General features: G+C 69.8%; 48 protein-coding genes, 1 tRNA gene and 1 pseudogene (1 of these 50 running past the window's edge). 27 read left to right on the top strand and 23 right to left on the bottom strand.

What is annotated here, in order from left to right:
* Window positions 1-326: 326 nt before the first annotated feature.
* A complete protein-coding gene (locus ACFT7S_RS12155) occupies window positions 327-2,654 on the bottom strand; it encodes an MmgE/PrpD family protein (RefSeq protein ID WP_382730131.1) in 2,328 nt (775 codons plus the stop codon).
* Window positions 2,654-4,261 (bottom strand): DHA2 family efflux MFS transporter permease subunit, encoded by a 1,608-nt coding sequence (locus ACFT7S_RS12160; RefSeq protein ID WP_382730134.1) that lies wholly within the window; start codon window positions 4,259-4,261, stop codon window positions 2,654-2,656. The genes ACFT7S_RS12155 and ACFT7S_RS12160 overlap by 1 nt, the downstream gene beginning before the upstream one ends.
* Window positions 4,262-4,543: 282 nt before the next feature.
* Here ACFT7S_RS12160 and ACFT7S_RS12165 point away from each other — a divergent pair, with 282 nt between their 5' ends.
* From ACFT7S_RS12165 to ACFT7S_RS12180, 4 genes are all read left to right on the top strand, one after another.
* Entirely contained in the window at window positions 4,544-5,185 is a 642-nt protein-coding gene (locus tag ACFT7S_RS12165; protein ID WP_382730136.1) for a TetR/AcrR family transcriptional regulator, read from the top strand.
* Between the two features lie 374 nt (window positions 5,186-5,559).
* A tRNA-Cys gene (locus ACFT7S_RS12170) sits at window positions 5,560-5,649 on the top strand.
* Window positions 5,650-5,695: 46 nt separating this feature from the next.
* Entirely contained in the window at window positions 5,696-6,661 is a 966-nt protein-coding gene (locus ACFT7S_RS12175; RefSeq protein ID WP_382730138.1) for a diacylglycerol/lipid kinase family protein, read from the top strand.
* 432 nt (window positions 6,662-7,093) lie between these two features.
* On the top strand, window positions 7,094-7,294 hold the full coding sequence (locus tag ACFT7S_RS12180; RefSeq protein WP_382730139.1) for a hypothetical protein: 201 nt from the start codon (window positions 7,094-7,096) through the stop codon (window positions 7,292-7,294).
* Between the two features lie 85 nt (window positions 7,295-7,379).
* Here ACFT7S_RS12180 and ACFT7S_RS12185 read toward each other — a convergent pair whose 3' ends face one another.
* The 7 genes from ACFT7S_RS12185 to ACFT7S_RS12215 all read right to left on the bottom strand — a co-directional run bounded on the left by ACFT7S_RS12185 (window position 7,380) and on the right by ACFT7S_RS12215 (window position 13,602).
* Complete coding sequence (locus tag ACFT7S_RS12185) at window positions 7,380-7,805, bottom strand: VOC family protein (RefSeq protein ID WP_382730141.1); 426 nt, start codon at window positions 7,803-7,805, stop codon at window positions 7,380-7,382.
* Window positions 7,802-8,527: an aldo/keto reductase gene (locus tag ACFT7S_RS12190; RefSeq protein WP_382730144.1), complete on the bottom strand. Its 726-nt coding sequence runs from the start codon at window positions 8,525-8,527 to the stop codon at window positions 7,802-7,804. The genes ACFT7S_RS12185 and ACFT7S_RS12190 overlap by 4 nt, the downstream gene beginning before the upstream one ends.
* Before the next feature lie 297 nt (window positions 8,528-8,824).
* Window positions 8,825-10,234: a purine-cytosine permease family protein gene (locus tag ACFT7S_RS12195; RefSeq protein ID WP_382730145.1), complete on the bottom strand. Its 1,410-nt coding sequence runs from the start codon at window positions 10,232-10,234 to the stop codon at window positions 8,825-8,827.
* A gap of 54 nt (window positions 10,235-10,288) precedes the next feature.
* On the bottom strand, window positions 10,289-11,224 hold the full coding sequence (locus tag ACFT7S_RS12200) for an ABC transporter substrate-binding protein (RefSeq protein WP_382730148.1): 936 nt from the start codon (window positions 11,222-11,224) through the stop codon (window positions 10,289-10,291).
* 11 nt (window positions 11,225-11,235) lie between these two features.
* Window positions 11,236-11,907, bottom strand: coding sequence for an ABC transporter permease (locus tag ACFT7S_RS12205; protein ID WP_382730150.1), 672 nt, complete (start codon window positions 11,905-11,907; stop codon window positions 11,236-11,238).
* Window positions 11,908-11,911: 4 nt separating this feature from the next.
* On the bottom strand, window positions 11,912-12,562 hold the full coding sequence (locus ACFT7S_RS12210) for an ABC transporter permease (protein ID WP_382730153.1): 651 nt from the start codon (window positions 12,560-12,562) through the stop codon (window positions 11,912-11,914).
* Window positions 12,559-13,602 (bottom strand): ABC transporter ATP-binding protein, encoded by a 1,044-nt coding sequence (locus ACFT7S_RS12215; protein WP_382730155.1) that lies wholly within the window; start codon window positions 13,600-13,602, stop codon window positions 12,559-12,561. Before ACFT7S_RS12215 ends, ACFT7S_RS12210 begins: the two co-directional genes overlap by 4 nt.
* A 151-nt stretch (window positions 13,603-13,753) precedes the next feature.
* On the opposite strand from ACFT7S_RS12215, the gene ACFT7S_RS12220 reads away from it, so the two are divergent.
* Together ACFT7S_RS12220 and ACFT7S_RS12225 are read left to right on the top strand one after the other, a co-directional pair.
* Complete coding sequence (locus tag ACFT7S_RS12220; protein ID WP_382730158.1) at window positions 13,754-15,313, top strand: aromatic amino acid ammonia-lyase; 1,560 nt, start codon at window positions 13,754-13,756, stop codon at window positions 15,311-15,313.
* 67 nt (window positions 15,314-15,380) lie between these two features.
* The gene (locus ACFT7S_RS12225) at window positions 15,381-16,001 is read left to right on the top strand and encodes an AMP-binding protein (RefSeq protein WP_382730160.1); all 621 of its coding nucleotides are present in this window, start codon (window positions 15,381-15,383) and stop codon (window positions 15,999-16,001) included.
* Window positions 16,002-16,070: 69 nt separating this feature from the next.
* Here the strand turns inward: ACFT7S_RS12225 and ACFT7S_RS12230 are convergent, their stop codons facing one another.
* On the bottom strand, window positions 16,071-16,814 hold the full coding sequence (locus tag ACFT7S_RS12230) for a class I SAM-dependent DNA methyltransferase (protein WP_382730163.1): 744 nt from the start codon (window positions 16,812-16,814) through the stop codon (window positions 16,071-16,073).
* A 573-nt stretch (window positions 16,815-17,387) separates the two neighbouring features.
* Between ACFT7S_RS12230 and ACFT7S_RS12235 the strand changes: the two genes are divergently transcribed.
* The 5 genes from ACFT7S_RS12235 (at window position 17,388) to ACFT7S_RS12255 (ending at window position 22,586) form a co-directional block, all read left to right on the top strand.
* Window positions 17,388-18,917 carry a sugar ABC transporter ATP-binding protein gene (locus ACFT7S_RS12235; protein ID WP_382730166.1) on the top strand — a complete coding sequence of 510 codons (1,530 nt, stop codon included), beginning with the start codon at window positions 17,388-17,390 and terminating at the stop codon, window positions 18,915-18,917.
* On the top strand, window positions 18,914-19,969 hold the full coding sequence (locus ACFT7S_RS12240) for an ABC transporter permease (RefSeq protein WP_382730169.1): 1,056 nt from the start codon (window positions 18,914-18,916) through the stop codon (window positions 19,967-19,969). The genes ACFT7S_RS12235 and ACFT7S_RS12240 overlap by 4 nt, the downstream gene beginning before the upstream one ends.
* Complete coding sequence (locus tag ACFT7S_RS12245; protein ID WP_382730172.1) at window positions 19,962-21,011, top strand: ABC transporter permease; 1,050 nt, start codon at window positions 19,962-19,964, stop codon at window positions 21,009-21,011. The genes ACFT7S_RS12240 and ACFT7S_RS12245 overlap by 8 nt, the downstream gene beginning before the upstream one ends.
* A gap of 83 nt (window positions 21,012-21,094) precedes the next feature.
* Window positions 21,095-22,180, top strand: coding sequence for a rhamnose ABC transporter substrate-binding protein (rhaS, locus tag ACFT7S_RS12250; protein ID WP_382730174.1), 1,086 nt, complete (start codon window positions 21,095-21,097; stop codon window positions 22,178-22,180).
* Between the two features lie 85 nt (window positions 22,181-22,265).
* On the top strand, window positions 22,266-22,586 hold the full coding sequence (locus tag ACFT7S_RS12255) for an L-rhamnose mutarotase (RefSeq protein WP_382730176.1): 321 nt from the start codon (window positions 22,266-22,268) through the stop codon (window positions 22,584-22,586).
* Window positions 22,587-22,624: 38 nt separating this feature from the next.
* Here ACFT7S_RS12255 and ACFT7S_RS12260 read toward each other — a convergent pair whose 3' ends face one another.
* Both ACFT7S_RS12260 and ACFT7S_RS12265 read right to left on the bottom strand, forming a co-directional pair.
* A complete protein-coding gene (locus ACFT7S_RS12260) occupies window positions 22,625-22,882 on the bottom strand; it encodes a hypothetical protein (RefSeq protein ID WP_382730178.1) in 258 nt (85 codons plus the stop codon).
* A 158-nt stretch (window positions 22,883-23,040) separates the two neighbouring features.
* Window positions 23,041-24,051 (bottom strand): hydroxyacid dehydrogenase, encoded by a 1,011-nt coding sequence (locus ACFT7S_RS12265; protein WP_382730180.1) that lies wholly within the window; start codon window positions 24,049-24,051, stop codon window positions 23,041-23,043.
* Window positions 24,052-24,544: 493 nt separating this feature from the next.
* Between ACFT7S_RS12265 and ACFT7S_RS12270 the strand changes: the two genes are divergently transcribed.
* The 10 genes from ACFT7S_RS12270 to ACFT7S_RS12315 all read left to right on the top strand — a co-directional run bounded on the left by ACFT7S_RS12270 (window position 24,545) and on the right by ACFT7S_RS12315 (window position 34,198).
* The gene (locus tag ACFT7S_RS12270; RefSeq protein WP_382730183.1) at window positions 24,545-25,873 is read left to right on the top strand and encodes an extracellular solute-binding protein; all 1,329 of its coding nucleotides are present in this window, start codon (window positions 24,545-24,547) and stop codon (window positions 25,871-25,873) included.
* A complete protein-coding gene (locus ACFT7S_RS12275) occupies window positions 25,870-26,841 on the top strand; it encodes a carbohydrate ABC transporter permease (protein ID WP_382730184.1) in 972 nt (323 codons plus the stop codon). Before ACFT7S_RS12270 ends, ACFT7S_RS12275 begins: the two co-directional genes overlap by 4 nt.
* The gene (locus tag ACFT7S_RS12280; protein WP_382730186.1) at window positions 26,838-27,704 is read left to right on the top strand and encodes a carbohydrate ABC transporter permease; all 867 of its coding nucleotides are present in this window, start codon (window positions 26,838-26,840) and stop codon (window positions 27,702-27,704) included. Before ACFT7S_RS12275 ends, ACFT7S_RS12280 begins: the two co-directional genes overlap by 4 nt.
* A gap of 66 nt (window positions 27,705-27,770) precedes the next feature.
* Entirely contained in the window at window positions 27,771-29,141 is a 1,371-nt protein-coding gene (locus tag ACFT7S_RS12285) for an alpha-L-fucosidase (RefSeq protein WP_382730189.1), read from the top strand.
* 47 nt (window positions 29,142-29,188) lie between these two features.
* Entirely contained in the window at window positions 29,189-30,631 is a 1,443-nt protein-coding gene (locus tag ACFT7S_RS12290) for a chondroitinase-B domain-containing protein (RefSeq protein WP_382730191.1), read from the top strand.
* On the top strand, window positions 30,628-31,440 hold the full coding sequence (locus ACFT7S_RS12295) for a sugar phosphate isomerase/epimerase family protein (RefSeq protein WP_382730194.1): 813 nt from the start codon (window positions 30,628-30,630) through the stop codon (window positions 31,438-31,440). Before ACFT7S_RS12290 ends, ACFT7S_RS12295 begins: the two co-directional genes overlap by 4 nt.
* A 50-nt stretch (window positions 31,441-31,490) precedes the next feature.
* On the top strand, window positions 31,491-32,123 hold the full coding sequence (locus ACFT7S_RS12300) for an SGNH/GDSL hydrolase family protein (protein WP_382730197.1): 633 nt from the start codon (window positions 31,491-31,493) through the stop codon (window positions 32,121-32,123).
* 125 nt (window positions 32,124-32,248) lie between these two features.
* The gene (locus ACFT7S_RS12305; RefSeq protein WP_382730198.1) at window positions 32,249-32,950 is read left to right on the top strand and encodes a HemK2/MTQ2 family protein methyltransferase; all 702 of its coding nucleotides are present in this window, start codon (window positions 32,249-32,251) and stop codon (window positions 32,948-32,950) included.
* A 16-nt stretch (window positions 32,951-32,966) separates the two neighbouring features.
* Window positions 32,967-33,167, top strand: coding sequence for a CDGSH iron-sulfur domain-containing protein (locus ACFT7S_RS12310; RefSeq protein ID WP_382730263.1), 201 nt, complete (start codon window positions 32,967-32,969; stop codon window positions 33,165-33,167).
* Window positions 33,164-34,198, top strand: coding sequence for an iron-containing redox enzyme family protein (locus ACFT7S_RS12315; protein WP_382730200.1), 1,035 nt, complete (start codon window positions 33,164-33,166; stop codon window positions 34,196-34,198). Before ACFT7S_RS12310 ends, ACFT7S_RS12315 begins: the two co-directional genes overlap by 4 nt.
* Before the next feature lie 95 nt (window positions 34,199-34,293).
* On the opposite strand, the gene ACFT7S_RS12320 is transcribed toward ACFT7S_RS12315, so the two are convergent.
* Window positions 34,294-35,085, bottom strand: coding sequence for a short-chain dehydrogenase/reductase (locus ACFT7S_RS12320; protein WP_382730202.1), 792 nt, complete (start codon window positions 35,083-35,085; stop codon window positions 34,294-34,296).
* A gap of 741 nt (window positions 35,086-35,826) precedes the next feature.
* Between ACFT7S_RS12320 and ACFT7S_RS12325 the strand changes: the two genes are divergently transcribed.
* Window positions 35,827-38,187, top strand: a complete 2,361-nt coding sequence (locus ACFT7S_RS12325) for a putative bifunctional diguanylate cyclase/phosphodiesterase (protein ID WP_382730204.1) — start codon at window positions 35,827-35,829, stop codon at window positions 38,185-38,187.
* Between the two features lie 188 nt (window positions 38,188-38,375).
* Here the strand turns inward: ACFT7S_RS12325 and ACFT7S_RS12330 are convergent.
* Window positions 38,376-38,864, bottom strand: a pseudogene (locus tag ACFT7S_RS12330) (isochorismatase family cysteine hydrolase).
* Window positions 38,865-39,008: 144 nt separating this feature from the next.
* On the opposite strand from ACFT7S_RS12330, the gene ACFT7S_RS12335 reads away from it, so the two are divergent.
* Window positions 39,009-40,193 (top strand): alcohol dehydrogenase catalytic domain-containing protein, encoded by a 1,185-nt coding sequence (locus ACFT7S_RS12335; protein WP_382730207.1) that lies wholly within the window; start codon window positions 39,009-39,011, stop codon window positions 40,191-40,193.
* Window positions 40,194-40,223: 30 nt separating this feature from the next.
* Here ACFT7S_RS12335 and ACFT7S_RS12340 read toward each other — a convergent pair whose 3' ends face one another.
* Window positions 40,224-41,795 (bottom strand): FAD-dependent oxidoreductase, encoded by a 1,572-nt coding sequence (locus tag ACFT7S_RS12340; protein ID WP_382730209.1) that lies wholly within the window; start codon window positions 41,793-41,795, stop codon window positions 40,224-40,226.
* A gap of 210 nt (window positions 41,796-42,005) precedes the next feature.
* On the opposite strand from ACFT7S_RS12340, the gene ACFT7S_RS12345 reads away from it, so the two are divergent.
* Window positions 42,006-43,049 (top strand): NAD-dependent epimerase/dehydratase family protein, encoded by a 1,044-nt coding sequence (locus ACFT7S_RS12345; RefSeq protein WP_382730265.1) that lies wholly within the window; start codon window positions 42,006-42,008, stop codon window positions 43,047-43,049.
* Window positions 43,050-43,630: 581 nt separating this feature from the next.
* Here ACFT7S_RS12345 and ACFT7S_RS12350 read toward each other — a convergent pair.
* The 4 genes from ACFT7S_RS12350 to ACFT7S_RS12365 all read right to left on the bottom strand — a co-directional run bounded on the left by ACFT7S_RS12350 (window position 43,631) and on the right by ACFT7S_RS12365 (window position 47,561).
* Entirely contained in the window at window positions 43,631-45,262 is a 1,632-nt protein-coding gene (locus ACFT7S_RS12350) for a phytoene desaturase family protein (RefSeq protein WP_382730212.1), read from the bottom strand.
* A 37-nt stretch (window positions 45,263-45,299) separates the two neighbouring features.
* Complete coding sequence (locus tag ACFT7S_RS12355) at window positions 45,300-45,773, bottom strand: SRPBCC family protein (protein WP_382730214.1); 474 nt, start codon at window positions 45,771-45,773, stop codon at window positions 45,300-45,302.
* 45 nt (window positions 45,774-45,818) lie between these two features.
* Window positions 45,819-46,613 carry a SigB/SigF/SigG family RNA polymerase sigma factor gene (locus tag ACFT7S_RS12360; RefSeq protein WP_382730217.1) on the bottom strand — a complete coding sequence of 265 codons (795 nt, stop codon included), beginning with the start codon at window positions 46,611-46,613 and terminating at the stop codon, window positions 45,819-45,821.
* Between the two features lie 543 nt (window positions 46,614-47,156).
* A complete protein-coding gene (locus ACFT7S_RS12365) occupies window positions 47,157-47,561 on the bottom strand; it encodes a DUF5997 family protein (RefSeq protein ID WP_382730267.1) in 405 nt (134 codons plus the stop codon).
* Between the two features lie 58 nt (window positions 47,562-47,619).
* On the opposite strand from ACFT7S_RS12365, the gene ACFT7S_RS12370 reads away from it, so the two are divergent.
* From ACFT7S_RS12370 to ACFT7S_RS12380, 3 genes are all read left to right on the top strand, one after another.
* Window positions 47,620-48,384 carry a LysR substrate-binding domain-containing protein gene (locus ACFT7S_RS12370; protein WP_382730220.1) on the top strand — a complete coding sequence of 255 codons (765 nt, stop codon included), beginning with the start codon at window positions 47,620-47,622 and terminating at the stop codon, window positions 48,382-48,384.
* Window positions 48,385-48,483: 99 nt separating this feature from the next.
* On the top strand, window positions 48,484-49,563 hold the full coding sequence (locus ACFT7S_RS12375; protein WP_382730222.1) for a dihydrodipicolinate reductase: 1,080 nt from the start codon (window positions 48,484-48,486) through the stop codon (window positions 49,561-49,563).
* On the top strand, window positions 49,560-50,039 hold the full coding sequence (locus ACFT7S_RS12380; protein WP_382730224.1) for a carboxymuconolactone decarboxylase family protein: 480 nt from the start codon (window positions 49,560-49,562) through the stop codon (window positions 50,037-50,039). The genes ACFT7S_RS12375 and ACFT7S_RS12380 overlap by 4 nt, the downstream gene beginning before the upstream one ends.
* Before the next feature lie 52 nt (window positions 50,040-50,091).
* On the opposite strand, the gene ACFT7S_RS12385 is transcribed toward ACFT7S_RS12380, so the two are convergent.
* From ACFT7S_RS12385 to ACFT7S_RS12400, 4 genes are all read right to left on the bottom strand, one after another.
* Complete coding sequence (locus ACFT7S_RS12385; protein ID WP_382730227.1) at window positions 50,092-51,738, bottom strand: GMC oxidoreductase; 1,647 nt, start codon at window positions 51,736-51,738, stop codon at window positions 50,092-50,094.
* 151 nt (window positions 51,739-51,889) lie between these two features.
* Window positions 51,890-52,744 carry a class I SAM-dependent methyltransferase gene (locus ACFT7S_RS12390; RefSeq protein WP_382730230.1) on the bottom strand — a complete coding sequence of 285 codons (855 nt, stop codon included), beginning with the start codon at window positions 52,742-52,744 and terminating at the stop codon, window positions 51,890-51,892.
* A gap of 175 nt (window positions 52,745-52,919) precedes the next feature.
* Window positions 52,920-55,742, bottom strand: coding sequence for an NHLP bacteriocin export ABC transporter permease/ATPase subunit (locus ACFT7S_RS12395; RefSeq protein WP_382730270.1), 2,823 nt, complete (start codon window positions 55,740-55,742; stop codon window positions 52,920-52,922).
* 36 nt (window positions 55,743-55,778) lie between these two features.
* Window positions 55,779-56,708, bottom strand: partial view of an NHLP family bacteriocin export ABC transporter peptidase/permease/ATPase subunit gene (locus ACFT7S_RS12400; RefSeq protein WP_382730232.1) — the 3' end only. The gene runs 1,362 nt beyond the window's last position; 930 of the gene's 2,292 nt are visible here — the last part of the coding sequence; its start codon lies off the right edge, out of view — the gene reads right to left on this strand; it ends in the stop codon at window positions 55,779-55,781.

The raw sequence follows: 56,708 nt of genomic DNA on the forward strand, positions 1-56,708 counted from the left end.
GGGTGGGTCTGGTTTCAGGTCCGGGCCCCCCGGCCCATTCCGCCCGCTGCCCCCGAACGCCTTGCGCTTGCCCCGTCGCTTGTCCTTGCCATTGGTTCAACATCCGCTGTACCCCCTCCTGAACACCGGCCACCCCGCTCCCCATAGCCGGGTGTGCCGCAGCGGCCTGCGCCTCCGCGCACGCTGGTGCGTGGTGCCGCAGTACTTCGGTGCTCCGTTCCTCGGTTCCTCCTGGTGCGGCGGCGCCCCCTTTCGCCCTTGCCCCCTCGGCAAGGAGCCCCGGCCCCCCGGGACTCCTTGCGCTCTCCCGTGACTCTCCCTGTGCTCTACGACGCCTGAGGCGTCTGCGCAAGACGCCGGAGCAGAGCGGTGTGGCCGGGAAGGTGGTCCTCGGCGCGCATGCGCACGATCTCGCCCCAGGGCACCGTGCCCGCGAACAGTTCCTCGCCCTTGTCGCTCACCAGCCGCACCGCCACCGGCGCGGACTGGTTCTCGTACGGGATCTGCGCGACGATGCCGACGAGTTCGGCGGCGTTGCGGCGGACGAGTTCGACGAGGACGTCGCGGCCGACGGATGACGTCAGCTCCTCGACGGCCTTCGGCTCCATGGCCGGGCCGTTGTCAAGACCGGCCGCCCTGGAGCCGAGGACCTGACGCGCCGTGGATGCCAACAGCCGGTCGCTGAGGGCGATATGGGCCAGTGTCCAGTCGGCGCTGTGCTCGCCCGGCTGCACGGGGGGCGGGTCCTCGTGGCCGAGTGCGTCCGTGGCGGCGGCGATCAGTCCCGCATAGGCGGCTTCCAGTACTGCGGTCTCCATCGATGTACCCTTCCGGGTCTCGGGGTGTGCGCGGGCGGTGCGTCCGTCGGTTCCGGCGAGAGCCAGGGTCACCAGCCGCCGGACCTCCTCGGGACGCAGGTATTCGAGGTCGCGGACAAGGTCGGCCGCTTCCGGATCGCCGCCGCAGGCAAGGAACTTGTGCCGTGCGAGCGCCGCGTGATCGGCACGGTCGGCCCCGCTCGCGGCCCCGACGGCGCTGCGGCGCTCGGCCCGCAGCACCCGCCCGTCATGAAGACGGACGCTCACGCGGGCGCCGAGGTTCTTCGTGGCCCAGCGGAAGTCGGTCTCCGGTTCCAGCCAGGCGGGCGGCAGCGCCTCGGCGGCCCGTGCGTCGATCGCCCGTACCCAGGCCTCGGCCTGTTCGCCGGCGCGGCGCAGGGCCTGGCCGAGCGGGGCCGTGGCCATCAGGGCGTGCCGGCTGAACGCCGGGTCGTGCTCGGTGCGCACCAGGGCGGCGAGGTCCCAGCGTTCGGGGCGGGCCACGTCGGGGTGTGCGAGGTCGGAGGGCAGGAGCGTGCCGGTGAGCAGGGCGGTGGCGACGTTGTAGGGGAGGGAGAAGTTGAGGGCGGCCACACTGGAGTCGGGGCCGATACGGTGCTGCCGGGCGATGCGGTCGAGACCGGCGGTGAAAATGGAACCCTCCACCACGACCTCGGCGATCTGCTCGTGCCCAACCCCCGCCAGCTCACCGTGCAGTTCGACCGCGCAGTCCACGGCCGCGCTCGTATAGGCGCTGCCGGGATGGATCTTGTACGAGAAGGTCTCGGTGTGCCAGAGACTGCCGAGCCCGCTCACCGCCTCCTCGGGCAGCGGTATGTCGGCGAACTGCCGCAGGAACCCTTGCGGATGCTCCAATACGTCCTCGGGCCCGGCGAGCCCGAACCGTGCCCCGTCACAGGCGCTCAGCCCTATCTGCACCGGCACCGCGGCGACGAGCAGCTTGGCGTCGGTACTGAAGAAACCGCGCGACAGGCTCCACGTAGGCACCGAGAACGCCATGCCGAGGGCGTGCGCCCAGGTGTCCGCGGAGGCGTTCTCCGCGCGCAGCCGCCCGGCCACCGCACCTGCGAGATGGGTGTGCCCGGCGGTCTGGCCGCGGAAGGGCCCGAGGGTCGCCGAGGCGGTGATGCGTGCCGCGCACTCATTGGCGGCGAGTACGGAGGTCAGCAGCCGTCGTCCGTCGATGCCCAGTGAACTTGCGTATATCAGCGGCACGTTGACGGTGGAGTGGGACAAGTGCCCGGCATACGCGGTGTCGTCGAAGTCGAGGCAGATCGTGGCCATCGACAGCGACTGCACGGCGTGTTTCGGGTCGTCCTGGAGCGCGCTGCCGTACGCCTGGTTGATGCGCTTGCCGAGCGGATGCCCGTATCCGGCGCGGGCAGCGCCGAGTTGGCTGAGGATCTGGCTCTTGAGGTGGGCGACGACCCGCTCCGGCGCGGCGTCGAGGTCCAGACGGCTGCCCCACTGAGCGAGTTGGCGGATGATGCTGGGACCGTCCGCTTCCGCCGCTGTTTGCGCGTGCGCTGTGGGCGCGGGTGCGGGCGGCTCAGCGCCGGCAGGTGCGGGCCGCCGGTGAGGGGCGGTCACCGCGGCGGGGGGCAGGGCGAGGGTCTCCTGCGGGTGCGTGGCCGCGGTGCGCTGCTGCGAGGGAGTCGCGGGGGCCGGCGCGTTGTCGGCGCCGGGCAACGGGGCGGCGATCTCCTGCGTGGGGTGCTCGGCTGTCGGTGCGAACTCCCCCTGGACCGGTGCCTGCCCGTGGGACAGGGCGCCCGAGGCGTCCTGTCCCACGGCAGCCGTGCCGGAGTCGGACATCAGGAGTGCTGTCCGGCGGTCTCGGCCGGAACGTCCTGCCCGGCACCGTCGCCCGGCTCACCCGTCCCGGCCTTGTCCGAGATGGCCGAGGCGGGCTTGCCCTTGAGGAACAGCAGCGCGAACAGCCCGCCGGCGAGCGTGCTGACGGCCGCCACCTGCATCACCAGGTGCATGCCCTCGACGTACAGCGGCCCGACGGCCTCCGCCACCGGGGCTCGGACCGCCGACGGCAGCGCGGCGACGCGGGACAGGTCGCCGTCGCCGAGCAGCGTGACGGACTTGGCCTGCGCCTCGGCGGGGATGCCGGTCTTCGCCAGCGCACCCGGCAGCCCGTCGCGCAGGTGCTGCAGGAGCAGGGCGCCCGCGAGAGCGACGCCGAAGACGGCGCCAACCTGCCGGAAGGTGTTCGAGACACCGGAGGCGGTGCCGGCCTGCTCGGGCGGTACGGAGCCGAGCAGCGCGACGGTGGCGGGCGCACCGGTGAAGGAGACACCGGCACCGAGAAGGGCGAGCGACCACCAGTACCCGCCGAAGCCGGTGCCGACTTCGAGCGCCGTGAGCCCGAACAGACCGCTCGCGGACAGCACCGAGCCGATCACGATCGGCAGCCGCGGTCCGATCTTCGAGGCCACGATGCTGGCGGCGAACGAGGCGATCATGATCGGCACGGTCAGTGCGAGGAACCGCACTCCGGTCTCGACGCTGCTGAGCTGGTTGATGTTCTGCAGGTACAGCGTGAGCAGGAAGATGACCGCGAACAGGCCGAACAGACTGAGGAAGTTGACGATGCTCGCGACCACCACGATCGGGCTGCGGAAGAACTTCAGCGGCAGCATCGGGTCGGGCTGGCGCAGTTCCCACAGCACGAAGGCGAGCAGAGCAAGCGCGGAGACGGCGAAGGAACCGAGGATGAGCCCGGACTTCCAGCCCTCGCTGTTGCCCTCGATCAGCCCGTACGCCACGGTTGCGATGGTGGCGATGAACAGCACCTGCCCGACGAGGTCGAGCCGGCGTGCGCGCGGGGCGAGGTTCTCGGTCATCAGCTTCGCGAGCACCAGGGTGGCGATGATGCCGATGGGCGCGTTGACCCAGAAGATGCTCTGCCAGCCGTAGTGATCGACGAGCAGGCCGCCGAGGACCGGACCGGTCGACAGGGCGATCCCGCCGATGCCGGCCCAGATGCCGATCGCCTTGGCGCGGGCGGCGGGCTCCGTGTAGGCGGCGGAGACCAGTGCCAGCGAGACAGGGATCATGATCGATCCGCAGACGCCCTGCAGGGTGCGGCCGACCAGCAGCAGCCCGATGGAGCCGGACAGCGCGCAGATCACGGAGCTGAGCGTGAAGCCGATCAGTCCGCCGAGGAAGATCTTCTTGCGCCCGAGAATGTCGCCCAGGGTGCCGGAGGTCAGGAGCAGGCACGCGAAGGTCAGCGTGTACGCGTCGATGATCCACTGGAGCTGGGTGATGTCCGCGGACAAGTCGTCCTGGATGTCCGGCAGTGCCACGTTCACGATCGTGGCGTCCAGATAGACCATGAACACGCCGAAGCAGAGGAAGGCGAGCAGAAGCCCCTTCCTCCCGCCCGGAGCGGTGGTGTCGGTGGTCATCGTGTTCCCTCACATCAGAATTGTGGGACGGGTCTGGGGGACGAAGCCCGGCTGGCGGGCGATGTTGCTTTTTTCTTTGTCGGTGACTGTGCATGTCTGTGTAGATCACGACCGTCTTCCGGCCGCGTGTACGCCGATTTCCGAGGTGTCTGCTCACGGCTCGCCGCAGGCAGGGGCAAGGCCCATTTCAGGCTAATGACCGACGGTCAGTCAGTCAATGACCGGCGGTCAGTCAGCGGGAGGGGTAGATTGGTGACCGATCCCCCGAGCGGAGGCGTATCCATGGCGACGACAGCGAGCCCAGCCACGACCCCCGAGAAGCGCCCGCGCCGCAAGCGCCAGACCCTGAGCCCCGAAGACCGCCGCGCCGCGCTGATCAAGGGCGCCACCGAGGTCTTCCGCGCGAAGGGTTTCGCCGCGGCCACGGTCGCCGAGCTGGCCGAGGCGGGGGAGGTCGCCAAGGGCACCTTCTACCTCTACTTCGACTCCAAGGACCATCTGCTCGGAGCGATGTGGGAGGAGTACGTCGACCGCTTCCTGCAGGACACCCGCGTCATGCTCGACGAGGGCGGCGCCTGGTGGCCGAGCCTGGACCGGCTGATCCGCACCCTGGTCGAGCACGCGGTCGAGAACGCCTCCCTGCACCGCGTCGTCTACCGCTCCGCCAACGCCAAGGCCCTGGAGCTCTGTCACGCCTCCAACCGGCGCGTGGTGGACGTGATGTGCGACTTCGTCGCCCGTGGCACCTTGGTCGGCGCCTTCCGCGCCCGCGACACCCGCCTCGCCTGCCGCATGGTCTTCCATGCCGCCGACGGCCTCCTCGATGACATGATCAGCCGCGACGAGCCCATCGACCTCGACGAGGTCACGGCCGCCATCCTGGAACTCGCCCACCGCGGCCTCGGCGACCCGGACCTCGCCTGAGGAACCGGCACTACTGCAGGACGCGCCCGACGGGGGCGTGCCCTTTTGCCGTCCCCGACAGGCTTTCCGTAGGGGCTGCGTGTGCTCCCGTACGGGTGCGGGGTGCCGTTCCCGTACGGGAGCACACGCCTGTGTGCACGGCAGTACCGCCCGCACTGTCCGCACCGCCCGCACCGCCCGTGCGCGGACAACCACTGCTTCCCGCGCGATCGCGCCCGACCTCCCCCGTATACGCCTGCATGCCCTCTGCACGGCCCAGCCAAGGCGCCCGTCCTGCGAGTGGGCTGAAGCGTGCGTCTCAGCGCGATATCAGCGGGCTGCGGAAATGTATGCGGTGCACCGAGCGGCGGATGCAAGCCCACCGGCCGGAGCGAGGAGAGGTACCCGAAGCGGCCCAACGGGGTACCGAGGCAACTTGGTTCGGGTTCCGGCCCGCGCAGGTTCGAATCCTGCCCTCTCCGCCAGCAGTTCCGTACCGTGCCGTCGACCCTGGCTGGAGTGCCCGTCGCGATGAGTGAGCAGCTCGACATGGTTCTGGTGATCGCTAATCCGGCCTCGGGTACGTACACGGCCGACATGGTCGAGACCGTTCGCCGCCGCTTCCTGGAGACCGGCCGTACGGTGGCGGTGGCCCTGACCGAACACCCTGGTCACGCCCGTAAGTTGGCCGCCGAGGCATTCGCCCCGGGCGGCCACGACGCGATCGTGTCGCTCGGCGGGGACGGCACCGCCCACGAGGTGGTCTCCGGGCTGGCCGAGGCGGCGGACACCGAGGGCCGCGCGCCCGGCACCGGTGCGCTCGCTCACCTCCCGGCCCTGCTCGCCCTCCCCGCCGGTACCGGCAACTCCTTCTACCGTGAGATCTGGGCCGACCGCCCCTGGCAGGAAGCCCTCGAACTCGCCGTCACCACGCCCCGCATCCGCGCCGTCGACCTGGCCCGCGTGGCCGAGACCGGCGCGCTCGCCCTGCTCGGCGCCTCCACCGGAGTCGTCGCCCAGAGCCTCATCACGGCCCGCGACATCGGCGGCGCCGGCCGCGACCGCTACGAGCAGGCCGTCGCTGCCTCCCTGCGCGCCTTCACCCCGTACCCGGGCCGCGTCCTGGTCGACGGCGAGGTCGTCCAGGAGGGCCCGACGGTCTTCGCGAACATCGGCGGCGGCCGGTACCGCGGCGGCCGCTTCAAGCTGCTTCCGCAGTCGGTGATGGACGACGGCCTGCTCGACGTCTGCGTTGTCGGCTCCGCCCTCCCGCTGGCCGAACTTCCCGGGCTCTCCCGCGACGGCGGCCACGTCGGCCGCGAAGGCGTCGTCTACGCCCGCGGCCGCAGCGTTGTCGTGGAACGCACCGACGGTGAGCCCCTCGTCTTCGAGTACGACGGCGACGTACTGCACACTCCGGGGGAGCGGTTCACGGTGGATGTGCTGCCGGGGGCGCTGCGGGTGCTGGGGCCGGTCGTGGGCGCCGCCGCCAGCTGACACGAGTTCACTGCTTAAGCGGCGTGCAGGCCGCCGAAGACGACGGCGACTGGGGGGAAGTCCGGCCGCACCAACCGAGCAGCGTGCGAAGCTGCCGCATGGGCTGCGAAGGCTGCCAGCAGGTTCTTCGTCTGCTAGGGGTACAGCCCCGACATGGGGGTGACCTGCGGAAATGCCGGTCAGTCAGTGACCGTGCAGGATCCTGGACTGTGTATGGCCCGGATCTTGGGCGTGGGAACGGCGTTACCCGCATCCAGCGCAAGCAGTACGCGGCCGGCCAGCGGCTGCGGAACTTCGTCTGCGTCCGCCCGCCGCAGCAGACCAAAGCCGCTCGTCCACCTCAAGGCCGCCCCGAAGGCGGCCGATCTCGTACCCCGCTTCAACCGGCAAGACGGTGACCTCCGGCTCACTCACCTCCGAAGGCCCAGGTGCATGGACAGAACCAGGTGGGGGCCGCTGCTGCGGCTGATCCGCTTGGCGATCTGTGGGGCGATGAGGGTGATGAACGCGATCGGGCCCGCTGTCGGTTCGTGCGCGAGCCCTCCGGTGATCAGGGTGAAGGAGCCGGGCGCCGCCTGGAAGTTGCGCTCCCGCGGCGACCGGCCGGAGGCGACGTTCAGCGCCTTCGCCTGAACCGTGGGCAGGAACTTCCGGTTGAATCAGTCGTGTTGCGATGGTCCGGCCGCACGGGCGTCGGCCGGACCATGGTGTGCGCTGTTCAGGCGACCGGCTCGCCGATGCCCAGCAGGTTTCCCTCGCTGTCACGGAACCAGGCGGCGCGTTCTCCCCGTGCGCCCTTGCTCGGGTAGTTCCCGTCGATATCGGCGATCCCGTCCTTCGTCCGGAACCCGGGCAGGTCGACCTCTTCGAACATCACGCCGCGTTGTTTGAGTTCCGCCACGATCGTCTCCACGTCGTCGACCTGCCACCCCATCTGGGTGAAGGTGCCGGGCGCGGCTCCCGTCGACTCGAACAGGGCGAACTCCGTGTCTCCGCACCGATACAGCAGTCCACCGGGCCGTTCGTCGACGGGCTCCAGACCGAGCTGCTCGGCGTAGAAACGCCGTGCCCGGTCCAGGTCCTGGGCCGGCAGCCGGGTCGCCACGCGTCCCCGGGCCAGAATATTCCTGTTGTCCGCGATCATGCCTCCACTGTGCCTCGCGCCGCATTCAGCTGCCGGGCGTGAGCCCCAGCGTGTCGAGCACCGCGTACACCCCGAGAAAGAGAATCGCAGCGCTGCTCAGGACGAGGGCGGCGGTCAGCCAGGGGTTGGCGCGGAAGCGGGGCGGGACGCCGGTGTAGCGCAGGCGCCAGACCGCGACGACGACCGCGAGCAGGAAGATGCCACCGCCGATGTCGCCGATCTGCACCATCAGGACCGGGGACTGGACCCACAGGAAGATGCACATCCACACCGGGGGCAGGCAGCAGGAAGACCTTGCCCGCCTGTATGAACTCGGCGACGGTGGCCAGGGTTTCGGCGAGTGGTGTCCTGCGGTCCGGCTGGTGCAGGTAGAAGAGGTCGACGTGGTCGGTGCCCAGGCGCTTGAGGCTTCCTTCGAGCGCGGTGCGCAGGCCCTCGGCGGAGAGCGGCGCGTGCTCGTCCTGGTCGGGGTGCGGGATGCCGGCCTTGGTGGCGAGAACCACCTGGTCGCGTCGGCCGGGCAGCAGCTCGGCGAGGATGCGCTCGCTCTCGCCGCCCGCGTAGCCGTTGGCGGTGTCCAGGCCGGTGATGCCCGCGTCGAGTGCGGCGTCCAGCATCGCGTCGGCCGCCGCGCGGTCCGCGGTGTCGCCGAAGGTCATCGTGCCGAGGACGAGAGGGGACAGCGGGACGGGGACGGCGGGGACGACGATGGTGGTAACCAAGCGCTACGACTCGTGATCCTGTGTCCGGAAAGGTGGATACGAATATGGATAGTCCCAACCGTCAGGTGCGGTTGTCGTTCCTCGGGTAACTCAGGGGCAGCCGCAGACGCTCATCGGCACAGCTGTCGTGACGTCTCTGCGGACCAGTGGCGCATAGCCATGACGATGGCGTCGAACCCGAAAGCGCGGACGAGAGGAAGACCAGGTCTTTCGGAGCTGACGGGGCTCCGCCCCAGCGCCGGTCTGGACGTGACCGTGGACCTGTCCCTCTCTCGCCTCGGGGGCCAGTCCCCGGTGTCAGTGCTTCTGCGGAGATGCCAGGGCGTACCGCGTCTCCTCCGGGACGTGCGACGTGTCGCGGCGGGCCAACAGGTAGTACAGGGCCGCAGGGACCACCAGGCCCACGATCCAGGAGATGTCCGCGCCGCCCAGCGGATCCGCCAGCGGGCCCGTGTAGAAGTGCGTCACGAGGAACGGGAGCTGGGCGAGGATACCCACCCCGTAGACCGTGAGGGCGTCCCAGCGCCAGGCGCCGTAGCGGCCCTCGGGGTCTACGAGCGCCGGTATGTCGTACCGCTCCCGTGAGATCAGGTAGTAGTCGACCAGGTTGATCGCCGACCACGGCGTGAAGAACGTCAGCAGGAACAGCAGGAAGTCCTTGAAGGACGTCAGGAAGCTGTCCTTGCCCAGGAGCGCCACCACCGTCCCCGCCACCATGATCAGTGCGATGTACGCGGCCCTGCCGCGCGGTGACAGAGTCTTCTGGCCGCGGAATCCACTGACGCTGGTCACCATCGACATGAAGCCGCCGTAGGTGTTGAGCACGTTGATGGTCAGCTTGCCGAGAGCGATCACGAAGTACAGGAACGACGCGATCAGGCCCGTGCCGCCCAGGCCGACCACGTATCCGACCTGGTTCGTGAGGAAGGCGTTCCCCGCGCTCGCCGCCACGAGCACCCCGAACGTCATCGACCACTGTGAGCCGATGGCCGATCCCGACAGGGTCCACCAGAACGTGGCCCGCCCCGATGTCGTGCGCGGCAGATAGCGCGAGTAGTCGGCGACATACGGCCCGAAGGCCAGTTGCCAGGATGCCGAGAGCGACACCGCGAGGAGGAGCATCGGCAGGTCGAAGTGCGCGTCGCCGAGCAGCGCCGACAGGTCCACGCGGTCCAGGAGCCGGATGCCCAGGTAGATGAAGGCGAGCGCGCAGACCACGCTGGCCACCCGCCCCAGGACGTGGATCACGCGGTAGCCGACCGCCGCCGTCACGGCGGTGACGACCGCGAAGACGATGATGCCGGTGGTGTCGTTCGTGTGCGTGAGCTCGGCGGTCGCCTGCCCGGCGAGGACGCTGCCGCTCGCGAAGAAGCCCACGTACATGAGGATGACCAGGAGGAGGGGGACGACCGCGCCGCGCACCCCGAACTGTGCGCGGGACTGGATCATCTGGGGCAGACCGAGCTTCGGGCCCTGCGCGGAGTGCAGGGCCATGACGGCGCCGCCGAGCAGATTGCCCAGCAGGAGGCCGATTACCGACCACACCACGTCGCCGCCGAAGACGACGGCGAGTGCGCCCGTGACGACCGCGGTGATCTGGAGGTTGGCGCCGAGCCAGAGGGTGAACTGACTGAACGCGGTTCCGTGCCGTTCGTCGTCCGGGACGACGTCGATGGAGCGTCGCTCCACCAGGTCTTCAGCTGCCATGACTCGGTTACCTGGCCTCTCGGTGGTGTGTTCTGCCGCTCGGTCCGGCGGCGGCTACTTCTTCTTGATCCCGTGCTGTGCCGCCCAGTCGTTCGCGACGTCCTCGGGGTCCTTCTTTTCCTTGTCCACCAGGCGGTTGAGCTCGGTGAGGTCCTTGGTCGTCAGCGCGTTGCCGAGGCGGGCGAGTGCCTTGCGGACCGTTGAGTCGGCCTTGCGGTCGGCGATGAGGGGGACGATGTGCTGGCCGGGGATCAGGCTCTTGGGGTCGGTGAGGACGACCCAGTGCTCGGCGACGATGTCGGTGTCGGTGGTGAAGAGGTTCGCGACGTCGACGTCGCCCTTCTTCAGGGCGCCCTTGACGAGCGGCCCCGAGGAGTCGAGGGACTTGAACTCCTTGAACTCCACGCCGTACACGTCCTTGAGGCCCACCGCGCCCACCGTGCGCTTCTTGACCTCGGGCGCCGCGCCGATGACGAGCTTGCCGTTGTGCTTGGCGAGGTCGGCGAGGGACGTGAGGCCGTACTTGTCGGCGGTCTCCCGGGTGACGACGAAGGCGTCGGAGTCCTCGGCCTTGCCGTAGGGAAGCATCTGGAGGCCGCCTGGCAGGGCCATGGCGAGGGCGTTCTGCATCTCGCCCTCCTCCGTGGCCGTGGCTTTGGTGTCGAGGTAGTGCAGCAGGGCGCCCTGGTATTCGGGCAGGAGGTCGATGTCGCCGCCCTTGAGGGCGGGGATGAGGATCTCGCGGGTGCCGAGGTTGGGGCGGACCGTGGTCTTCACTCCGGCCGCTTCGAGCGCGGCGGCGTAGAGGTATCCCAGAACCTGGTTCTCGGTGAAGTTGGCGGTGCCGATGGTGACGCCGCCCTTGCTGGAGCCTCCGCCTCCGCCGCCGGATCCCTGTCCGTCGAGCGAGGTGATGCCGCCGCTGCAGGAGGCGAGGGCGGGGACGGAGGCGGCGGCGAAGAGCCCGCCGAGGAGTGTCCTGCGGTTCATTGTGCTTGCTCCTAGGCCGACTTGGCGGGGCGGTGGCGGAAAAGGGTGCGCTGGAGTGCGGAGAGCGCGAGATCGAGTACGACGGCGACGACCGCCACGAGCACGGCGCCGCCGAGCACCTGCACGAGGTCGCGCTGGGCGAGCCCGTCGAAGACGTACCGGCCGAGCCCGCCGAAGGAGACGTACGCGGCGATGGTGGCCGTCGCGACGACCTGGATGAGCGCGAGCCTGAGCCCGGTCGTGATCAGGGGGAGCGCGAGGGGCAGTTCGACCTGGAAGAGGACCTGGTGCCAGCGCATCCCCTGGCCGCGCGCCGCGTCCCGCACATCGGGGTCGACGGCGGTCATCCCGGCGTACGTGTTGGTGACGATGGAGGGAACGGCAAGCGCCACGAGGGCGATGTAGACGGGCCACATCGACAGACCGCTGGCGAGGAAGACCAGCACGACGAGCCCGACCGTGGGCAGCGCGCGTCCGAAACTGGACAGGTTGATGGCGAGGAAGGCGCCGCGCCCGGTGTGCCCGATGAGCAGGCCGATCGGCAGCGCGATGGCGGCGGCGACGAGGGTGGCGAGCAGCGAGTACTGGAGGTGCTCGGCGAGGCGGTGCCCGATGCCGTCGGGGCCGGCCCACTGTTCGCCGCTGACCAGCCAGGCGCCGAGGCCCTTGAAGAGTTCGTACATCAGGTCAGGCCCTCTGCTTCTGCCGGCGGGTCCAGGGAGTCAGGACGTACTGGAGGGCGACGAGCAGTGCGTCCGCGACGAGCGCGAGGAGCAGGGTCAGGACGACGCCGACGATGACGGGGGTGGGGAAGTTGCGCTGGAACCCGTCCGTGAAGAGCTGTCCGAGTCCGCCGTCGCCGATGTACGTGGCCACGGAGACGAGGGAGATGGCCATCACCGTCGCGATCCGCACGCCCGCCATGATCACGGGAAGGGCGAGGGGCAGTTCGACGGTGAGCAGGGTGCGCAGCGGCCGGGTGCCCATGGCCTTCGCGGCTTCCTTGGTTTTGGCGGGGACAGAGTCCAGACCCTCGACGGTGTTCCGCAGGAGCACGACGAGCGTGTAGATCGTCAGGCCGATGACGGTGGTGGTGCGGGTGAGCCCGCTGACCGGCAGGAGGAGCACGAAGACGGCGATGGACGGGATGGTGAACAGGACGTTCGACAGGCCGAGGAGGAGCCCGCGCAGTTTGCGTACACGGTGTGCGACCACGGCCAGGGGGAGCGAGACGATCAGGCCGAGGAGTACGGCGGTGAGGGCGGCCTGGAGGTGGGAGAGCGTCAGGGTGGTGAGATCACCGGTGTGGTCGGATATCCACGACCAGTCGACGGTCATGCGGCCACCGTGCTTGCCTCGCTGTGCACGTGCCCTGCGTGTTCGTGGATGTCCTCGCGGGACGTCACGCCCGTGAGGACGCCGTCCGCGTCGACCCGTGCGACCAGGCCGCTCGGCGCGGCGATCGACTCGTTGAGAGCCGAGAGGAGTGAGTCCGTGTCCCGCAGGGGGCGGACCGGGGTCTCCGTATCCGTCTCGTTGTCGCGCCAGGCCAGCGGCTTGCGGGCGGCGTCAAGGGCCAGCTGCCAGCGGGTGCCTTCAGGGGCGGGCCCCTGGGGGACCTCCGCGAGCGTCGTCAGGGACAGCAGCTTCAGGCCGCGCTCTGCGCCCAGGAAGTCCGCAACGAACGCGTCCGAGGGGCGGGCCAGGAGTTCGGCGGGGGCGGCGCACTGGACGAGGTGGCCGCCGGTGCGGAAGACGGCTATGCGGTCGCCGAGCCGTACGGCCTCGTCGATGTCGTGCGTGACGAAGACGATGGTCTTGTTCAACTCCCTCTGCAGGCGGAGCAGTTCGTCCTGGAGCTGGGTGCGGACCACGGGGTCGACGGCGCCGAACGGCTCGTCCATCAGGAGTACCGGCGGGTCCGCGGCGAGCGCGCGGGCCACGCCGACGCGCTGCTGCTGGCCGCCGGAGAGCTGGTGGGGGTAGCGCTTCCCGGCGTCGGCGGAGAGGCCGACCGTCTCCAGGAGTTCCGCCGCCCGTGTCCGCGCCTTCTTGCGGCCCCAGCCGAGCAGGAGCGGCACGGTCGCGATGTTGTCCAGGACTGTGCGGTGCGGGAAGAGCCCGGACTGCTGGATGACGTAGCCGATGGAACGGCGCAGCTCGGCGGCGTCCTGTTCCAGGACGTCCTTGCCGTTGACCCTGATCGTCCCGGAGCTCGGATCGACCATCCTGTTGATCATGCGGAGCGTCGTCGTCTTGCCGCAACCGGAAGATCCGACGAGGACGGTCACGCCCCCCTCCGGCATCTCAAGGGTGAGGTCGTGCACCGCGGTTGTGCCGTTCGGGAAGCGCTTGTGGACCTTGTCGAATTGGATCATGAGGAGTCCCTTGCCCGGCTGCATATCATCATGCAGAGTTCTCGGTGACTGAATAGATTGTCAATAGGTCGTCGCCGCTCAGGCGTAAATCCCTGGTTACATGTGGTCGTAGGGCAAGACGAAGTGCCTGATTGAGGAGGAATCACCACTGATGTCGTCTCATATCGTGGACGGAGTCGCCGACGACAGCGGCACGATCGTCGTCCTGGACGGCCGCGGACTGATGGTCGCAGATGTCGTACGCCTGGCCGAATCCGCCGCAAAGCCCGTTCCGGCAACCGACGGGATGAAGCGCGTGGAGGCCTCGTGGAACGCCGCGCGGGAGATTGCCTCGTGGGGTCGCGTCTACGGTCGCTCGACCGGCGTGGGTGCCAACCGGAATGAGCCCGTGCCGACGGAGGCGGCCGCCGACCACGGCCTGCGGCTGCTGCGCAGCCATGCCGGAGCGATCGGCGCGGAGCTGCCCGCACGGCAGGTCCGCGCCATGCTCGCGGTCCGCGCCAACCAGCTGCTCGCGGGTGGCGCCGGCCTGCGCCCGACCGTCGTCACGGCGCTCTGCGAGGCCCTGGAGGCGGGCGCCTACCCGAAGGTCAACGAATTCGGCTCGGTCGGCACCGGCGACATCGCCGCGCTCGCGCAGATGGGCCTCGCACTGGCGGGCGAACACCCCTGGCAGGGAGCGGGGGCGGCCCCCGCCCCGCAGCCCCTCGACAACAACGACGCCCTCGCCCTGATCAGCAGCAACGCCCTCACCCTCGGCCAGTCCGCGCTCGCCGTGCACGAGCTGCGTGGCCTGATCGCGGCCACGCAGGTGGTGGCGGCGCTGTCCCTGATGGCGATCGACGGTTCGTACGAGGCGTACGCGCTGCCCGTGCACGAGGCGCGGCGGCACGCCGGTTCGTACGCGGTCGCGGAACGGATGCGGCAGCTGCTCGGCGCACCCGACCGCCCCACGCCGCCGCTCGGCCGGATCCAGGACCCGTACGGCCTCCGCTGCGTGCCGCAGATCCACGGACCCGCGCACGACGCGGCGGACGCGCTCGAAGACGTCCTCGCGGTCGAGATCAATGCGGCAGCCGAGAACCCGCTGATCTCGGCGGACGACATGGCGGCCTACCACCACGGCGGCTTCTACCTTGCTCAACTCGCCCTGTCCCTGGACCACTTCCGGCTGGCCGTAACGCAGGTGGCGCGCCTGTCGACCTCGCGCCTCTCGACGCTGAACGAACCGGGCTTCACCCGCCTGCGGCCGTTCCTCGCGGACGGCGAACCGGCGTCGTCGGGCGTGATGATCCTCGAATACGCGGCCGGTGCGGCGCTCGGCGACCTGCGGGCTTTCTCCGCGCCCGCGTCACTCGGCCACGCGGTGCTCTCGCGGGGCGTCGAGGAGCAGGCCAGCTTCGCCTCGCTGGCGGCGCGCCAGACGCTGCGGGCGTGCGAGGCGTACCGGCTCGTCGTGGGCTGTGAACTCGTCGCGGCAATAAGGGCGTTGCGGCAGCGCGACATGCGGCTCGACCCGGAGCTGCCTGTCGGCCGCGCCTTCGAGCTGGCGGACTCGGTGCTCGACGCGGAGCTGGCCGACCGGCCGTTGACGGATGATGTGACGGTGGCGGCCGGGCTGCTCGACCGGTTCACCGAGCTGTGGCTGGACCTCGGGTCCGGGAGCGGAACGGCATTCGACGGTGCGGGTGTAGTGAGGGGAACGCTCTGAGTGACAGTCCTGCGGCGCGGCTGCAAGTGCACCGAACCCCGGCGAGATCACAGACCTGCTGGAGTCCGTGGACGAGCAGCCGCTGCTGCTTGCCCAGTGGGCATGCCTGTGGGAGCGGCGCTCATGGGGACGACGGTCGTGGTCACCAAGGGCTCCCTGTTCACTGTTCTCGTGGCTTGTCCGGGCCAGATCTGGCGCCAGATCTCACAGGGAAGACGGTGAGGGCAGCAGGTCGTGGTGCGGCTCCTCCACCTGGACCGGGTCGGAGCGCCGCACCCACGGCCGCGACGAACTCGGTCGACTGACCTCGGGCAAGGTCACGAAGCCGGAGCCCTCGGCGTTCCACAACCTGCTGACGGCCGCCGAACCGCTGTCCGGCACCGTCGACCGGGCGGACGACGACCCCGCGCTGATCCTCTACACCTCGGGCACCACCGGCACGCCCAAAGGCGCCGAGCTGACACACCGCAATCTGATCTCGAACACGGCCACCACCGCCGAGACGCTGGTGCACGTCGGCCCCGATGACGTCCTGTTCGGCGGCCTGCCGCTGTTCCACGCGTTCGGGCAGACCTGTGCGCTCAAGACGGCCGTGGCCGCGGGGGCGACGCTGCCCCGGCTGCCAACCACCCGGACCGCCGGCGCAAGGCCGGCTCGATCGGGCAGCCCGTCCGCGGAGTCGAGATGACGCTGGCACGACCCTGCGCGCCGGGGACGGACGCCCGCCCGTCGGGCAGTGGCTCCCAGGGGGCCGGCCTCAAGCCGCCGGTTTGCGCCACACGGAGATGTGCTTCGCGGAGTCCTGTGTGAACGGCGCACCGTCCCAGTCCGCGAACCGCTGTTCCAGCTCCAGCCCAGCGATCTGTGCCATCAGGTCGAGCTCCGCCGGCCACGCGTACCGGTGGCGGGAGTGGCCGCGGCGGTAGCGGCCGTCGTCGCCGTCGCGGGTGAAGTGGTGCGAGACGAGAATCTGCGCGACCAGGTCGAAGGTGTCGAAGCCGAGGTGCCGCTCGGAGACATCGAACGGCACCGCGACCTGCCCGGGCGGCAGGAACCGCAGGGGCGGCACGCCGAGCTCGATGACGAATCGGCCGCCGGGAGTCAGATGACGTGCCGCGTTGCGGAAGCACTCGACCTGCTCGGCCTGCGTGAGCAGGTTCGTGATGGTGTTGTAGACGAGATAGACCAGGGCGAACTCGCCGGGGACGAGGGTTGTGGCCATGTCCCCGATGGTGACCGGGAGCGTGTCCTCGTCGACCTTGCGCCGCAGGACTGCTGCCATGTGCTCGGACAGTTCGATGCCGACCACCGGCACGCCGCGTTCCCGGAGCGGGACGCCCACCCGTCCGGTTCCGATGGCGAACTCCAGCGCCCGGCCGTCTCGGGCCATTTCGGCGAGAAAGGCGAGCGTCGGTCCGAGGGCGGCGGCGGAGGACATCTCCGTCTCCTCGGCGTCGTAGCGGTCGGCGGTCGCACGGGTCCACAGCTCACTGCTCGTCACGGGGCCACTCTGCCGGGCGCGGCGGGGTGCCGGCGACTGATTTACCATGCCCCGGCTCCGTGCATACGGTTTCCGGGGTCAGGAGCACCGGCATGTTTAGGGTTGTTTTAACGGGTGTTGGTGGACACCAACAGGGACAACCCGGAGCGCCAGGTGCGGCTGTCGTTCCTCGGACAGGGGCAACGGGGCGGGGCGGACGGGCTGGAGATCCAGGTCGGCGGACGGGGTCGGCGGCCTGAGAAAAGGGCTGCCGTCGGATGCCGCTTAGATGAATCGTTTCAGATTCATCGGGAAAAGCTAGTCCCCTGCGCGGTGGTCGTCAAGGGTTCCCGGCGCATGGCGGGCGTGTTACCGGATCGTGTCGTCTGGAACGTCAAACCTGCCCTTGGGGGTCCCTGCCGGTGCAGTTCACGGCCGATGTGTCAGGTTTTCCATCGAACCCACCAGGCGTTTCGGGGTGCTCGGCCCAGAAGACTCTTGACGTGCTCGGCCGACGGGGCTAGCTTCCCGGCAACTCCACTGAAACATTTCATCTTCGAGCGATCCGCTCGGCACAAGCACAGGAGAACACCCATGACCCACCCCGAACCGGAGTCGACTCCGGTGCTCGCGCTGGAGGGGGTGAGCAAGTCCTTTGGCGCTGTGCGTGCCCTGCGCGACGTGTCCCTGCGCCTGTACGCCGGTGAGGTCCACGCCCTGGCGGGCGAGAACGGCGCCGGCAAGTCGACCCTGATCAAGACGCTCGCCGGCGTTCACCGCCCCGACACCGGCACGGTCCTGCTCGACGGCGAACCGGTGGACTTCCACGGACCGGCCGACGCCCGCGACGCGGGTGTGGCCGTGATCTACCAGGAGCCGACGCTCTTTCCCGACCTGTCGGTGGCCGAGAACATCTTCGTCGGCCGGCAGCCGCGCCGCTCGCTGGGCCGGGTGGACCACCGCGCGGTCAAGCAGGCCGCGGCCGGCCTCTTCGCCCGCCTCGGCGTCGACCTCGATCCCGACCAGCCGGCCCGCGGCCTGTCCATCGCCGACCAGCAGCTCGTCGAGATCGCCAAGGCGCTCTCCTTCGACGCCCGCGTCCTGATCATGGACGAGCCGACGGCGGCGCTCACCGGCAGCGAGGTGGCCCGGCTGTTCGGCGTCGTCAGGACACTCCGCGAACAGGGCGCGGCGGTGCTCTTCGTCTCGCACCGCCTGGAGGAGATCTTCGACCTCTGCCGGCGCGTCACCACACTGCGCGACGGCGCCTGGATCGCCGACGAGCTCGTCGACGGCCTGAGCGAGGACGACCTCGTGCGCCGCATGGTCGGCCGCGATCTCGACGAGCTGTACCCCAAGCAGCAGACCGAGGTCGGCGAAGTCGCCCTCAGCGTGCGCCGCCTGACCCGCGAGGGCGTCTTCACCGACGTCTCCTTCGAGGTGCGCCGCGGCGAGATCGTCGGTCTCGCGGGACTCGTCGGCGCGGGCCGCAGCGAGGTCGCCCGCGCGGTGTTCGGCGTCGACCGTTTCGACGGCGGCGAGGTCGAGGTGCTCGGCAAGAAACTACGCACCGGCGCCCCGAGCCTGGCCATGGCAGCGGGCCTTGCCCTCGTACCCGAGGACCGCCGGGCCCAGGGTCTGGTGATGGACATGTCCATCGAGCGGAACATCGGCCTCACCGGCTTCGCCACCACCACCCGCGCCGGACTGATGAGCCGCAGCGCCGAACGCAGCCGGGCCGTGGACTGGGCGGTGAAGCTCCAGGTGAAGTACGCCCGCCTCGCCGACGTCGTCGGCACGCTCTCCGGCGGCAACCAGCAGAAGGTCGTCCTCGCCAAGTGGCTGGCCACCGCCCCGCAGGTACTGATCGTCGACGAGCCGACCCGCGGCATCGACGTCGGAACCAAGGCCGAGGTGCACCGGCTGCTGTCCTCGCTCGCCGCCGAAGGCGTGGCAGTGCTGATGATCTCCTCCGACCTGCCGGAGATCCTCGGCATGGCCGACCGGGTCCTGGTGATGCACGAGGGGCGGCTGACCGCCGAGATCCCCCGGTCCGAGGCGACCGAGGAGACCGTGATGGCGGCGGCGACGGGCCGTGCCGCCCTAGGAAGGGAAGCGGCATGACGACAACGGCCGGTCCGGTGCGGCACGAGCCCGCACCCCAGTCCGTCGCCTCGCGACGCCTCGTCGACAAGGTGTTCAAGGCCCGCGAACTGGCCGTGGTCCTCGTCCTCGTGCTGATGCTCGGCGCGACCCAGCTGTCCAACACCGCGTTCCTGTCCGAGCAGGGCATCAAGGACCTGATGCTCAACGCGACCATCCTGATCCTCGTCGCGGTCGGCCAGGCAGTGGTGGTGATCACCCGCAACGTCGACCTTTCGGTCGGCTCCGTCCTCGGCATCTCGGCGTTCGCCGCCGGCCTCTACCTCCAGGACGGCGGCAACCCGCTCGTCGCGGTCCTGCTCGCGGTCGCGCTCGGCGCGCTCTTCGGCGGCCTCAACGGAGCGCTGGTGAGCCTGGGCAAGGTGCCCGCGCTCGTCGTGACCCTCGGCACGCTCTACATCATCCGCGGCATCGACTCCATCTGGGTCGGCTCCCGTCAGATCACCGCCGACGCCCTGCCGAAGAGCTTTGTCGACCTCGGCCACGACGGAATCGGGGTCGTGCCCTACCTGGCACTCCTCGCCGTCGCCGTCCTGGTCGCCGTCGCCTACTACCTGCGCAGCTACCACAGTGGACGGGACATGTACGCGCTCGGCTCCAGCCCGGAGGCCGCCCGGCTCGCCGGTGTCCCGGTCCGGGCCCGCATCATGACCGCGTACGTGCTCTGCGGCTCCCTCGCCGGCCTCGCCGGCGCCCTCTACCTGGCCCGCTTCGGCAACGTCGACTCCGCCACCGGCAACGGCTTCGAACTCACCGTGGTCAGCGCCGTCGTCGTCGGCGGTGTCGCCTTCACCGGCGGCTCCGGCACCGTCTACGGCGCTGCCCTCGGCGCGCTGCTGCTGACCTCGATCAACAGCGTGCTGCCCGCCATCGGCGTGAGCTCGGTCTGGGTCACCGCGATCAACGGCTTCCTGCTGCTGCTCGCCATCGCCGTCGACCGGATCCTGGCCCTGCGCGTGGCCGCGGGCCTGCGCAAGAAGGCCGCACAGATGAGGAGTGCCCGCCATGCCTGACACCACCAAGGCTCCCGCCCCCGCCGCGTTCTTTGGCCTGGCCCGCCTCGGCGGCGCGGTGCGCTGGGACAGTGCGGTCGGCGCCCTCCTGCTGACGCTGCTGATCTGCTCGTTCTCCTTCGTCGACAACTTCGGCAACGCGCTGAACCTGTCGTTCCTGATCGGTAACACTCTGCCGATCGCCCTGATCGCCCTGCCCATGACGATGCTCGTGATCTCCGGCGAGGTCGACCTCTCCGTCGGCTCCACTGCTGGACTGTCCGGGGCTGTCATGGGCGCGCTGTGGAACGCCGGGATGAGCATCGAGGCGATCATCCCGCTGTGTCTGCTGCTCGGCGTGGTCTGCGGCCTGATCAACGGGCTCCTCGTCACCCGTCTCGGACTGCCCTCCCTCGCCGTCACCATCGGCACCATGGCCGCCTACCGCGGCATCGCGCAGATCGTGCTCGGCTCCGACTCCGTCACCGACTTCCCCAGCCAGTACCTGGACTTCGGCGCGGGCCGGATCGGCGACACCTTCATCCCGTACGCCGCCGTCCCGTTCACCGTCCTGCTCGCCGTGGCCGTCGTGGTCCTGCACGCCACACCGATCGGCCGCTCCCTGTTCGCCACCGGCGCGAGCGAGGAGGCCGCCCGGTTCGCGGGCATCCGGGTCAAGCGGCTCAAGCTGTCCATGTTCGTGACGACCGGTGTGATCTCCGCGCTCACCGGTGTCTTCTGGGCCCTGCACTACGCCAGCGCCCGCTACGACAACGCCACCGGCCTCGAACTCTCCGTCATCGCGGCCGTCCTTCTCGGCGGCATCGACTTCGACGGCGGCAAGGGCACCCTGGGCGGCGCCATCGCCGGCGTGTTCCTGCTGGGCGCCCTGCAGAACGTCATGAGTCTGGTCAATGTCTCCGCCCAGTCGCAGATCGTGGTCACCGGCGTCCTGCTGGTGATCTCCGTCCTCGCCCCCCGCGTCGGCCGCCAGGTCGCCCAGGCCCGCGCCCGCAGGAGAACCGCCGGGCAGTCCATCGCGCAAGCGGCCTCCGCTCCGTAGGGCCTAGGGCCTGTCGTCACCCTCGTATCCCCTCGGGCAACTGCCCGGCACTCCCTGCCGCCACGGCAGCGAAAGGAAGCACCATGTACGGCACCACCGCCAGGAACCGGCGCCTCACCGTTGCTCTTGCTGTCACCGCCGCACTCGCCCTCGGCGTCACAGCCTGCTCCGGGACGACCAAGGACTCCGCGAGCAAGGGGGCCGGCACGGCCGTCGCCGGCACCGCCGATCCCAACGCGGCCACCAAAAAGGGCCTGACCGTCGCCTTCCTGCCCAAGCAGGTCAACAACCCCTACTTCACCACCTCGGACAACGGTGGCAAGAAGGCCTTGGAGCAGCTCGGCTCCACGTACAAGGAAGTCGGTACCAGCAGCGGTACCGACGCCTCCGGCCAGGTCTCCTACGTCAACACCCTCACCCAGCAGCAGGTGGACGCCATCGCCGTCTCCGCCCAGGACCCGGGTGCGCTGTGCACGGCCCTGAAGCAGGCCATGAAGAACGGGATCAGCGTCGTCACCTACGACTCCGACACCCAGGCCGACTGCCGGCAGGTATTCGTCTCCCAGGCGAGCGCGGAGGACCTCGGCCGCACGCAACTCCAGCTGCTGGCCGAGCAGATAGGTGGCAAGGGTGAGATCGCGATCCTTTCGGCGGCCCAGACGGCCACCAACCAGAACACCTGGATCGACTTCATGAAGGACGAGCTCAAGAAGCCCGAATACAAGGACATCAAGCTCGTCAAGACCGCCTACGGCGACGACGACGCCCAGAAGTCCTTCCAGCAGACCCAGGGTCTGCTCCAGGAGTACCCCGGCCTGAAGGGGATCATCTCGCCCACCACGGTGGGCATCAAGGCGGCCGCCCAGTATCTGTCCGGCTCCCAGTACAAGGGCAAGGTCAAGCTCACCGGCCTCGGCACCCCCAACGACATGCGCGCCTACGTCAAGGACGGGACGGTCGACGGCTTCGAGCTGTGGGACCCGGCCGAGCTCGGCGCGCTCGCCGCGCACACGGCCGTCGCGCTGGAGTCCGGACAGATCACCGGCGCCGAGGGCCAGACGTTCAAGGCCGGCGACCTGGGGACCTTCACCATCGGCAAGGACGGCGTGGTCTCGCTCGGCAAGCCGACGGTCTTCAACAAGACCAACATCGACAAGTTCAACTTCTGATTCAGCTTCTGATTCGACTTCTGAGCCGCACGGGACAGGGGGCCGCCTCGCGAGGGCGGCCCCCTGCCGTGCAGGAGGGGACCCCATGCAGCGCGTCTGTTTTCTTCTGAAGGTCCGGGCCGAGAAGACCGAGGAGTACCGAGAACGCCACCACCACGTCTGGGCCGACATGCTGGCCGCGCTCTCCGAAGCCGGCTGGCACAACTACTCCTTGTTCCTGCGGGAGGACGGCCTGCTCGTCGGCTATCTGGAGACCCCGGACTTCGACCGGGCCCGGGCCGCCATGGAGGCCACCGAGGTGAACGCCCGTTGGCAGACGGAGATGGCGCACTTCTTCGAGGAGCTGGACGGGCAGGCACCGGATGCCGCCATGCGCCCGCTCACCGAGGTCTTCCATCTCGCCTGACGCGGCAGACCGGGGGAGCTTTCCCGGGCGATACCCCGTTACGGCGTGCCGGTGAGGCCGGCCATCACCTCGTAGACCTGCTGCGAGGTCCGTGGGCCGGTGGGGAGCGAGTGGGCGGCCTCGGTGCGCAGGCCGTCGAGCATGAAGGCGACGCCGCGGCGCCACGCGTCGGGGGCGGCGGCCTGGAGTTCACAGAGCGTCTCGATGTAGTACGCGAATCCGTCCCAGGGGTCCTCGTGGGCGAGGGCCTGTTCCGCGACCTTGTCGAGGCGGGCCGCCGCCAGGTCGGCGACCACCTCGTCGATGAGGGCCTCGCGGGTGCCGAAGTCCGGTGGGTCCTCCGGCGGCCGACGGGTGGAACTGATCAGCAGCGACCAGGAGAGGTCGGTCAGACCTACGCATGCGGATCGGGTCGCGCGAGCCCGTGACCCCGGTGACTCCGGTGCCCTCGGTGTCAGGCCAGGGACGCGGCATGGGCGGGATCGACCGCGTGCCGGAGGGGCTGGTCCCGTACGAGGCGCCCGAGTTCGTCGAGTACGAGATGTCCGAGGCGGTGGCGTTCGGCACCCATGGCACCGCCGAGGTGGGGTGTCAGGACGACGTTGGGGAGGGTGAACAGCGGCGAGCCGGGGACCGGAGGCTCCGGGTGCGTGACATCGAGTACGGCGGTGAGATCGGGTCTGGCGCGCAGGACCTCCGCCATCGCCTCCTCGTCGATGAGTGCGCCCCGGGCGGTGTTGATCAGCGTTGCGCCCGGCATCAGGGAGCTCAGCAGGCTCGCTCCGATCGAGCCGCGGGTCTCGGGCAGGAGCGGCGCGTGGAGACTGACGACGTGGCAGGTGGCGAAGAGCTCCTCGATGCCGACGAGTCGTACGCCGCTCTCCTGTGCGGTGTCCGCGTCGGCGAGGGGGTCCGTGGCGAGGATCTCGACGTCGAAGCGGCTGAGGTGTGCCGCGACGAGACGGCCGATGTGCCCGAGCCCCAGCAGCCCCACGCGTGACCGGTAGGCACCCGGGACCTTGGGGTTGTGCGGGTACAGGTGGCTGTCGGCCACGTCCCGGCTGATGCGGTGGACCTGCTTCAGCCCGAGGAGGATCTGCGCGAGAGCGAACTCCGCCACCGGGGTGGCGTTGGCCGCGGCCGCGGAGACGATCGGAATGTCGCGCGCCCAGAAGGCGGGCGTCGTCAGATGCCGTACGGAACCCGCTGCGACGAGCACGGCCCGCAGCCCAGGGGCGCGGGACATGAAGGCGGCATCGAGGACGGGGGCGCCCCAGCCGGTGAGCAGGATGTCGGTTCGGTGCAGTACGTCGGGATGGTCGTCGAGCTGCTGCCGGGTGAGGGGTGGGCCCTGTCGGTCCACGAGCCGGTCGATACCGGCCAGAACCTCGGGCGGGTAGACGTCCGGCCTCCGCTCCTCCTCCATGACCAGGAGTGCCGTCGGCCTGAGTGCTGTCTCGTCCATGTCGATGACGCTCCTCGGCTGCTTCGCTGACGGTCTGTCAGCGATACCGCCCGCGGCCGGTTGGCCGGTCGGGTGTGTGTGGACGTGTCCGTCTGTGTGTCGAAGGTTGGCGTGGCTTGTTCGAAATTTCGGTTAACCCGCCCAAAAGGCGACGATACATCGGATGACTGAAGGGTTATCAAGGATTGGGAAATCGCACGCGCCCGGTGGTCCGGCAAGGCGTCAGCATCGCATGTGACTACGGAGCATCCCGGGGCCCAGTGCCCTGTACAGCGATAATTCCTTGCCAGTGGGTGAAAGTTCGGGGTCTCCGCCCCTGTGCGGTGGCGGCGCCCGCAGGAATGGTGTGCGGGGAGGCGTCGTGGCGTCCCTTCGCGAAGCCCCGCGAAAATTTTGTATTCATCGGAGTATTGACGCGGGATTTGCTGCGCGGTTAGCGTCCCCGGCAAGCGCTTACCAGAGGCGGCTGTGATGCAGTGAAACAGGAGTTGTGATGCAGAGATCGCGGTGGGTCGGAGCGGGTTTCCTCGCGTCGGCGCTGATCCTCACCAGCTGTACGTCGGGTCCTGCGGGAGGGGACGTCAAGCAGGACTCCAAGGCGCCTCTCGAACTGTGGACCAGGACGACACCGGGCGGGCCGGGGGAGAAGGGCACGCTCGCACTCGCCGCCGCCTTCGAGAAGTCCACGGGCTACAAGGTCAAGGTCACGGCCATCTTCGATGACTTCGAGACCAAGGTGCAGCAGCGGGCCGCGCAGAAGAACCTCCCCGACATCGTCATGAACGACGTGACGCAGCTCGGCGCCATGCACAGCCAGGGCCTGCTCCGGGAGATCGACCTGGACAAGATCAAGGACAGCGGGCAGCTCATCGACCAGGGTCTCGCATCCGGAAGGAGCCTGGACGGCAAGCAGTTCGGCCTGCCGTACTCGGCGCAGGCCACCGCGCTCCTCATCCGCAAGGACTGGCGGGAGAAGCTGAAGCTCGAAGTGCCCCGGAACTGGGACGACTTCACCGCGATGGCCGAGGCGTTCACCACCAAGGACCCGGACGGCGACGGGAAGAAGAACACCTTCGGACTGGCCGCGCCGCTGTCCACCAAGCGCGGATACGCCTCCTGGTACTTCTCCAACTTCCTCTGGGCCGCGGGCGGTGACTTCATCGCCGATGCCGGGAACGGCACGTACAAGCCCGCGATGACCACGAAGGAGTCCGTCGAGGCCATGCAGTGGTTCCGCGATCTCGGCTGCACGTCCAAGGCCATCCAGCCCGGCGCGGTCACCATGGACACCCCACCCACGAACGAGACGTTCGAGGCGGGGCGGACCGGCATGTTCGTCGTCGGCCCCTACCTGATGCCCCGCTTCGACGAGGTGCTGGGCAAGGACAAGTACGAGGTCGTACCGATGCCGAAGGGCCCGAAGGACGCGACCGTGCTCGCCGAGGGTGCCTCCGTCTATCTGATGGCCGGCTCCGAGAACCAGGCGGGTCAGGACGCCTTCGCCGGCTTCGCCGTCTCCGCCGAGGGCCAGCGGACGGGGATGCAGGGAGAGTCGGGCTACACCGTGCAGCTGCCCGTCAACAAGACGGTGGACATCTCCAAGATCCGCTCGGACCCCCGCTGGCGGACCTACGCCGAGGTCTACGGCTCCGCCGGACGCTACGCCCCCTCCATCCCGAACTGGACCGCCGTGCGGCAGACCACCTCGGAGACCATCAACGCGCTGCTGGCCGACTGCAGTCTGGACACCGGTACCGAGCTGCGCGACCTCGACAAGCAGCTCGCCGACATCCTCAAGGAACAGGGAATCGCCGCGTCATGAGCCTTGACCAGGTGAAGCGCGCTCCGCTCCCCGGACGGCGGTCCCCCGGCACGGGGGGCCGCCCGGCCGGCGGGGCGGCTGCGGCCCGCCCGAAGAACAGCCGTCGGGCGGGCCGGTGGTGGACACCCTGGCTGTTCCTGGCCCCGGCCCTGCTCCTCTTCCTGTATTTCAAGTTCATCCCGATGGCCAGCGCCCTGACGATGTCCTTCCAGGAAGTTCAGCCCTATCTCGGAAACCGGTGGGTCGGCACCGAGAACTACACCACCGTGCTCGGCTCCGACGGTTTCCGCGAGGCCGTCGGGCACACCGTCGTCCTCGCCGCCGGGCAGACGGCGGGTTCCATGCTCCTCGGCCTGGTGCTCGCGCTGCTGATGGAGGGGCAGGGCCGCCGGCTCGGATTCGTACGCTCCGCGGCGTTCCTGCCGGTCGTGGTACCGATCGCCGTCGTCGCCGAACTGTGGCGGATCATGTACCACCCGACCGAGGACGGCATGCTCAACTCGCTCCTCGGCCTGGTGGGGTCCGGCCCTTCCGGGTTCATCAACCACCCCGACACCTCGCTCGGGTCCATCATGATCACCGGCATCTGGCGGGGCGCTCCGTACGACATGATGATCTTCCTCGCAGGGCTCGCGAGCGTCGACCGCGGTCTGTACGAGGCCGCGAAGGTCGACGGCGCCTCCAGACTGCAGCGCGTGTGGCATGTGACGGTGCCCGGGCTGCGGTCGGTGTTCACGATCCTGTTCATCCTCGCCGCGATACGCGGCCTGCGCGTGTTCACCGAGGTGTTCCTGCTCACCAACGGTGGTCCCGACGGCTCGACCGAAGTCGTCATGACCCTGATCTACAAGCTCGGCCTCGAGCAGAACCGGCTCGGCGTCGGAGCGGCGGGAGCCGTCCTGCTGTTCATCGCGACGCTGATCCTGACGATCGTCGTCCACCTGATGCGACGGAGGGAGAGCAAGTGAACGCGCCGAACGAGACCGCGCTCGGCCTGACCGAGGCCAGGAGCCCGGGCGGGCGGATCCTGAAGGCTGTCACGTACGTCCTGGTCCTCTTCGTCTTCGCCGGGCCGCTGCTGGCCCTGCTGGTCAGCGCCTTCAGTAAGGTCAAGGACCCGACACAGCTGAGCGTCATCCCCTCCGGCATCACCCTGGACAACTTCCGGATCGCCTTCGACCAGGGCGTCCTGGTGTACTTGCTGAACTCGTTCTTCGTGGTGGGCGGCGGGTTGCTGCTCCAGGTGGCCGTGTCCGTCATGGCCGGTTACGCACTGGCCAGGAAGGTCTTCCCCGGAATGACACTGGCCCTCGTGGCGATCCTGGCGACGCTGATGCTGCCCGAGGAGATCCTGGCCCTCCCGCTGTCCCTGATCCTCGCCGACCTGCCGGTCATCCACTTCAACCTCATCGGCACCCTCGCCGGGATGATCGTCCCGCTGGGCGCCTGGGGATTCTCCATTCTCGTGATGACCGAGTTCATCAAGGACGTACCGCGGGAACTCGAAGAGGCCGCACGCATCGACGGGGCCGGTGATCTGCGCATCTTCGCTCAGATCATCCTGCCGATGTGCAAGCCGGCGCTGGGCGTCATCGGAGTCTTCGGCTTCACGATGATCTGGGACCAGTACCTGCTTCCCCTCCTCGTCGCCACCGACTCCTCCTCGTACACGCTCCCGTTGGCGCTGCGCACCCTGCGGATCGACCCCGACGTCACTCCTGGAGTGGTGATGGCGGCCTCACTGCTGGCCCTGCTCCCCTCCGTGATCGTCTTCCTGTTCTTCCAGCGCTCCTTCGTGCACGGCCTGTCCTCCGGCGCCCTGAAGGGCTGACCCGGCAAGCCGCCCGCCACCGCACCTCGCGCGCCACCACCCCACAAGCACAAGGAGCGACACCCCGTGACCCCGACCGCTGACACCCGATCGGCGCTCCCGCCCGTGCCCGCCGGCACACCGGCTCCGGCCGCGGATCCGGCGACCGCTCCGGCGACCGCTCCGGACACGACGTGGTTCACCACCGACCGGTTCGGCATGTTCGTCCACTGGGGCCTGTACTCCCTCGCCGCCCGGCACGAGTGGGTCAAGAACCGGGAACAGCAGACCGACGAGCAGTACCAGGTGTACTTCGACCACTTCGACCCCGACCGCTACGACCCGGTCCAGTGGGCGAGGACGGCCAAGGCGGCCGGTATGCGGTACGTCGTGCTGACCACCAAGCACCACGACGGCTTCTGCCTGTGGGACAGCGCGCTCACCGACTACAAGGTCACCAACACCCCGTACGGCCGCGATCTCGTCGAACCGTTCGTCCAGGCATGCCGCGCCGAGGGGCTCAAGGTCGGCTTCTACTACTCGCTGATCGACTGGCACCACCCCTCCTTCCCCGTGGACGGCACCCACCCGCAGCGCGACGACGAGGAGTTCAAGGCCGCCACCGCCGACCGTGACATCCGCGACTACCAGCGCTATCTGCACGGCCAGGTACGCGAGTTGCTCACAGATTTCGGACGCGTCGACTACCTGTTCTTCGACTTCTCGTACGCGGGACGCCACTGGTGGGGCGGCAAGGGCCCCGACGACTGGGACTCACCCGGACTCCTGGGGATGATCCGCGAACTCCAGCCGCACGTCCTCGTCAATGACAGGACCGGCCTTCCCGGCGACTTCGTCACCCCCGAGCAGTACCAGCCGTCCGGCCCGATGTCGAAGGACGGGCAGCCCGTGGTCTGGGAGGCATGCCAGACGCTCAACGGAAGCTGGGGCTACGACCGCGACAACCTCGATTACAAGAGCGCCGACCTCCTGGTCCGCATGCTCGTCGACGGGGTGGCCAAGGGCGGCAACCTGCTCCTCAACGTCGGCCCCACCGGCCGCGGCGACCTCGACCCGCGCGCCACCGCCGTCCTCGGCGAGCTGGGGCGGTGGACGGACCTGCACGGTCGGTCGGTCCGAGGCTGCGGCCCGTCCGCGTACACCGCCCCCGCCGACTGCCGCTACACCCAGCGCGGCGACCGGCTCTACGTCCACCTGTTCTCCTGGCCGCTGCGCCATCTGCATCTGCCGGGACTCGCGGGCCGGGTGCGCTACGCCCAACTCCTCAACGACGCTTCCGAGATCACCCGGATCGAGATCGCCCCGGGAGAGCCCGCGCTCAACACCGAGATGGGCGGGCAGCCCGCGGGCACGCTCACGCTCCAGATCCCCGTCCAGCGCCCCGACACACTCGTGCCCGTCATCGAGCTGTATCTGGACGCCCCGGCCGGCGGCTGAACCTTCGTCCGCACCACCCATCCACCAGCACCTTCACCGGAGGCATCATGCAACGCCGCACGTTCCTCACCGGCACAGTCCTGGGCGCGGCCCTCGCCGCCGTCCCGCTCGGCACCCTGCGCACGGCGGGCGCAGCGGAGACCGGCCGGGCCGCCACGGCGACGGTCAGCTCCCTGAGCGACTTCCAGAATGCGATCAACAGCGCGGTGCCCGGAGCCCGGATCGTCCTGGCCGACGGCACCTACACCGTGCCGTCCGGCACCTCCATCAGCGTCACGGGCAAGAACGGCACGCAGGCGGCACCCATCACCATCACCTCCGCGTCCCGCGGCGGCGCGGTGCTCCGCGGAGAGCGCGGATTCGTCTTCAGCAATTCCAGCAACATCACCGTCAGCGGCTTCGCCTTCCGGCAGAGCACCACCTTGGAAGTACCGGCGGACTGCTCGTTCATCCGGCTGACCCGCAACGACTTCCAGCTCGCCGACATCGAGGGCCTGCACTGGGTGATGGTGCGCGCGGACGACAGCAAGGTCGACCGCAACCACTTCCACGGCAAGACCACGCTCGGCGTCTACCTCGGAGTCGAGGGCGGGGGCAGCACGTCCATGGCCCAGCGCGTGCACATCCTCAAGAACTACTTCTCCGACCACAGCTTCGCCGGCGCCAACGGAGGGGAGCCGATCCGCCTCGGCGTCAGCCCTCGGGCGCTGTCCAGTGCCCGCGCGGTCGTGGAGTACAACCTGTTCGAGCGCTGCGACGGAGACCCCGAAGCCATCTCGGTGAAGTCCTCGGACAACATCGTCCGCCACAACACGATCCGCGACAGCCTCGGCGGTATCGTCCTGCGCCACGGCAACCGCACGAGGGTGGAGAGCAACTACGTGCTCGACGGCAAGGAGGGGCTGCGTCTTTACGGCAACGACCACCTCGTCGTCAACAACTACGTGGCCGGTCTGTCCGGACGGGCGATGGTGATCGGTAGCGGCAGCACCCGCGACCACCACTCCGGCGAGACGGCCGAGGAGCGGCGGGGCAACGACGCGTGCGACCGGGCGGTGATCGTGCACAACACCCTGTTCCGCAACGCCGAATCGCTGTCGGGCGAGACCCGGGTCTACGAGCCCCAGAATGTGGTCGTCGCCGACAACCTGCTGGTCGGCGAGGCCGGCAGCCTGGTCGCGATGGGGCCGACCACCGGCTTCACCTGGAAGAGCAACATCCTCTGGGGTGCGGCGGCCAACGGCAACATCCCCGCCGGGGGCTGCACCCGCGTCGACCCGGGCCTGCACCAGGAGTCCGACGGGGTGTTCCGCCTGTCGGCGGGCAGCCCGGCAATCGGCGGGGCGACGTGGGGGAGCCCGGGCGTGACCGACGACATCGACGGCCACCCGCGCGGCGGCACACGGGACATCGGTGCCGACGAGTATGCGACGACGACGCCGCTCCGCCGTCCCCTCGCGCCGGCGGACGTGGGCCCGAACGCGTCGTGAGTCATTCCTCGACCGCGCCCCGGCCGGGGCTGTGCTCCGTCACCTTCCGGCAGCTGCCCGCCGCCGAGGTCGCACGCCGCGCTGCGGACGCGGGCCTCGAACTGGTCGAGTGGGGAGCGGACATCCACGCGCCCGCGCAGGAACCGGACACGGTCCGCGCGGTCCGTGACGTCTCCGACCGGTGCGGGCTCACCTCCTGCTCGTACGGTTCGTACTTCCGCGCCGCTCCAGGTGAACTGGCCGGATTCCCCGCGCTCACCCGCGCCGCGGTGCTCCTCGGAGCACCGCGGATGCGGGTCTGGGCCGGCGGCGTCGGATCACGGGCCGCCTCGCCGTCGGAACGCCACGCAGTTGTGGCAGGTCTGCGGGAGGCGGCCGCGATCGCGGCGGACCACGGCGTCGAACTCGCCCTGGAATTCCATGCGAAGACCCTGACGGACACCGTCGCCTCGACTGTCCGGCTGCTGGACGAGGTGGGCGCGGACAATCTCCGCACCTACTGGCAGCCGCCGCTCGACGCGTCCGACGAGGCCGCGCTGGCAGGGCTCGCCGAACTTGTCGACCGGGTCAGCGCGGTGCACGTCTTCTCCTGGTGGCCGGGCAATCGCCGACTGCCCCTGGCAGCTCGCGAAGACCTGTGGGCGAGGGTCTTCGACATGCTGGACGAACGGCAGCTGCGACCCGATGCGCTCCTGGAATTCGTGCCCGGCGACGACCCCGACGTACTGGCGCGCGAGGCCGGGACAATGCGACGCGCGATGGCTCGCCCGCCGGTACCTCCGCCGGAGTCGTCCCGGCCCGCGCAGTGACTCCACGACCGGCCGCCTCCCACCACCCCGACGCCAGGATTGCCGAACACATGCTCATCACAGCAGACGACAGACTCCTCTTCATCGGCGACTCCATCACCGACGCGGGCCGCGACCGTACGGACCCCACCTCCCTCGGCAACGGATACGTCCGCGAGATCGCGCGGGCGCTGCACACCGGAGGGAGCCCCGGCCCGGGCCCCACTGTCATCAACCAGGGCGTCAACGGCCACCGCGTGTACGACCTCGAATCCCGCTGGACCACCGACGTCATCGACCAGCGGCCCACCGTGGTCACGGTCAAGATCGGAATCAATGACACCTGGCGGCGCTACGACAGCGGACTCCTCAGCCCGGTCGACGAATTCGAGGCATGCCTCTACCGCATCCTCTCCCACACCACCCGGACGCTCGCCGCCCAACTGGTCGTCATCACGCCCTTCCTGGTCCCGGTCACCTCGGATCAGGAAGCCTGGTACGAGGACCTGTCACCCCGCACCGACGCCGTCCTGCGCGCGGCGCGCGCCCACGGGGCGCAATTGGTCCGCGCGGACCTGCTCCTGCCCCACGCCGCCGAGGAAATCGGTCCGGCGGCACTGGCCGCGGACGGAGTCCACCCGAGCCCGCACGGCCACGAACTGCTCGCCCGTGCCTGGCTCACCGCGGTCGGCACCACCGCGTAGGCGGAGCCGGACGGATACCCGCGACCGCGATGACCGTGATGGCCGCCGCCTGGCGGTGCAGGAGTGGCGGACGTGTGCCGTGTGTCCGAGCCTGGAAGAGAGTCGTCCAGTGCGGGGGAGGTGCGGTGAGCGTTCCAGACGCCGATGCGGGGATCGTCCAGGATCTCCCGTGGCCCGGCAGGATAGTGCGTCTGCCCGGTGTGTACAGCCCGCAGGCCGACAGCCTGCTGCTGGCTGCGGCGATGCGTCGTGAGGGCATCCGGCCCGGCATGGAGGTGCTGGACCTCTGCACGGGCAGTGGGCTGCTGGCGCTCCATGCCGCCCGGCTGGGCGCCCGTGTCACCGCTGTGGACATCAGTCGGCGGGCCGTGGCATCGGCCCGGCTGAACGCCGCCCTCACGCGGTTGCCCATCACCGTGCACCGCGGCGACCTGCTGTCGGGATTGCGAGGCCACTCGTTCGACGCGGTCGTCAGTAACCCGCCGTATGTGCCCGCGCCGAGCCTGTCACCGCCGCGGCGGGGCGCCCGTCGCGCCTGGGACGCCGGGCTCGACGGGCGCATCGTCGTGAACCGGATCTGTGACGAGGCTCCTGCCGCGCTGCGTTCCGGCGGGTTGATGCTGATCGTGCACTCGGTCCTCAGCTCGCCCGAAGAGACCGTGCGACGGCTTTCCCGGGCCGGGATGGAGGCGTCGGTCAGTGACCGGATGGTCATCCCGTTCGGGCCCGTGACCCGCGGACGCCTTGCCTGGCTGCGCGCCCGCGGTCTGCTGCCGACCCATGTGGACAGGGAGGAGCTGGTGGTGATCCGTGCCCGGAAGCACTGAACCGCCGCGTCGCGTGGTGGCGGAACGAGACGGACCGATCCTCGTGGAGGGCCCGGTCGAAGTGACGACGGCCGAAGGGAGGGTCGTCGCATCCGAGCGCTTCGTCGTGGCGATCTGCACCTGTCGCCGCAGCCGGATCCACCCCTGGTGCGACACCAGCCACCGCCGGCGGAAACCCGCCGAGGCAGGTGAGGAAGGTGAGGACACCGCATCGTGACGCCTTCCCCTGAAGCACACTCTCACCGTCTCGCCTCGGAACCCGCCCTGCCGAAGGCGCGAGGAGACCTCTCCGAGCGTGTCCTCGTCGCCCTGGCGGGGCGGCGTGGCGCGCTGCCGTCCGACGAGGAGACCGGGCGCGCCGACCCGTACGGCGAAGATCTGCACCTCCTGCTGTACGTCCTCTACGAGCTCCACTACCGCGGCTTCGCGGAGGCGGACGAGAGGCTGGAGTGGGACCCCGCGCTGCTGGCGGTGCGAGCCGCTGCCGAAGGCGCCTTTCTGCGCGCGCTGCGCGAGGGCACCTCGGGCGGAAAGGACGTGGCGGAGGCGGTGGACGCGCTGCTCCTGGAGCCCGTCGGGGACGACGGGCACAGCGTCAGCCACCACCTCCAGCGCGAGGGAACGTTCGAACAGCTCCGTGAGTACGCGGCGTTGCGCTCCCTCTACCACCTGAAGGAGGCGGACCCGCATCTGTGGGTGGTGCCGAGGCTCCGTGGCCGGGCCAAAGCGGCCATGGTGGCCGTCGAGTTCGACGAATTCGGAGCCGGCAGGGCCGAGAACATCCACGCTCAGCTGTTCGCCGATCTGATGGCGGATCTCGGGCTCGACACGGCGTACGGCGGCTACCTCGAAGCCGCCCCTGCCCAGGCCCTGGCGACAGTGAACCTGATGTCCCTGTTCGGGCTGCACCGGCGTCTGCGCGGTGCGCTGGTCGGCCATTTCGCCGCCGTGGAGATCACCTCGTCACCAGGTTCCAGGCGGCTGGCAAAGGCCCTGCGCCGCGTCGGAGCCGGCACCGCCGCGCAGCGGTTCTACGACGAGCACGTGGAAGCCGACGCGGTCCACGAACAGGTGGTCCGCCGGGACGTGATCGGTGGACTGCTGGAGGACGAGCCGGGGCTCGCGCCGGACATCGTTCTGGGCATCGAGGCCACCGGACTGCTGGAGGACCGGCTGGCGGAGCATCTTCTGGGCAACTGGCGCGGCGGCCGGACCGCCCTGCGCACTCCTCTTCCGGCCTCCCGCTGAATCCTGCCTCCCGCCGACCTCGTTCAGAGCCCCTCGGTCGCCGCGCGTCCGCCCGCTCCCAGCAGGCCCGTCGGGGAGAACTCCGAGCGTGTCAGCTACTGCCGCGAGTACCGGACGACCACCGCGGGCAGGGCGGCGCGCACCACCTGCACGCCGCGCAGCCACCGGGGCACGTAGACGGTGACCGCGCGCCGTTCGACGGCGGTCACCAGGGCGTCGGCCATATACCGGGCGGGGTAGATCTTCCGGGCGGGCGGGGGCATATGGGCGCGCAGTTCACGCAGTACGGCGTGCTGGTCGGCGTCCCGGATCATGTCCGTGTCCGTCCAGTTGAGGTAACCCGTACCCACGCCGACGCCACGGGAGTCCAGTTCGGCGCGCAGTGAGTGGGCGAAGGACTCCACGCCTGCCTTGGAGGCGCAGTAGGCGCTCATCATCGGTGCCGCGCCGATCGACGCCAAGGACGCTATCTGGAGGTAGTAGCCCCGGGTGCGAAGGAGTTGGGGCAGGAACGAACGCGCCGTGACGGCGCTGCCCACGAGATTGACCTCGATCACCCGACGCCAGGTGACCGGGTCGGATTCGAGGAAGGGGCCGCCCTCGGCCACCCCCGCGTTGGCCACCACGACGGACGCGTCGCCCAGCCTCTCGCGTACCTCTTCGGCTGCCTCCGCCATCGCCGCGTCGTCCGTGACGTCGACGTGCCGGTACAGCGCGGGAGTGGGAAGCGCGGCGGCCACGGCGGCGAGTGCCTCCTCCTCCAGTCCGAGCAAGGCCACCCGGGCACCCCGGTCGGCCAGTTCTCTGGCGACGGCTGCTCCTACGCCGCGCGCGGCGCCGGTCACCACGGCGCTGCGTCCCCTCAGCACGTGCTGCTCCGCGGGCATCGGAACTCCTCGCTGTCGAGCGGTCGGGTCGCCGGGCTGTCCGGCCGCCGGATCGCCGGTCCGTTGGGCCGGCTGCCTGTTCTGCCGCCCTTCGTCCGACGCCCACCCTCACCCATGGTTTCAGCGCTTGAGCCCGTGCGCATTCCAGGCGGGCCGTCACTGCGGGCGAGGGACCGTGCCCAGCTGTCAGGAAGAGGCGGGGTAGGGCCCGGCGGCCGACAGGCGTGCGAGATGTGCCGCGTTCACGGCGAGCGTACGAGCCGTCCAGCCTCTCCATCACCCGCCGGCAGATGCTGGAGGGGTGGCCGAGCCGGATGGGAGTGGAGAGAACGAGGATGTCGGCGGCCATGACCTTCTCGCGCAGGCGGGCCAGTCGTCGCCGTCACCATGTCCACACCCGGGCGGACGTCGTGATCGGCCACCCGCACGATCTCCGCACGATCTCGCCCTCGACACCCAGACGCTCGAACTCGGCCATGACCCAGGGCTTCGGCGTAGTCGCCTGACGTCCGGTTCATGATGATCTGCCGGCTCGGTGGGGTTCCGGGAATATGACAGGCACGGCTTCCAGGACATCGATCGGTCGACGTCGGTCGGTGAGTGGATTTGCGATCTTCTGTAGTCCGGTCTTCGCTGGAAGTGACCGTTTGATGAGGCCCTGGGACGAATCGCTCAATCCTCTGTCTGCCCCGGGCCAGCGGTACCTTCGCGCCGCGAGGGCCGTGCCGCCTAGGAGGGCTCATGGACGAGCTTCACGGCCGGGTGAGGGCTGGGCGTCAAACCGCGTGGACGCTGTACCTGGCGGCGGGGGCGGGAGCGATCGTCGCCTACCTGCTCATCTCCGTGCCGGTTCGCCACCTGGTCTCCCCGCTGCTCGCGGCCTCGGCCACCGCCGTGATGCTGGTCGGGATACGCAGAAACCGTCCGCACCCGGCCGCCCCGTGGTATTTGTTCACCGCAGGGATGGGCCTGTACACCGCTGCCGACGTGCTCTTCGGCTTGTTCCAGTTCCAGGGCACACTGGTGCCCTTCCCCTCCGCGGCCGACGTGCTCTACCTGGCCGCCTACCCCTTCTTCACCGCGGGTCTGATCACCCTGACACGGGTGCAGAGCCGCCGCCTGCGCTGGGCGGGCCTGTTGGACGCAGGCATCATCACCCTGGGGGCGGCCACCCTGGCCTGGGCCTTCATCATCGCCCCCTATCTGGGCAGCCGCCTGTCCCCGCTACCGCTGGCGGTCTCACTGGCCTATCCGGTGGCCGACCTGGTGCTGCTGTGCATGGCCACCCGGCTGGTGCTCACCACCGGCACTCGCACCCCTTCCTTCCTGCTGGTCACCGCGTGGTTGGGCGCCACGCTCAGTGCCGACGCCCTCTATTACTCCACCTTGGCCACGACAGGCGCCCCGATCGCGCCAGAGGTCTCCTACACCACCTGGATGGCCTCCTACCTCTTCATGGGAGCGGCCGCCCTGCACCCGTCGCTGGTCAGGACGGCAGAGCTGGTGGAGGGGCGCCAGACGGCCCTGCCCGGCACCCGCCTGGTGCTCCTCATCCTGCTCGCGATCATGGGGCCGGTACTGGTGATAGTCGACGCCGGCGATGTCCGCGACCAGGCCATACACGTCGCGGTCATCTCCGGCATCGTTGCCTGCCTCACCCTGCTGCTGGTCCTGCGGGTCGGCCTGCTCGCTCAATACGCCCAGGGCCAGGCCGGCCAGGCGCGCACGCGTGCCGAAGCCCTGGAGAGGTCGCTGCGTGAGCAGAGGTCACTGCAGAATCAGCTCAGCCACCAGGCCTTCCACGACCCGCTGACGGGCCTGTCCAACCGGACACTGCTCTCCGAACGGCTGGAACACGTCCTGAGCCGCCCCTCGGCGGTCGGCACCACGGGCCTGCTTCTGATAGACCTCGACCGTTTCAAGGACATCAACGACAGCTTGGGCCACCCGGTCGGCGACGAGGTGCTGATCGCAGTCGGCCACCGGCTGCTGGGCGGGGTACGCCGGCAGGACACCGTCGCCCGGCTCGGCGGGGACGAGTTCGCCGTGCTGGTGGAAGAACTACGGTCCGACGCTGTCTGCGACTACGCCCAGCGGCTCCTCGACCGGTTCAAAGACCCCTTCGCGCTCTCCGGCGACCGCTCCGTCTACGTGACGGCCAGCATCGGCATCGTTGCGATCAACGAGGCGATATCGCCTTCGGAATCGCTGCGCGCCGCGGACCTCGCCCTCTACGTCGCCAAGGAACAGGGCCGCAACCGCGCGGTCCTGTTCGAACCGAGCATGAGCATCGCCCAGCGGGACCAGACCCGCATCGCCCAGGACCTGCGCTACGTGCTTACCCGGAACGAACTCACCGTCTACTACCAGCCCGTGGTCGAGCTGGACACCGGCGAGACCACAGGAGCTGAGGCCCTGATCCGCTGGGAGCCACGCGGCCGCGCCCCGATCCCGCCCGAGCATTTCATCCCTATCGCCGAGGAGACCGGCCTCATCCTCCCCATCGGCGCCTGGATCCTGCGCCAAGCCTGCCGTCAAGCCCGGCGCTGGCACGACAACGCTCCCACCCGACGGGCGCTGACCATCGCCGTCAACGTCTCCGGCCGCCAGTTCAAGGACCCCCTCTTCCCCGAAACCGTCACCCAGATCCTGTGCGAGACCGGATTCCCCGCCTCCTCCCTGGTCCTGGAGATCACCGAGAATGTGCTCATCGCCGACGCGGAAACCACCGCCACCCACATCTCTGCCCTGCGCAGTCTCGGCGTCCGCGTCTCCATCGACGACTTCGGCACCGGTTACTCCTCCCTCTCCTATCTGCGTAACCTGCCCGTCGACATCGTCAAGATCGACCAGAGCTTCGTCAACACCGTCGGCGCCGCCAAGGACAACGGCATCATCCAGGCCATCCTGCACCTCAGCCATGCCCTCGGCGTGGACACCATCGCCGAAGGCATCGAAACCTCGGGACAGGCCGACCGCCTCCGAACCCTCGGCTGCCCCCACGGCCAGGGCTTCTACTACGCAGAGCCCATGACCGCACACGCCCTGGACCAACACCTCACCACCCATCCCACACCGGAACTGCACCACCCCACCAGATAGGCACGGTGGCGCCGGAGGAGTTCGGCCGCGATGCGCACCTCGGCGATGAGGTGGCTGCCCGACGGGGCCGGCGAATCGTTCAATGTGCAGACGAGGGAAAGTGCGCGCACGGTGGGAAGTCTCCTTCGGCCAGGTGAGTGATGCCGGTCCGCCGGTTCGACGACAGCGTTTCGCCCCGACGGGGCATCCTAGAATTCGACCGTCTCCGCAGTCCGGATGGTCGCGCTCATGTTGCGCTCCATCATGCGCAGAGCGGCCTCGGCGAGATGGCGAATGTGTGCGTCGACCGCGGAATACAGCACGCACTGCTCGGTGACCTGGCCGCAGAGAACGACATGATCCACGCTCAACTGCGAGAGCAGATAGCTGAGCGGTGTTTCGTAGAAAATGGAGTGTCTGGCCTTCACGACGAACAGGGAGTGGTCGTCGGGCAGCACTGGCTTGACCAGCTCCGCGTACGCCCCGGCCAGCGACGTTTCGATGATCTCTCAGTGATGGGACCGCCATTCGCCGAAATTGTCATTGACGTAGATGACGGGAATGCTCTCCTCGCGGGCGCGTTCGAGAACGCGGACCAGGTGCGGTAGCGCGATGCGGACGGAAGGGATCAGGATTTCCGCGTCCGGGTGGTCGTACGTATTGATCATGTCGATGACGATGAGAGCGCTCTTTCCCATGGCTCCATGCTCCCGCTGTGCCGCCCCGCTTTCCGGTCGGAGCCCGTTCCGCCCTCTCACGTTTCGCAGAGGCCCTCGCGGGAACCCGTCACGCGTCCGTAGCGGAGGAGAAATGACGACTCAGCGTGGAAAGCGAGCTGCACCATGCGCGCATTGACCTACCAGGGAAAGCGGGACGTCCGGGTAGAGACCGTCCCCGATCCGCGGATCCAGGACCCGACCGACGTCATTGTCAAAATCACCTCCACCGGAATCTGCGGCTCGGATCTGCACCTCTACGAGGTGCTCGGGCCCTATCTCGATCCCGGAGACATCCTCGGTCACGAGCCGATGGGCGTGGTGGAGGAGGTCGGCCCGGAGGTGACCGCCCTCGTCCCGGGGGACAGGGCCGTCATCCCCTTCAACGTCTCGTGCGGCCACTGCTTCATGTGTGCCCAGGGGCTGCAGTCCCAGTGCGAGACCACCCAGGTGCGCAAGTACGGCACGGGTGCCTCCCTCTTCGGCTACACCAAGCTGTACGGCCAGGTACCGGGCGGGCAGGCAGAGTTCCTGCGGGTCCCCTTCGGCAACAGCCTGCCGGTCAAGGTCCCGCACGGTCCGCCGGACGACCGCTTCGTCTACCTCTCGGACGTACTGCCTACCGCGTGGCAGGCCGTGGAGTACGCCGACGTCCCGCCCGGAGGTTCGCTCACCGTGCTCGGCCTCGGCCCGATCGGTGCGATGGCCGCGCGGATCGCACTGCACCAGGGCGCGGAACCGGTCGTGGGCGTGGACCTCGTGCCCGACCGGCTGAACCGGGCGAGCGAGTACGGCGTCAAATGCCTTGACCTGCGCAGGCACGGCAAGCACCTCGGCGATGCCATCCGGGACCTCACCGACGGTCGGGGCACCGACGCGGTGATCGACGCGGTCGGCATGGAGGCGCACGGCGCGCCCGTCGCCAAAGCGGCGCACGCGGCTGTCGGGATGCTGCCCGACGCCATCGCCACGCGCCTGATGGAGACGGTGGGCGTGGACCGGCTCGCGGCGCTGCACATGGCGATCGACGTGGTGCGCAGGGGCGGCACGATCTCCGTCTCCGGTGTGTACGGCGGTGCCGCCGACCCGATGCCTCTGCTGACCATGTTCGACAAGCAGATACAGCTCCGCATGGGGCAGGCCAACGTCTGGCGCTGGGTGGACGACATCCTCCCGCTGCTCATCGACGGCGACCCGCTGGGTGTGGACACCTTCGCCACGCATCACCTGCCGCTCGAACAGGGCCCGCAGGCGTACGAGACGTTCCAGAAGAAGGCCGACGGCATGATCAAGACGCTGCTCGTGCCCTGAGGCCGTCGCCACGCCCCACAGGCGCGCACCTCAGTCGTCGAACACGTCGAACACGTCGAGGTCGCCCACGTCCACCGCTTCCAGGGGCCGGACCGCCGGGCCCTGGAGGACCGCGCCGTCGACACCGAAGCGCGAGCCGTGGCAGGGGCACTCCCAGGAGGTCTCGGCCTCGTTGAAGGCCACCAGGCACCCGAGATGCGTACAGCGGGCGGACACGGCCTGCGCCGTGCCGTCCTGGTCGCGGTAGACGGCGCAGCGGCGGCCCTTGACGCGCACCACCGCACCCGTTCCCGGGCGGATGGCGTCGACCGAGTCGACGTGAGTGACCTTGAGACGGTCACCGGCGAAGTGCTTGGCCACCTCCGCCTGCATGCCGAGCAGTGCGGGCGCCTCGCGCAGAGCGCTCCCCAGCCGTCGGGGGTCGTACAGCCCGGCCCACGGCAACCGGTCACCCGTACCCGTGACGAGCGCGCTGAGCAGACGGCCGGAAAGGACGCCGCCGGTCATCCCCCAGCCGCCGAACCCGGTAGCCACATATGTATGGCGGGCGCCGATGTGGAACGGGCCGACGAGCGGCACCGTATCGCTCGGATCGTTGTCCTGTGCCGCCCATCGGTAGGCGGTGGGCCCCACCGGGAAGCGTGCGTGCATCCAGGCGTCCAGCCGGAGGAACGCCTCGCGCGCGTCGCCGGTGCCGGGTGTGAAGCTCTCCCCGGTGACGATCAGGAGCCGCTGCCCGTCCCCGAGCGGAGCGGAGCGTACCGAACGCTTCCCTTCGTCCTCCGTGATGTACATGCCCTTGGGCGCCCGGTCCGCGTCGATGGGCGCGGCCACCACCAGCTCGCGGCGCGGGGAGAGACGGGCGAAGAGCATCGCCCGGTCGAAGACCGGGTAATGCGTGGCGACGACCACGTCCTGTGCGGTCACCGACGGCCCCGACTCGGTGGTCACCCGGCACGGTGCACCCTCGGACAGACCGGTGACCCGGCTGCGTTCGAAGATGAGACCGCCCCGTTCCACCAGGTCCTCGGCCAGTGCCAGCAGGTATTTGCGCGGGTGGAACTGGATCTGTCCGTCCAGCCGGACCGCCCCGGTGACGTCGAATGGAAGCTCGGTCCCGGTGACGTACGACGCCGCGAGACCGGCCTCGACGGCGGCAGCGGCCTCCGCCTCGATCGCGGTACGGGACGAGGGATCGACCGCGTACGAGTAGGCGCTCACCCGTTCGAGGTCGCAGTCGATCCCCAGCTCCCGGACGATGTCCGCCAGCCGTTCCACCGCGTCCTGCTGCGACAGCGCGTACAGGCGTGCGGCTTCGGTGCCCCGGGTGCGGCGCAGCCGGTCGTACACCAGGGAGTGCAGCGCGGACACCTTCGCGGTGGTGTACCCGGTGACTCCCGAGGCGATGCGGTCGGCCTCCAGTACGGCGACCCGCCGGCCCGCCCGGGTCAGCTCCCACGCGGTGCTCAGGCCCGCGATCCCGCCGCCCACCACGGCCACGTCCACCTCGATGTCCTCGGTGAGTGGCGCGTGTACGGGACTCCCGGTGCTCTCCATCCAGAAGGATTCGTCCTGTCCGGGCAGTGGGCTCGGATGCGTCATGGCGTGCTCTCCCAGGTCGGTGTCGGGTCGGCGGGCGAACCATGCGAGTGCCCGGCTCGGTCGTCGGCACACTCCGTGGTTTCCATCCGATTTGAGGTTATTTCCCCCGGCAGCTGGTTACCCGACGGGAAACGCGCGTGCCGGCGGGGGAGCCGCAGTCACCGGGGCTGCGGGGACGTCGGCCCGGCAACGGCAGTGAGCGAGCGATTCATGGTCAGCGACCCGCCCCCCGGCAAACGCATCGTGGTCACGGGGGCCACCGGCAACGTGGGGACCAGTGTGGTCACCGCGCTGTCCCAGGACCCCGAGGTCGGCTCCGTCCTCGGCTTGGCGCGCAGACGGCCGAAACTGTGGACCGAGGGGGTGGAGTGGGAGACCGTCGACCTCTCGCAGCCCGAGAGCGCCGGTCCGCTGGAGGACCTGCTGCGGGGCGCGGACGCGGTCGTCCACCTCGCCTGGCGCTTCCAGCCGACGCACGATCCCGTGGTCACCTGGCAGACCAACGTGCTCGGCTCCATCCGCGTCTTCGAGGCGGCGGCCGAGGCGGGTGTCCCCGCGCTGGTACACGCCTCGTCCGTGGGCGCCTACTCACCGGGCCCGAAGGAGGAACCCGGAGTCGACGAGCAGTGGCCCACCCACGGCTGGCCGGACGCCGCCTACTGCCGGGAGAAGGCGTATCTGGAGCGCGTACTCGACACCTTCGAACTGCGTCATCCGCAGATCAGAGTGGTCAGGATGCGGCCAGGTTTCCTGTTCAAGGAGACGTCGGCGAGCGAACAGCGCCGCATCTTCGCCGGCCGGTACGTCCCCGGCGGCCTGCTCAGGCCCGATCTGTTCCCCTTCGTTCCCGATCTGGAAGGCCTGCGCTTCCAGGTGCTGCACACCGACGACGCCGCCGAGGCGTACCGGCTCGCCGTGCTCCAGGACGTGCGCGGCGCCTTCAACCTGGCGGCCGACTCGGTGACCGACGCCCGGCAACTTGCCGAGCTGCTCGATGCCCGTGTCGTCCGCGTCCCCCGGGCCGTGGTGCGTACCGCGCTGGCGGCCGCGTGGCAGGCACATGCCGTACCGGCGTCCCCGCACCTGTTCGACGCCGTGCTGCGCCTGCCGGTACTCGACTGCACCAGGGCGCACGAAGTGCTCGGGTGGCGGCCCGCCCACACCGCGGCCGAGGCGTTGAGTGCCTTCCTGCGGGGCGTACGTCAGGGGGCCGGCGAGGACACCGCTCCGCTGGCCGGCAAGCGGGTGGGTTGACCGACCGGGTGGTGTGACCTGAGGGGAGTAGCGATGGACAAGGTGAAAGTGAGCCGGTCGGCCTGATTCTCGGTTCCGTGAGCGGGATCGTGGCCGGCGCCCTGTTCAAGACCGTGTGGAAGCGCGTGTCATGACGGGAGGCCGTGGCGGCACCACCGCCACGGCCTCCCGTATGCCTTGGCGGACTACTGACGGCAGAGGCAGAACGGATGTCCCACCGGGTCCGCGTACACCCTGAACCCGCGCTCGCCGCCCGGTCGTCCAGGTCCGCGGTGTCGCCCCGAGCGCGAGCACCTGCTACGCAGTGCCGCTCGCCGTCCAGGGTCTGCACCGCGCCCTGCCCGAAGAGGGTGTCGATGACGGGCTGCGGCAGGGCGCCCCGGCGGTGGATGTGGCGCTCGTCGTAGAAGAAGCGCATGGCGGCGGGCGCCCGTGCAGAGCGGCCACCCTCTTGCCCAGGAGCCGCGTGCGTACCGGCGCTCCACCACTGAGGCGGCGGCGGCCGGGGAGCCACGCGCAGCCGTGGAGAAGAAGGGGCAGCGTGTTGTCGACCATGCATGTCTCCCGAGTGGGGGAGGGGATCATACGGAGGTGGTCTCGCCCGTCCGGCCGCGCCGCGCGAGCAGTCGTTGGGCCCCGCTCAGCGCCGCGGCGGTGCCCCGGGTGCCACGGATCGCGGCACGAGCGGCATTGGCGCCGGGAGCCCCGTGGACCCCGCCGCCCGGATGTGCGGAGGCCGAGGCCAGATAGAGCCCCTTCACCGGGGTCTCGGGCCGTCCCGTCCCGGGCAACGGGCGGAAGACCAACTGCTGGTGCAGCGCGGCGGTGCCGCCGTTGATCGCCCCGTCACGCAGGTTGACGTCGGCCTCCTGGAGCTCCGGCGGCGTCAGGATGCGCCTGCTGCGGACGCGGTCGCGGAAGCCGGGGGCGTACCGCTCGACCTGCTGTTCCACCCGGTCCGCCATGGCCTCCCGCTCCCGGGCGCCCCACTCCCCGGACAGGCCGTCCGGCCCGGCGTCCGCCTTCACCCGCCGGGGCACATGGGTGTAGGCCCACGCCGATTCCGTGCCCAGCGGTGAACGTGTGGCGTCCGCCGTGGTCATCTGGCCCACCAGGAGGAACGGGCGGTCGGGGATCAGCCCCCGGGCGATCTGCGAAGCGAACCTCGTCAACTCGTCGACGCCGTCGGCCAGATGCACGGTGCCCGCCGTCGCGGCGTCCGGGCAGTTCCACGGAATCGGCCCGTCCAGCGCCCAGTCGACCTTGAAGGTGGCGAAGTCCCACTGGAACCGCCGCAGGTCGTCGAGGACCCGCGACGGCAGATGCTCCGGGGCGACCAGTTCCCCGTACAGGGAGGGAGCCGACACATCGGCGAGTACGGCCCTGCGTACGGGAATGGCCTCCCGGGCCGCCGTGCGGACCCCCACGGCGCGGCCCCGCTGTACGACGATCTCGGCCACCCGCTGCCCGCACCGGACGGTTCCGCCGCGTCCCTGCAAGCGCCTCACCAGGGCCGCAGTGAGCGTTCCCGCGCCGCCGACCGGGACGGGAAAGCCGTAGAACTGGCCCAGCATGGACATCAGCCAGCCGTAGCCCCCGCTTCCCGCGGCCTCGGGAGCCAGGTCCGCGTGCAGTGCGTTGCCTGCGAGCAGGAGTCGGCCGCCGTCCCCGGTGAACTCCTCCTCGCCGAGCCGGCGCACCGGCAGGATCAGGCTGCGGGCCAGCCTCAGCCCACCCGCCCCCCGCAGGCGCGCCGCCAGAACGGCGGTGGAACGGACCGGCGGAAAGGGAGAGAAGAGGGCGCTGAGCACATCGTTGCCCAGCCGGTCCCAGATATGGCACAGGTCCAGCCAGCTCTGTCCGTCGCCGGGCGCGAAGTCGTCGAGCCCGGCAGCCGTCACCGCGCGGTCACGGTCCAGGGCGGCGCACCTGCCGTCCAGCAACGGATGGGCGAGCACCCGCGGAGCATGCGTCCAGCGCAGCCCCTCTCGGGCCAGGTCCAGCCGGGCGAGGACGGGGGAGGCGGCAGCGAGGGGATAGAAGGAGCTGAACATATCGTTGACGTAATCGGGATGGACGCCCTGGTCGCTGCGTACCGCGCCGCCCGGCACGCTCTCGGCCTCCAGCACCTCCACGCCCCAGCCGGCGTCGGCCAGCAGGTTGGCCGCGACCAGCCCGTTGGGTCCGCTTCCGATCACCACCGCGTCGACCATCGCGACTCCCTTCGCGGGAGGGACGGGGGCCGGGACATCACTCGGCCGGTCCGGCGCCGGTCCGCGTGCCGGACTCGTCCGTCCAGGCTTCGACCACCCGGGCCAGCCGCGACAGCATCGCGCGGTGCCGGATCTGGATCGCGGTGTCCAGCAGGGTGTTGTGGAGTACGCCGCCGGGGCCCCTCAGCGGGTGCTCGTCGAGGAGCACCAGGGTCTTGTCACCCCAGGGGCGGATGTCGAACGCGATGCGCGCGCTGCCCAACGGCCCGCTCTCCGCCTCTAGTTCGAGTGCGTGCGGCCGGTCGATGCGCCGGACGACGGTGCGGCCCGTGAACTCCTTGGGGCCCAGGCGCACGGTGTACGTGATCGACGATCCGGTCTCCGGCCAGGTGCCCGATTCCTTGCGGGACGCGGACGTGCCCACCACCCACTTCCCGTACAGCGTCTCCTCATCCAGTACCGCCCACACGGCGGACGGCGGTCGGTCGATGATGTGGTTTCGGACGGCCATGGGTCCTCCTGGCTGGTCGGATCGGTTCGTCGGGCCGTGCCCCGTTCACCCGGCCCCCTGCAGGGCCTCCAGGCGCAGCTGCTCGCAGGACTGGCTGAGCAGCCGGGAGACGTGCATCTGGGAGATGCCGAGCGTCTCCGCGATGCTGACCTGTGTCATGTCGCGGAAGTACCGCAAATACAGAATGGTCCGCTCGCGCTCCGGCAGACGGCGCAGTCCCGGCTTCACCGCTTCGCGGTCGACGGCGACATCCATCGCCTTGTCCCAGTGGCCGAGCGTGTCCCCCAGGGAGTATCCGTCGTCCGCACCCGGCAGATCGGCGTCCAGCGACAGGGTGCGGTAGCTGTCCAGGGCTTCCATCCCCAGCAGCACCTCCTCCTCGCTCAGGCCGGTCTCCGCCACGATCTCGGCGCACGTCGGAACACGTCCTTCGCCGGTCTGAGTGAGGTCTCTGCGCGCGATTCGGACCTGGTTGCGCAGGTCCTGGATCCGTCGCGGCACATGGACGTCCCAGGTGTGATCCCGGAAGTGCCGCTTGAGTTCGCCCACCACGGTGGGCACGGCATAGGTCTCGAACGCTTTGCCCCTGAGCGGGTCGTAGCGGTCGACTGCTTTCACGAGTCCCATCGCCGCCACTTGGCGGAGGTCGTCCATCGACTCGCCCCGGTTGCGGAACCGGGTCGCCAGTCGATGTGCCATCGGAAGCCAGGCGCAGACCGTCTCGTGGCGCAGCTGGTCCCGTTCGGTTCCGGGCGCCAGAGTACGCAGCCGGCGGAAGGCGGAGTCGGTCGACGGGGTCTCGGCGTACGAACGCTCCGTTACGGAGGATGCGTCAGCCATGGTGGTCACTCCTCGACGGTGATGCTTTCGGTCACCGCGGGAGGGCACCGGCTCGGACAGGGGGCGCCCGGAGCGGAACTCCCACGGGCGTACCTCTTGTCCGAAGCACGAAAACACCCATACCCGTCGAATTGTAGACCAAACGCGCGACCGTGATCACTGGAGGTCGGCGGGCGGTACCCGGGCGACGGCGGCCCGGGTCCGTGGCCCTCAGCCTGTTCTGCCGGCCCTGATCGCTGTGGGGCCGCCCTTTCGAACATGGGGGGCCGCGGATAGCCGGAACAGGCACCGACACGCTCGCCCCCCCGCGTTTGCGCCCGGCCGGCGGCGGCACCCGGGCGGCGGAGCGGCCGTTGCCCGCACGGGCCGGATCACGGGCGGGCAGCACGCGCGGAACAGGTGCGGCCGGAAGGACTGACGGTGCGGCCCGGCCTCTTCTGCCTGCCGGGTCCGGGCCGGGCACGCCTCGGGCCTCCCGTTCGAACCGGGCGTGAGCCCGGCATGATCGAACGAGAGGCCCGGGGGCTCACGGACGTACGGTGGTCAGGCGCCCTGCTCGCCGGCCTGAGCGTCGCGCTCCGCGTTCTTCTCCTTGATGCGGACGGTTTCCTTGCGGACCTCCGCCTGGGTCGCGCGCTCCTTCTGCAGCCACTCGGGGCTGTCCGTCTTGAGCGCGTCGATCTGCTCCGTGGTGAGCGGCTCGGTGATACCGCCACGCGCGAGGCCCGAGATGGAGATGCCCAGCTTGGCCGCGACGACCGGCCGGGGGTGCGGGCCGTTGCGTCGCAGTTCCAGCAGCCACTCGGGCGGATTGGCCTGGAGTTCACTCAGCTCGGTGCGCGAGACGACACCCTCCTGGAACTCGGCGGGGGTGGCTTCGAGATACACACCCAGCTTCTTTGCCGCAGTTGCGGGCTTCATCGTCTGGGTGCTCTGGTGCGACGTCATGGTGTCAAGAGTATCGAGCATGTGCGCTACCTCCGACCACGACCGGTAACCTGGCGGTGTGACAAGCCCGGAAGAACGCCCCTCGTTCCGGCTCGCGTACGTTCCGGGAGTGACACCCACCAAGTGGGTGCGAATCTGGAACGAGCGACTGCCCGACGTCCCGCTGACCCTCGTCGCGGTAGCCCCCGCCGAAGTCCCAGACGCCCTGCGCGGCGGTGAAGCCGACGCCGGTTTCGTGCGGCTGCCGATCGACCGGACGGCTCTCAGCGCGATCCCGCTCTACACCGAGACGACCGTGGTCGTGGTCTCGAAGGACCACCTCGTGGCGGCGGTGGACGAGGTGACCGCCGCGGATCTGGCCGACGAGATCGTGCTGCATCCCCTCGACGACACCCTCGACTGGGAAGACGGTCTGCCGGGAATGCCCGCGATCGAGCGCCCCGTCACGACGGAGGACGCGATCGAACTGGTGGCGGCCGGAGTGGGCGTGCTCGTCGTCCCGCAGTCGCTCGCCCGTCTGCACCACCGCAAGGACCTCACCTACCGGCCGCTCCTGGACGCTCCCGAGTCCCGCGTCGCGCTGTCGTGGCCGGAGGAGGAGACCACCGATCTGGTGGAGGAGTTCATCGGGATCGTCCGCGGGCGGACCGTGAACAGCACCCGTGGCCGTCCCCCGACACCGCCGCAGCCGAAGAGCAAGCGCGCCGGGACGGCGGCCGCCAAGCGGAAGCCCGCCGGTGGCAGGGCGTCGGCCGGCAAGAACCCCCGGGGCGGTTCCGCGAGCACCAAGGGTGCCAAACGAGGCAAGCCCCGCCGCAAGTAGCAGCCCGCGGAGTGGAGGCAAAGCATCCGGCCGGGACGCTCCCGACCGGGGTGGTGACGGGTCTAGGAACCTGTCATGCCTCGCGCTACCCTCCGCCGCATGATTTCCACGGTTGTCTGGGGTACCGGCAATGTCGGCCGCGCGGCCATCCGTGCGGTCGACGCCCATCCGGCGCTGGCACTGGCCGATGTGCTCGTCCACGACCCCCGCAAGACCGGCCGCGACGCGGGCGATCTCGGCGGGCTCGGCCGTGACCTCGGTGTCGCGGCCACCGACGACATAGGCGCGGTGCTGGCCGCCGGCCCTCGTGCCGTGGTGTACGCGGCCTCCGGCGACGTCCGCCCCGACGAGGCGCTCGCCGACATCTGCCGGGCGATCAGGGCCGGAGCCGTCGTCGTCACCCCCGCGGTCTACGGGCTCTACGACCAGCTGAACGCCCCGCCCGAGCTGCGGGAACCGGTGCTGGCGGCCATCGCCGACGGCGGCGGCTCGCTCTTCGTCTCCGGCGTCGACCCCGGCTGGGGCAACGATGTGCTGCCGCTGCTGATCAGTGGCCTCGGCTCCGTCGTGGACGTCGTCCGCTGCCAGGAGATCTTCGACTACTCCACATACGAGCAGGAGGAGTCGGTCAGGGACCTGATCGGCATGGGCCGCCCGATGGACTACGAGCCACTGATGCTCGCCCCGTCCGTCCCGGCCATGGTGTGGGGCGGACAGATACGCCTGATGGCCAGGGCACTGGGCGTCGAGCTCGACGAGATCCGCGAGACCATGCACCGGCGTCCGCTCGACGCCACGGTGAGCACCAGGACGATGGGCGACTTCGAGGCCGGGACGCAGGGCGCGGTGCGCTTCGAGGTCCAGGGCATCGTCGGGGGCGAGCCCCGCATCGTCATCGAGCACATCACCCGCATCCATCCGTCCTGCGCCCCGGACTGGCCCACGCCGCCCGACGGCGACGGCGCGCACCGCGTGATCATCGAGGGCCGCCCCCGTATCGAGGTCACGGTCGCGGCCGACGACGAGGGCGAGAACCGTTCCGCGGGCGGGAACGCCACCGCGGTCGGCCGGCTGGTCGGCGCCATCGACTGGCTCGTGGCGGCCGGACCCGGACTCTACGACGCGCTCGACGTCCCGCTGCGCCCCGCGGTGGGCAGGCTCGGAAGGAGACAACGATGAACATCGACATCCCCGAGGGCAAGAACGCCATCGAGTACGTATGGGGCGACATGGTGCCCGGCATCGGGATCGCCGCTTCCAACTTCTCGCTGGCCGTGTACGCGCACACGACGCTCGGCCTCCGCGAGTTCGAGGCCGCGCGGCTGCGCGTCGCACAGATCAACGGGTGCGCGTTCTGCCTGGACTGGCGGACCGAACGCGACGGACAGAAGGTCGAGGCCGAGTTCGCCGAGGCGGTGACCCAGTGGCGTACCACCGGGGCCTTCGACGACCGGACGCGGCTGGCCGCCGAGTACGCCGAGCGGTACGCGCTGGACCACCACGGCATCGACGACGCGTTCTGGGACCGCATGACCGCGCACTACAGCCAGTCGGAGATCGTTGAGCTCAGCATGAGCATCGGCTCCTGGCTGGCGTTCGGCCGGCTCAACCGCGTGCTGGGCCTCGACACCGTATGCGTGCTGCCCGGGCACTGATGCGGTACGGGTGGGCCGGCCGAACTCCACGGATCGTCGTCGCACGGGGTCGTCACAGGTCGGTGGCGATGATCCTTTCGATGTTCCGTTCGGCGAGCGCGGTGATGGTGACGAACGGATTGACGCTCGTGTTGCCCGGGATCAGCGCGCCGTCGATGACGTACAGCCCGGAGTAGCCGCGGAGGCGGCCGTAGTTGTCGGTGGCCTTGTCCAGCACCGCGCCGCCGAGCGGGTGGTACGTGAGGTGGTCGCCCCAGATCTTGTAGAGGCCGAAGAGGTCGGTCCGGTAGATCGTCCCCTCCTTCGAGTTGATCGTGTCGAAGATCGACTTGGCCATGTCGATGGAGGGCTGTTTCCACGCGGTCTGCCAGTCCAGGTCCACGCGCCCCGCCGCGGCGTTCCAGGTGAACCGCGCCCGGTTCGGGTTCTTGGTGATCGACAGATAGAACGACGCGTAGGTCTCGATCCCTGTCGGCAACGGCGCGACCTCGGCGAACGCGCCGCCGGCCGCCCAGTTGTCGATGCCGGAGCACGGGATGCTCGACTGGAGGGCGCCGGTCGGGTCCCACATGTGATTGGCGCGCCCGCACATGACGTTGCCGTTGTCGCCCCAGCCCCTGCCGATCTCGTCGTTGAGTCCGGGCAGTGCTCCGGTGGCCTTGAGCTTGGTCAGCAGCTTGCTGGTGCCGACGCTTCCGGCGGCGAAGAACACCTTGTCCGCGGTCACCGTCTTGGTGGCCGCCGTTTCGCCGCCGGTGGTGAGCTGGTCGATGACGACCGTGTAGCCGCCGTCGGGGGACGGGGCGACGGACGTGACCTTGTGCAGCGGTGAGATGGTCACCCTGCCGGTCGCCCTGAGCTGGGCGAGGTAGGTCTGCTGCAGCGACTTCTTGCCGTAGTTGTTGCCGTAGAGGATCTCACCGGCCAGTGCCGACCTGGGGACCGTTCCCGCCGCCTCCTGCTTCATGTAGTCCCAGTCGTACACATCCGGCACGAAGACGAACGGGAAGCCCGAGCGCTGGGCGTGCTTGCGGCCGACGCGGGCGTAGCGGTAGCAGTCGGCGGACTCGAACCAGACCGGGTCGACGCTGCTGACCCCGAGCCCGGCGTTGGCGCGCGGGTAGTAAGTGCTGTACATCTCCTCGGCGTTCACCGTGGGGAGGATGGCGCCGAAGTTCTCGCGTTTGGGGGTGACGGCCATGCCGCCGTTGACCAGTGAGCCGCCGCCGACACCGCGGCCCTGGTAGACCGTGATGCCACTGAAGTCCTCGGCGTCCAGGATGCCGGTGTAGCGGGGGACGTCCTTGTCGAGCGGGAAGCCGAGGAAGTTGCTGAGGGGCTGCTTGGTCCTGGTGCGGAGCCAGAACGACCGGTAGTCCGGCGTGGTGGTGTTGGCGAAGATCTTGCCGTCCGAGCCCGGGGCGTCCCAGGACATGCCCATCTCGATCATGTGGACGTGGACGCCCGCCCGTGCGAGCCGCAGAGCGGCGACGGAGCCGCCGTACCCGGTGCCGATCACTAGGGCCGGTACATGCGCTCCGCTGTCGATGACCGGGGCGGCGATGGTGGCGGCCCTGGCCCGGGCCGTGGAGAAGGGGCCGGAGAGGGCGACGGCCCCGAGAACGGACCCCGTTCCGGCTAACAGGCTGCGGCGCGAGACACCCTTGGCGGCTCTGCCGCCGGGGCTGGAATTGCTCATAACGCGTTCCTCACTCTCGATGGAATGGGAACGAGTTCTACTGTCAGTCGCGCAATAAGTCACGACATACCGGTCGGTAATGTGGTGTGAGCGCAGGGGTGGGGGAGTCGACGCCGCAGCTCGGCGCCGACGCAACCACCCGCTGCGCCTTTCAGTGGTGCTTATACGCCGTGACCAGCAGGTATTCCCATTCCATGCCGACCGCGCCCGTCTCATCGGCGTGGCGCGACTCGGCGTGGCGCGACGCGAGGTCGTCGAGCGCGCTGTCCAGAGCGGCGACCTGCTCGGGGTCCTGAGCGATGTTCCGGTACGTGGCGATGGTCGGCCCGTAGTTGGCCTTGAAGAACTCCCGGAAGTCACCCGGCTTCCCGAACAGATCGACCCGCACCGTCCGCCGCTGCGCCTCGACGTCCGTCACCCGGTCGCCGAGCAGCGCCCGGACATGGTCCTCCCGGCCCCACAGCGGCGGGGGCTGCGCGCCGGGCGGAGGCTTGGGGGCGTACGGCTTCATCGCGGCGAACATCTGGCCGATGAACCCTTCCGGTGTCCAGTTCAGCAGGCCGATCGTGCCGCCCGGACGGCAGACGCGGATCAGTTCGTCGGCGCCTGCCTGGTGATGCGGGGCGAACATGATGCCCACGCACGACATGACGGTGTCGAACGCGTCGTCGGCGAAGGGCAGCGCCTCCGCGTCGCCCTCCCGCCACTCCAGTTCGGTGCCCTGCCCGGCCGCCAGTTCCCGCCCGGCCGCGAGCAGTTCGGGCGTCAGGTCGCAGGCCACGACGTCCGCGCCGGCCAGGGCCGCGGGGATGGCGGCGTTGCCCGATCCGGCCGCGACGTCCAGGACGCGGTCACCGTTCTTCACACCACAGGCCCGGACCAGCTCCGGACCGAGGTCCGGGATCAGCTGCGTCGCCACGGCGGGGTAGTCGCCCAGTGCCCACATCTTCCGGTGCCTGGTCTTGAGCGCTCGGTCGGCTTCGACGGGATCGGTCGCTTCGGTCATGACGGCTCTCCTCGGGGGTGCTTCCAGTGGCCGCCCGGCAAGTTCCCGTCTTCCGGCCGGAACTCTTCGTACGTGCCCTGCCACCGAGAGTAGGAGCGTGCGGGGGCCCGGGAGCCGTGCCGGACCCGGCTGACCCCATTCAGCCGGGACAATCGGCCCGGACGGCCCGAGCCCCCTACTGCATCTGGCGCCGCACCAACTCGTGCAGTCGTCCGTCCGGGTCCGCGAGCAGCTCGTCGGGCGGGCCCTGCTGGACGACGCGGCCCTCCGACATGACGATCACGCGGTCGGCGTCCAGCACCGTGGAGAGCCGGTGCGCGATCACGACCCGGGTCGCCCGCAGCGCGCGGGTGCTCTCGATCACGATGCGCTGGGTCTCGTTGTCCAGCGCGCTGGTGGCCTCGTCGAAGAACAGGATGCGGGGACGCCGCACCAGCGCCTGGGCGATCATCAGCCGCTGACGCTGGCCGCCGGAGATGGCGCCGCCACCGGCGATCATGGTGTGCAGCCCCATCGGCATCAGCTTGATGTCATCGGCCAGACCCGCCAGCGCGGCGGCCTCCCAGACCTCTTCCTCGGTGAAGACCTCGGAGCCGCTGATGCACTCCAGGATCGATCCGGTGAACGGCTGGGCGTTCTGCAGAACGACCCCGCACTGACGGCGCACGGCCGCCTGGTCGAGAGCCGCCAGATCCTGACCGTCGTACAGGACACTCCCGGTGGCCGGGCGGTCGAAGCCTATGAGCAGCCGGAGCAGGGTCGACTTCCCGCACCCGCTGGGCCCCACGACGGCCACGAACTCGCCGGCCCCCACCTTCAGGGACACCTCGTCCAGCACCGTGGGGCCGTCGTCGGTGTACCGGAAGGAGGCGCCCTTCACCTCGATCTCCCCGGACAGCGGCCCCGGTTGGGTGCTCGCGCCGCGCACCTCGGGTGCCTCGTCGAGCACGGGCTTGATCTGTTCGAACATCGGCAGCGCCGCCGCAGCCGACACGAACGCCCCGGTGAGCTGGGTGACCGCCGTCAGCAGCATCGTCACGGAGGTGTTGAAGGTCAGAAAGGCACTGGCCGACAGCGAGCCGTTGGCCGGTCCCGCCAGCAGGACGAACATGGCCAGGGAACACAGCGGCAGATACGTCGCGTTGAGGACCGTCGTCAGATTCTTGATCCGGCCGGCCCGTTGCTGGAGCTCACGGCTGCGGGCGAACTCCCGCGCCCACGCGGCGTACGCGAAGCTCTCCGCCCCCGCGACGCGCAGCTTGGGCAGCCCGCGCAGCGTCTGGAACGCCTGGTTGTTGAGCTTGTTGCCGAGCTCCACCAGGCTGCGCTGCCACCGCAGTTCCCACATCCCCATGGTGAGGAACACCGCGACGATCACGATCAGCATCCCGATCGCCGCCAGCGCCAGCGGGACACTGAACCACAGCAGCAGGGCCAGATTCATCACGCCGACCGTGCCCGCCTGCAACGCCACCGGGCCGACGCCCGACAGGACCCGCCGGATCGCGCTGACACCCATCGCCGCGCTCGCCAGCTCCCCGGTGGAACGCTCGGTGAAGAACGACGTCGGCAGCCGCAACAGCCGGTCCCAGACGGCCGGTTGGAGGGTGCTCTCGATACGCCCCTCCATACGCAGGACCGTGAGGTTCTGCAACAGCATGAAGGCGGCCGACACCACCCCGGTGATGATCACGGCGAGGGAGACCTGCATGATGAGGCCGGTCTCGGCGTTGGGCACATAGACACCCAGGATCTGCCCCGTCGCGATCGGGACCAGCGAGCCGAGCCCGACCGTCACCAGCCCGGCCAGTGCCAGGTTGCGCAGATCGGCCCTCGTACCGCGCAGACCGAAGCGCGCCAGCTGCCACTTGCTCATGGGCCGCTCAGGCAACGGGCGGTAGAACATGACGGCGCGCTGCTCGAAATCGCCGGCACTGCTCCGGTCGACGCGGGCTCTGCGGCCGGTCACCGGATTCACCGCCTCGTACCCGCCCCGCCGCCACAACAGGGCGACCGGAGTGCCCGTCGCGGACCGGTGGCCCACCAGCGGGCCGGTGTTCTCACGCCACCAGCGACCGGTCAGCCGGACCGCGCGCGTCCGGACGCGCGAGTGGACGGCGACCTGCTCGACCGGGTCGCTCCGGTCGCTCACGACGTCGCCCGCCGGGGGCTGCGAGAGCGTGATGCCGGCCGCCCCCGCGACCAGTCGGCAGGCCGCGTACGTGGCATCGTCACCGCCCGCCGAGGACGGGCGTGCGGTCCTCCCGGTACGGCCGATGGAGGTCAGCAGGGCCCGGTCGGCCTCGTCCCGTACGGCTTCGCCCGCCTTGAGGCCTGCCGCCGCCCGGTCCTCGTGCGCCCGCTCCAGCCGCTCGATCCAGCGGTCCAGCGCGGACAGCAAGCGGTACTGCCGGTTGACCATGCCCTGCCACAGCTCGCCGTCGACGAGCAGGTCACCGGCCGCCTCCGCGCTGAACGCGGCGCCGTACTGCACGCTGCCGGGAGAGACCGGCAGCCAGAGGATGTCGTCGTCGGTCACTGTCTCGTCGAGCGCCGTCCGGCCGTCCAGCGGAGCTTCGAACAGGACGCGCTGCCCCCGCCCCACCCCCAGTGAGAAGGCGTGCTCCAGCAGACTCAGCGTGCCGTCTGCGGCGTCGTACTGACTGAGGTACTGACCTTCGTAGGCCCCGGGATACGGGTACTCGGGCCGGTACAGCTCCCGCAGCGCGATCCGGCGCAGCACACAGCCCTGCAGCGGCCTGCCGATCAGCGTGTGCTGCGGCCCTTCGACCGGTCCCAGCAGCAGGGTCCCCGGCTCCAGCCGGCCGAGGAAGTGCCAGTGCCCCTGCTCCACCGTGTCGACCGCGAACAGGTCCAGCGCGCCGTCCACGACGAGCCACAGCACCTGCGGCCCTTCGAGGGAAAGACTGCGCAGCCCGGTGCAGTCGACCTGTGCGCCGAGGCCCCCCAGCGCACCGATGACCGCGTCGTGCCCCATGGCACCGGGGTCCGCGGCAGGGTGTACGGATACCACTCAGTGCTCCTTGACCAACTGGGCGTACGGCCCCCCGGCGGCGACCAGGTCCTCGTGCCGTCCGCGCTCGACGATGCGACCGTGATCCAGGACCACGATCTCGTCGCTGTCCCGGACCGTGCTCAGCCGGTGCGCGATCACCACGCAGGCACAGCCGCGCCGGCGCAGCGCGTCGATGACGAACTGCTCGGTCTCCGCGTCCAGGGCGCTCGTGACCTCGTCGAGCACCAGGACGCTCGGCCGGCGCACCAGCGCCCGGGCGATCTCCAGACGCTGCCGCTGGCCGCCCGAGAAGTTGCGGCCGTCCTGCTCCACCCGGCTGTGAATGCCACCCGGGCGGCGGGCGACGACCTCGTACAGCGCCGCGTCCTGGAGGGCGGCCACGACCGCGTCGTCCGGGACCGACGGGTCCCACAGCGCCACGTTGTCCCGGACCGTTCCCTCGAAGAGGAAGACGTCCTGGTCGACGAAGGAGACCGACGCTGCCAGCGCGCCCCGGGGAATGTCCTCCAGACGCTGTCCGTCGATGCGGATAGTGCCCTCCCACGGGCTGTACAGACCCGAAATCAGCCGGGAGACCGTGGACTTGCCGCTGCCGGACCCGCCGACCAGCGCCACCTGCTGACCCGGTCCGACGGACAGCGAGAAGCCGGTGAGGAGCGGTTTGTCGAGCGGGCTGTAACCGAAGGTGATCTCCTCCAGCGTCACATGACCCTTGAGCCTGCGGGTACTCGGCGAGACCTCGTCCCGGGAGTACAGCGGGTCCACGGGAAAGTTCTCCACGTCCTTGAGCCGGGCCACGTCGGCCGCGAAGTCCTGAACGCGGCCCGCGACCCCGTTGAGCCGGGTGACCGGGGCGGTGAACCGGGTCACCAGGGCCTGGAAGGCGACCAGCAGACCGATCGAGATATGGCCCTCGACCGCACGCAG

It is taken from the genome of Streptomyces sp. NPDC057136, from assembly GCF_042670885.1.
Classification (GTDB): Bacteria; Actinomycetota; Actinomycetes; order Streptomycetales; family Streptomycetaceae; genus Streptomyces.

What these genes read in the sequence shown, in the direction of transcription:
- ACFT7S_RS12160 (WP_382730134.1), bottom strand. Translation starts at nt 4,261, where the DNA reads ATGACCACCGACACCACCGCTCCGGGCGGGAGGAAGGGGCTTCTGCTC.
- ACFT7S_RS12235 (WP_382730166.1), top strand. Translation starts at nt 17,388, where the DNA reads ATGACCCACCCCGAACCGGAGTCGACTCCGGTGCTCGCGCTGGAGGGG.
- ACFT7S_RS12155 (WP_382730131.1), bottom strand. Translation starts at nt 2,654, where the DNA reads ATGTCCGACTCCGGCACGGCTGCCGTGGGACAGGACGCCTCGGGCGCC.
- ACFT7S_RS12385 (WP_382730227.1), bottom strand. Translation starts at nt 51,738, where the DNA reads ATGAGCAATTCCAGCCCCGGCGGCAGAGCCGCCAAGGGTGTCTCGCGC.
- ACFT7S_RS12395 (WP_382730270.1), bottom strand. Translation starts at nt 55,742, where the DNA reads ATGGGGCACGACGCGGTCATCGGTGCGCTGGGGGGCCTCGGCGCACAG.
- ACFT7S_RS12335 (WP_382730207.1), top strand. Translation starts at nt 39,009, where the DNA reads ATGCGCGCATTGACCTACCAGGGAAAGCGGGACGTCCGGGTAGAGACC.
- ACFT7S_RS12350 (WP_382730212.1), bottom strand. Translation starts at nt 45,262, where the DNA reads ATGGTCGACGCGGTGGTGATCGGAAGCGGACCCAACGGGCTGGTCGCG.
- ACFT7S_RS12205 (WP_382730150.1), bottom strand. Translation starts at nt 11,907, where the DNA reads ATGTACGAACTCTTCAAGGGCCTCGGCGCCTGGCTGGTCAGCGGCGAA.
- ACFT7S_RS12215 (WP_382730155.1), bottom strand. Translation starts at nt 13,602, where the DNA reads ATGATCCAATTCGACAAGGTCCACAAGCGCTTCCCGAACGGCACAACC.
- ACFT7S_RS12245 (WP_382730172.1), top strand. Translation starts at nt 19,962, where the DNA reads ATGCCTGACACCACCAAGGCTCCCGCCCCCGCCGCGTTCTTTGGCCTG.
- ACFT7S_RS12340 (WP_382730209.1), bottom strand. Translation starts at nt 41,795, where the DNA reads ATGACGCATCCGAGCCCACTGCCCGGACAGGACGAATCCTTCTGGATG.
- ACFT7S_RS12255 (WP_382730176.1), top strand. Translation starts at nt 22,266, where the DNA reads ATGCAGCGCGTCTGTTTTCTTCTGAAGGTCCGGGCCGAGAAGACCGAG.
- ACFT7S_RS12185 (WP_382730141.1), bottom strand. Translation starts at nt 7,805, where the DNA reads ATGATCGCGGACAACAGGAATATTCTGGCCCGGGGACGCGTGGCGACC.
- ACFT7S_RS12320 (WP_382730202.1), bottom strand. Translation starts at nt 35,085, where the DNA reads ATGCCCGCGGAGCAGCACGTGCTGAGGGGACGCAGCGCCGTGGTGACC.
- ACFT7S_RS12270 (WP_382730183.1), top strand. Translation starts at nt 24,545, where the DNA reads ATGCAGAGATCGCGGTGGGTCGGAGCGGGTTTCCTCGCGTCGGCGCTG.
- rhaS (WP_382730174.1), top strand. Translation starts at nt 21,095, where the DNA reads ATGTACGGCACCACCGCCAGGAACCGGCGCCTCACCGTTGCTCTTGCT.
- ACFT7S_RS12365 (WP_382730267.1), bottom strand. Translation starts at nt 47,561, where the DNA reads ATGACGTCGCACCAGAGCACCCAGACGATGAAGCCCGCAACTGCGGCA.
- ACFT7S_RS12240 (WP_382730169.1), top strand. Translation starts at nt 18,914, where the DNA reads ATGACGACAACGGCCGGTCCGGTGCGGCACGAGCCCGCACCCCAGTCC.
- ACFT7S_RS12265 (WP_382730180.1), bottom strand. Translation starts at nt 24,051, where the DNA reads ATGGACGAGACAGCACTCAGGCCGACGGCACTCCTGGTCATGGAGGAG.
- ACFT7S_RS12165 (WP_382730136.1), top strand. Translation starts at nt 4,544, where the DNA reads ATGGCGACGACAGCGAGCCCAGCCACGACCCCCGAGAAGCGCCCGCGC.
- ACFT7S_RS12195 (WP_382730145.1), bottom strand. Translation starts at nt 10,234, where the DNA reads ATGGCAGCTGAAGACCTGGTGGAGCGACGCTCCATCGACGTCGTCCCG.
- ACFT7S_RS12220 (WP_382730158.1), top strand. Translation starts at nt 13,754, where the DNA reads ATGTCGTCTCATATCGTGGACGGAGTCGCCGACGACAGCGGCACGATC.
- ACFT7S_RS12380 (WP_382730224.1), top strand. Translation starts at nt 49,560, where the DNA reads ATGAACATCGACATCCCCGAGGGCAAGAACGCCATCGAGTACGTATGG.
- ACFT7S_RS12275 (WP_382730184.1), top strand. Translation starts at nt 25,870, where the DNA reads ATGAGCCTTGACCAGGTGAAGCGCGCTCCGCTCCCCGGACGGCGGTCC.
- ACFT7S_RS12200 (WP_382730148.1), bottom strand. Translation starts at nt 11,224, where the DNA reads ATGAACCGCAGGACACTCCTCGGCGGGCTCTTCGCCGCCGCCTCCGTC.
- ACFT7S_RS12355 (WP_382730214.1), bottom strand. Translation starts at nt 45,773, where the DNA reads ATGGCCGTCCGAAACCACATCATCGACCGACCGCCGTCCGCCGTGTGG.
- ACFT7S_RS12290 (WP_382730191.1), top strand. Translation starts at nt 29,189, where the DNA reads ATGCAACGCCGCACGTTCCTCACCGGCACAGTCCTGGGCGCGGCCCTC.
- ACFT7S_RS12375 (WP_382730222.1), top strand. Translation starts at nt 48,484, where the DNA reads ATGATTTCCACGGTTGTCTGGGGTACCGGCAATGTCGGCCGCGCGGCC.
- ACFT7S_RS12180 (WP_382730139.1), top strand. Translation starts at nt 7,094, where the DNA reads ATGGACAGAACCAGGTGGGGGCCGCTGCTGCGGCTGATCCGCTTGGCG.
- ACFT7S_RS12360 (WP_382730217.1), bottom strand. Translation starts at nt 46,613, where the DNA reads ATGGCTGACGCATCCTCCGTAACGGAGCGTTCGTACGCCGAGACCCCG.
- ACFT7S_RS12210 (WP_382730153.1), bottom strand. Translation starts at nt 12,562, where the DNA reads ATGACCGTCGACTGGTCGTGGATATCCGACCACACCGGTGATCTCACC.
- ACFT7S_RS12390 (WP_382730230.1), bottom strand. Translation starts at nt 52,744, where the DNA reads ATGACCGAAGCGACCGATCCCGTCGAAGCCGACCGAGCGCTCAAGACC.
- ACFT7S_RS12175 (WP_382730138.1), top strand. Translation starts at nt 5,696, where the DNA reads ATGAGTGAGCAGCTCGACATGGTTCTGGTGATCGCTAATCCGGCCTCG.
- ACFT7S_RS12300 (WP_382730197.1), top strand. Translation starts at nt 31,491, where the DNA reads ATGCTCATCACAGCAGACGACAGACTCCTCTTCATCGGCGACTCCATC.
- ACFT7S_RS12345 (WP_382730265.1), top strand. Translation starts at nt 42,006, where the DNA reads ATGGTCAGCGACCCGCCCCCCGGCAAACGCATCGTGGTCACGGGGGCC.
- ACFT7S_RS12325 (WP_382730204.1), top strand. Translation starts at nt 35,827, where the DNA reads ATGGACGAGCTTCACGGCCGGGTGAGGGCTGGGCGTCAAACCGCGTGG.